A 57,671-nucleotide genomic window follows, 5' to 3' on the forward strand; every position below is an offset into this window, starting at 1 on the left:
TCATTGGCGCCTACCTGCTGGCCGGCATGGTGGCCCTGAGCTGGGCCTTGCCGCGCTTTGGCCTGAGCCCGTGGTACGGGCCGCTGTTCAACCTGCCCGCTATTTTGGCTTATGTGCTGTGGTTTTGGCCGCGCTACGTGGGCCAGTCCGCTTACCGCAGCCGCAGCTGGCTGCCGCCGCTGCTGGTGTGCTTCGCGCTGGCCTACGGCGCTCAGCGCTTTCAGACCCGCCTGATAGAGCAGCAGCCGAAGGAAGTGCAGGACGAGTTGGAGCGCATGATGCCCAAGCAGTAATAAATCCTCCTGCCCCGTCCTTACCCGGCTTTTATCCGCATGGCGCTTTCTCCGTTGCCCCTGCCCGGCGCCGATTTACTTTTCGACCCCGAGTTCCTGCCCGAAACCGAGGCCGCCGCGCTGCTGGCGCAGCTTACCGCTGAGGTGGCCTGGGAGCAGCGCACCATCCGGCTGTTTGGGCAGGAATTTCCGCAGCCCCGCCTCGCTGCGTGGTACGGCGACGCCGAGGCCCGCTACACTTACTCCGGCCTCGCCTGGGAACCCCACCCCTGGACGGCCGCCCTGCGCGCCCTGCGCCAACGCCTGGAAACCGCCACCGGCGCCCGCTTCAACAGCGTGCTGCTGAACCTGTACCGCGACGGCCGCGACAGCATGGGCTGGCACGCCGACGACGAGCCCGAGCTTGGCCCCGCGCCCGCCATTGCCTCTCTCAGCCTGGGGGCCACGCGCCGCTTCCGGCTGCGGCCCCGGGCCGGCCTGGTGCATCCGCCCTTGTCCATTGATTTGCCTGCGGGCAGCCTCTTGCTCATGCGCGGCGCTACCCAGCAGCACTGGCAGCACGCGCTGCCCAAAACCACCCGCCCCCTGGGCCCGCGCCTGAACCTGACGTTTCGGTGGGTGGTGGACGGCGGGGCTTAGCAGCTTACTGGTTAATAGATAATGTCGGGGTGCCCGCTCAACTCGGAGAAGTAGCCGTCGCCGACTTCATAGTCGCCGACCCGGAAAGTGGGAGTCGTTTCAGGTGTTGCTTCCGGCGCATCAGGAGCCGGTGCAGCCGGCGGCTCAGATGGCGCCTGGTCGGCCCTCAACGCGGGCTCAACCGTGGTTGATTTGGGGAGAAAGGATTTGCGGGGCATCGATGAAAGGAATGATGTAGCATGAATAACCCAACCTTCTTCGGCGGCTTGCATAGCCAATCCCTCCTTTACAAGGAACATACCAAGCCCCGGCAGCGGCGGCAATGAGGCCGGCCGCCGTTGCGGGAAGAAGGGGCGCCAGGCGCATGATTAGAGTTGGGTGCCCGCTCGGTTGAACCTCAGCAAGGAAGGTTCGATGGCAGCAGGCCGGTGGCAAGGCCCACCCCGAAGCTGGCGGGCAACGAGGGCGGACTTTTGAAAGACTATGGCTAAGCCAGGGAACGGGTAGAAACGGAGGAAAAGTAGCTGACGAACTCTATTCTATCAATAATTCACAGGCTTGCCATGCACACGGCAGGCCCTTATAACAATCATATAAATAAGCACTTAATATCGAATATCCGGATGGCCATACAGCAGCAGGTCGCCTTCTTCGCTCACCACGTAGTCGCCCACCTGCAACGCTTTCCGCACGGGCTGGAGCTGCACGGGCTCGGGCAGCCGGCGCCGCCAGGCAGCCGTGCTGGGCGCGAAGCCGGTGGTGGCCAACGGCATCATTAGCTGCTGCGTGGTACGGCGGCTGGCCCGGAAGCGCCACCGGCGGTAGCTCATGCACTTGTAGCGGAAACGAAAGCGAGTCATAGCGAATGGTGATTTAGTTCTAATTCGTCAAAGGTCCGCTGCCGGTTGCCTCAGCCGGGAATTTTACGACCAGTCATATCGAATACCCGATGAGTGCAACTGTAGAGCGGATAGGAATTTGCCATCCCGGCCGGCAAAGCCGCTTGGCGTAGTAGCTTCGCCTCCCACCCGCCCTTCGGGGCCTACCACCCTCTTTCCCTCTCGTTTTATGGCTGCTGAACTGCCGTTTTCGCCCGCTGCCGAGCCGCTCACCGTGATGGGAGCCGGCCTGGTAGGCTCGTTGTTGTCTTTGTATCTGGCCCGGCGGGGGCATCCGGTGCAGGTTTTTGAGCGCCGGGCCGACCCGCGCCGCGCCGGCTTCCAGGAGGGCCGCTCCATCAACCTAGCGCTATCGGACCGGGGCTGGCGCGCCCTCGAAGGCGTGGGTGTGGCCGACGACATTCGCCAGGTGGGCATCCCGATGAGCGGGCGCGTGATGCACGACGTGCAGGGCAACCTCACGCGCCAGCCCTACGGCCAGGAGGGCCAGGCCATCTACTCCGTGAACCGCGGCCACCTCAACCGCCGCCTGCTCGACCTGGCCGAAGCCCAGCCCAACGTGCAACTCCAGTTCGGCCAGCAATGCCTGGGCATCGACCTCAAAAAGCAGGAGCTGCACCTGCGCGACGCAGCCACCCAGGCCGAGCACACCGCGCCCTACACCCGCCTGTTTGGTACCGACGGGGCTTTTTCGGCGGTGCGCGGGGCCCTGCAGCGGCAGGAGCGGTTCGACTACTCGCAGGATTACCTCGACTACGGCTACAAGGAGCTGACCATTGCGGCCGGCCCCGGCGGCGCCTGGCAGCTGGAGAAAAACGCCCTGCACATCTGGCCCCGCGGGCAGTACCTGATGATTGCGCTGCCCAACCTCGACGGCTCCTTCAACGGCACCCTGTTTTTCCCCTACGAAGGCGCCGAGAGCTTCGCCGCCCTGCAAACGCCGGCCGACGTGACCGCCTTTTTCACCCGCGTGTTTCCCGACGCGGTGCCGCTGATGCCGGAGTTGGAAAAGGAGTTTTTTGAGCACCCCACGGGCTCGCTGGTCACCATCCGCTGCTTTCCGTGGAAATTCGACGACGATGTGCTGCTGCTCGGCGATGCCTCGCACGCCATCGTGCCCTTCTACGGGCAGGGCATGAACGCCGGCTTCGAAGATTGCAGCGTGCTTAACCAGCTGCTCGACCAGCACGGCGACGCCGCCTGGCCCACCATTTTTGCCGAATTCCAGCAGCAGCGCAAGCCCAACACCGACGCCATGGCCGACCTGGCCGTGTACAACTTCGTGGAGATGCGCGACCGGGTGGCCGACCCGCGCTTCCTGCTCCAGAAGAAAATTGAGGCCAAAATCGCGGCCCAATACCCCGGCCGCTGGACGCCGCTCTACTCGCAGGTCACGTTTTCGCACACGCCCTACGCCGAGGCTTGGGCCGCCGGCCAGCGCCAGGACGCCATCATGGCCCGCCTCATGCCCCACATCGCGGCCGAAACCGACTATGACCAGCCCGAGGTGCAGGCCCTGGTGCAGCAGGAAATGGCCGACCGGCCCTAGCCCCTGCGCCCGCTAGCGCACGGCCAGCTCGGTGCCGTCGAGGGCCTGGGCAGTACCGGCCAAGCGCTGGCACAGCGCCACGTAGGTGCTGAGTTGGCCGGTATCGAGCACGCGGTGCACGGCCAGCCGGTACTCGCGCTGGGCCTGGGCCGCTTGTTCGGTGGTGGCGGCCAGGGCCAGCGCCTGCCGCTCGGCCCGGGTGAACGACTCGACGGCGTGCAGCTGCGCGCTGTTGAGCGTCAGGGCCTCGGCCAGGAACTGGGCAATACGCTGGGATTCGCGCGTTTGCCTGGTCAGGCTGGGCTCCAGGATTTCGTTGCGGGCCTCGGTTTCGGCGGCCGTCAGGGGCCGGGGCCGGCGGGCGGCCTGCGCACCTAACGTGCTACCAATCAGCAAAAACCACAACAGGGCCGGACGACGTAACTTCAACATAAAGAAAAAAGCAGAAGCGGAGCCTCAACCAGCGGACTCATTCTGTGTTAATTGCAGTCATCAAAGCTATTCAGCGGACTTTGCCGGCATTTTCGCCGGTAGACGGTCGTCGGCTTTTCCTCTGCGAGTTGTTACTTTATACCGGCGAACGTCCTATTGCTTTTGCCTCTACTCTTCCTTTCCTCAGTCTATGTTAACATGCGCCATCATTGACGACGATGAAATCAACCGCCTGACGCTTGAGCACTACATCGAACTCACGCCCAACCTCAAGCTGATGGCCTCGTTGGGCGATGGCATTGCCGGGCTTACGTTCTTCCGCGAGGGCAACAAAGTGGACGTGCTGTTTCTGGACATCGAGATGCCCCACCTCAACGGCCTGGAGCTACTGCGGGTGCTCACCGACCCGCCCGAGGTCATCATCACCACCGCCCGCCAGGATTTTGCCGTCGATGCCTTCGAGCTGCGCGTGACCGATTATCTGGTAAAGCCCTTCGATTTTGCCCGTTTCACGCAGGCCGTGCAGCGGGTGCAGTCGCGCGCCAGCCACAACGGCGCGGCCGCGGCCACTTCGGCACCCGACGCGCCGGCCAACGCCGACCTGTTTGTGAAGGTGAACAGCCGCATGGTGCGCATCAACTTCGATGAGGTGTTGTACGTGGAGGCGCTGTCCGATTACGTCAACATCGTGACAGCTAAGCAGAAATACATTGTTTACACCACCCTCAAGGCGCTGGAAACCCGGCTGGCTCCTTTTGCGAACTTCATTCGGGTGCACCGCAGCTACCTGCTGAACACCCAGCACATCGAGTCCATCGAAGACAACACCGCCAACCTGCGCGGTGGCCATTTTGTGCCCATCGGCAAGTCGTACCAGGAAGCTTTCTACAAGGGTTTGCAGCGGATTTAGTGTTGGAGCAGATTCAAAATTTAGCCGATAGGTATTTTACAAGAACGTCATGCTGAGCGCCGCCGAAGCATCTCTACCGCACAAGTAATCGAATTTACTGCTGTGGCAGAAATGCTTCGGCGGCGCTCAGCATGACGTTTTTTCTGCCGGTGGCTTAAACCTCGTCCGGCGTTTGAACCACCTGCTGATACGCCGGCAACTCGTAGAAAGGGCGCAGCAGGCGCACCACGTCCAGGGCATCGGCCAGGGCCTCGTGGGCCACTTCGCGGTCGGGGAAGCGGGCGCGGGCCTTGCAGATGCTCATGCTGGGCAGGCGCGAGTCTTTGTGCCAGTTGAGGTAAAAGGCGGCGGGGTCGAGCATGGCCGGCTCGGCGCGCACCAGGGTGCCGTAACCGGGCAGCTCTTTTAGAAACCCCAGGTCAAAAACGCCAATGTTTTTGCCGGCCATCGTGACGGAAACGCAGTCTTTCGCATCGGCCTTGAAGCCGTGGGCCAGCAGAAATGCGCGGAGCTGCGACAGCAACTCATCGGGCGTGCAAAGCTCGGGGTTGGGTTCTTTTTGGGCCAGCTCCTGCAGCAGGCGGGCATTGAGGGCCAGGGCGCCGGCCGTGCCCACGTACTCGGGGTGGCGCACCACGCGCCGGAAGGCGGGCAGCGCGGCCAGCGGCAACGGGCGGCGCGAGTCTTCAATGACGGCCGCCAATTCCAGAATCTGGTGGCGGCGGGGGTTCGAGCCGGAGGTTTCGAGGTCGAGGGAAACGTAGCGCATGGACTTCGTTTACGGCGGAGCAGCGGGTGGCGTCGAGGAATGGACGGTTTTTTGAGTTTTGTTGAAGAAAGAACGTCATGCTGAGCGGAGTCGAAGCATCTCTACCGCAGTGGTAAATAAATTACTATTGCAGTAGAGATGCTTCGACTCCGCTCAGCATGACGGCCTTTTTTCCAATAACTCCAACTCACCCCCCAAATACCTTTTTCAGCAGTTCGGTGGTGCGGGCCACGGGGTTTTGGCGGATGTTAGCTTCTTCCTGGGCGATGAGGGTGAAGAGGCCGTCGATGGCCTTGCCGGTGGCATACTGGTTGAGGTCGGTTTGCACGGGCTGTACCAGCGGAATCCGGTTGTAGGTGGTGCTCAGCTGGGTGTAGTACTTGGTGGCGCCCACCTTGTCAAGGCTTTGCTGAATGATAGGCTGAAACGCGGTGGTGAGCTGGCCCGTGGTGGTGCGCTTAAGGTACTGGGTGGCCGCGTCCGGCTGCCCGCTCAGAATATTCCACACATCGGTGAAGGTCAGGCTCTTGATGGCATTCAGGAAAATAGGCTTGGCGCTCTTGGCGGCGTCTTCGGCCCCGCGGTTCAGGCTCAGCTCGAAGGCATCGACCTGGCTGCCCAGACCGAGGGCGCGCAGCTTGGTGGCCACCCGCTGGGCATCGGGCGGAAACGGAATGCGGATGAGCGAGTTCAGGTTGAAGCCGTCAGTTTTGGAGGCCTGGTCGGCGCCCTTGCTGATGCCCTGAATAAGGGCTTCCTTGAGGCCGTTGGCAGCGTCGGTATTGCTCACGTCGGCGGGAGCGGTGCCGGTGGCGGGTTTGCCCACAGTGGGCAGCTTGATGTTGCCGATTTTAGGTAGGGAAATCTGGGCCGAACCGGGGCGGGCTGCGCCCAGCACAAGGGCCAGCAGCAAAAAGTAGTTTTTCATAAAATCACGCGAAGCGATAAGGGCAAATAGCCCGCCGGGTGCGGCCCGGGCGGATTTGTAGTCTGGAGTGCCAGCAAACTTAGCCGCCTCCTGCCGCCCTGCCGCCGCGTTATCGACCACCGGGCAACCTCTCACGACCGGCGCCGGTCATCCATCGGCTGGACCGGCTTGCATTCGGGGCGCAGGCCCTTGTCTGGCCAGGGATTAGGCCGCTGGGCCCAAAATTTATCTCACAAAAAGCTGGTATAATGACACCCCGCGCGATAACGCTTCATTTTTCGGTGGCACCCGGGCCCGGTTTGTTGCGTCCAGGCCCTAGCTTAGGGGTTCCTTACTGCCACATTCCATCCTTTCCATGAAGTTTCCACGCGTTGCCGGGCTGGCATTGCTTTGCATTCCGTTGTTTGGCCACTTAGCGGCGGGCCAGGCCGCTGCGCCCGATGCCGCGCTGGCGGCGGCCGTGGCCACGGCCGCGCAGCAGTATACGGCGGGTTTGCCGCTGCCCTCGCAGCTCTACAACGGCCCCGAATACATCGACTACGCCAAGCCCTATAAACAGGTGATGGGGCACCAGTTTTTTGAGGAGCCCACCCGGCAGCCGGGGGCCGTGTTCTACAACGGCCATTACTTCAACAACCTGCTGCTGGCCTACGACGTGGTGCACGACCAGGTGGTGCTCTCGCCGCCCCGCAGCCCGCTTTCGCTGCGGCTCATCAACGACAACGTGCGCTCGTTTTCGCTCAACCAGCACCGCTTCGTGCGGCTGGTGGCCGACAGCGCCAACCGCCGCGTCATCGACACGGGCTTTTACGAAGTGCTGCTCGACGCCCCCGTGCAGGTGCTGGCCCGGCGCTCGAAGCGGATGCAGGAGCACGTGGGGCAGCAAATCGTGAGTGTAGAGTTTGTGCCCCAGGACGAGCTGTTCCTCAAAAAGGCGGGTACCTATTACCCCGTGAGCCGGAAATCGGCGGCGCTGCGCGTGTTTGCCGACCGCGGCAAGGAGGTGCAAGAGTATGCGAAAGCCCAAAAGCTGTCTTTCAAGAAGGCAAAGTTTGAGGCTTCGCTGGTGCAGCTGGCCGGCTACTATTCCGGGCTGGCCGCGCGGTAGGGGCCGGCCGTTTCTGCTTTTTAGCGTTATCGATTTTCTTTCATGAAACATTGCTATTCTACCTGTTGCAGCCTGTTGCTGCTGCTGCTGCTGAGTTTGACCGGCTACGGGCAACAAGCCGAAAAAACCGTGACCGGCGATTTCAACCACGTGCAGTTTGAGCAGTTTGCCAGCCAGGTGGAAGCCCAGACGGCCTACCGCTTCTACTTCGACCCCGCGGCCGTGGACAGCCTTTTTGTGACGCTGCGGGTGCAGGCCCAGCCCGTGGATGCCGTGCTGCGCGAAGCCCTGCAAAACACGAAGTTCCGCTTCGCCGTCGACGACGAGCGCCGCGTGTTTGTGACCCGCGGCGCGGTGATTTCGGGCGCTCCGGCCGCCGATTTCTACGAGCCCCGGCCCGTGGCCCCGGCCGCACTGGCCCAGGCCGATGCCGACCCCGGCGCCCCCGCGCCCACCCGCTCGCGCCTCATCAGCGCCTCCGAGTACAAGGTGTATGAGATTGGGGCCGGGGGCGGCGGCGGACGGGTCACGCTGGCTGGCCACATCCGCGACCAGAAATCGGGCGAGCCGGTGATTGGGGCGTCCATCGTGGCCGAGTCGCTCAACGTGGGCGCCACCACCGACCAGTTCGGCTCCTATTCGCTCACGCTGCCGGCCGGGCGCTACGACCTGAAAATCCGGGGCCTGGGCATCAAGAACACCAAGCGGCAGGTGGTGCTACGCGGCAATGGCAAGCTGGAGATTGAGGTGGAAGAAGATATCGTCACCCTGAAGGAAGTGGTGATTGAGGCCGAGAAAGACAAGAATGTATCGGGCATGCAAATGGGCCTGGAGAAGCTGGACATCAAGACCATGCGCCAGGTGCCCACGGCTTTTGGCGAGACGGATATTCTGCGCGTCATCATGACCTTGCCGGGCGTGAAAACGGTGGGCGAGGGCAGCACCGGCCTCAACGTGCGCGGCGGCGCCACCGACCAGAACCTGATTCTGTTCAACGACGCCACCATCTACAACCCGTCGCACCTGTTCGGCTTTTTCTCGGCCTTCAACCCCGACATTCTGCAGGGCGTGGAGTTGTACAAGAGCGCCATACCGGCCAAGTACGGCGGGCGCCTGGCCTCGGTGCTCGACATCACGACCCGCGAGGGCAACAAGAAAAAGCTGGGCGGCGCGGGCGGCATCGGGCCGCTCACCAGCCGCGTCACGCTGGAGGGGCCCATTGTGAAGGACAAAAGCTCGTTCATTGTGAGCGGCCGGGCCAGCTATTCGGACTGGATTCTGAAGCAGCTGTCGGACCGGAACTTTGCGAAGAGCGCGGCGGCCTTTTACGACGTCACGGCCCACGTTACGCACGAGTTCAACGAGAAGAATTCGCTCTACGCCACGGGCTATTTCAGCTCCGACCGGTTCCGGCTGGCCAGCGACACCACCTACAGCTACCGCAACCAGGCCGCCAGCCTAAAGTGGCGCCACAACTTCAACAACCAGCTCTACGGCGTGCTTACGGGCACCTACAGCCACTACGACTACGACGTGACGACCACCCAGAACCCGGTGTCGGCCTCGCAGCTCAAGTACGCCATCGGCCAGTCGGGCCTGCGGGCCGATTTTACCTACTATCCCAACAACCGGCACACCATCGACTTCGGCGGCAGCACGCTGCTCTACAACATCGAGCCGGGCAGCTTCCTGCCGCTGGGCGAAAAGTCGCTGATTCGGCCCGACGTGCTGAGCAAAGAGCGCGCCCTGGAAAGCGCCCTCTACGTGTCGGATAAGTTCGACATCACCTCGCGCTTCTCGGTTTCGGCGGGCCTGCGTTTCTCGTTCTTCCAGGCGCTGGGGCCGCGCGATGTATACCAGTACGCCCCCGGCCAGTCGCGCTCCGAAGCCACCATCACCGACACGGTGCGGTACGGCTCGAACAAGGTGCTGGCTTCGTACCAGGGGCCGGAGTACCGGCTGTCGGCGCGCTACTCGCTCAACGATAAGTCGTCGGTGAAGGCGAGCTACACCCGCACGCGCCAGTACATTCACCAGCTCACGAACACGGCCTCGGTGTCGCCGACCGACGTGTGGAAGCTGAGCGACAACAACATCCGGCCGCAGGTGGGTGACCAGTACTCGCTGGGCTACTACCGCAACTTCAAGTCGAACACCATCGAGGTGTCGGTGGAAGGTTACTACAAAACCCTGCGCGACTTTGTGGACTACAAGAGCGGCGCCACGCTGGTGCTCAACCACCACATCGAAACCGACATCATCAACGCCGCGGGCAAGGCCTACGGGGTGGAATTTTTCGTAAAAAAGCTCACCGGCAAGCTCAACGGCTGGGTGGGCTACACTTATTCCCGCTCGCTGGTGCAGGTGAACGCGGCCACCACCTCCGACATGGTGAACGGCGGCCAGTACTACCCCAGCAACTTCGACAAGCCGCACGATTTCACACTGGTGGGCAACTACCGCTTCTCGCGCCGCTTCAGCACCAGCGTGAACGCCACCTACAGCACGGGCCGGCCCATCACGCTGCCGCTGGCCAAGTACTACCTCAACAACTCGCTGCGCGTGTACTACTCCGACCGCAACGCCTACCGCGTGCCCGACTACTACCGCGTCGACCTGGCCCTCAACATCGAAGGCAGCCACAAGGTGAAGAAACTGGCCCATAGCTCCTGGACGGTGGGCGTGTACAACCTCACCGGCCGCCGCAACCCGTATTCCGTCTATTTTAAATCGGTGGCCGGCCAGATTAAAGGCTACCAGCTGTCCATTTTCGGCAACCCGATTCCGACCGTCACTTACAACTTCAAGTTCTGATAATGCGCTTCTCCTCACTATTTGCGCTGCGCCGCTGGCTGCCGGGGGCGCTGGCGCTGCTGGCCGGTTGCACCGACTCGTTTGCGCCCGACGTCACCACCTCGCCGCCGAACCTGCTGGTGGTCGACGGCTTTCTCAACAGCCAGGGCGTGACCACCATCAAGCTCTCGCGCGCCTACGCCATTGCCGCCAAAACCGCCCCACCCACCGAAACCCGGGCCACGGTGTACATCGAGGACGAGGCAGGCACCCGCCTGCTGCTGACCGAAACCAGCGTGAAGGGCACCTACACCTCGGCCGCCCAAACCCTGAACCCCGCCCGCCGCTACCGCCTGCACCTCAACACGCTGGCCGGCAAAGAGTACGTGTCGGACTACGTGCCCGTGAAGACGACACCCGTGATTGACGCCGTGACCTGGCGCACCGATAACGACGGCCTGAACATCTACGTGAATGCCCACGATGCCACCGGCACCACCCAGTACTACCGCTGGGACTACGTTGAAACCTGGGAAATCAACCCCATCTACCGACCTCAGGTGGAGTACGTGAACGGCGCCATGCGCGACATTTTGGTGCCGTTTCCAACCATCTGCTGGGGCACCGCCCCTTCGACGCCCATCCAGATTGCCAAAACCACGGCCCTGACCCAGGACGTGGTGTCTGACTTTCGGGTGCGGCAGTTGCCGCCCAGCTCCAACCTGCTCAACAGCCGCTACAGCATCCTGGTACAGCAGCACGCCCTCACCAAGGAGGAATACGCCTACTGGGAGCTGCTGCGCAAAAACACCGAGAGCATCGGCTCGCTGTTCGACGCGCAGCCCGCGCAGCTTACCGGCAACGTGCGCTGCCTCACCAGCCCTTCGGATGCGGCTCTGGGCTTCATCGGGGCCCATTCGATGACGGAAAAGCGCATTTTCATTCGGCGGGCGGAGCTGCCACAGGCCTGGCGCGTGCTCAACGGCTACGAAAGCTGCCAGCCGCCCGACAGCATCTTCTTCAACCGCAGCACGCCGCCGCCGAATCCGGCCCAGGTGATGCAATCCATTTTCGGTGCGGGCACCGTGCTGCCCATCGAGGAGATGTACGACAAACTGGGCATCCTCATCGGCTACACGGCCAAATCGAAGGACTGCATCGACTGCCGCACGCGCGGCACCTCCGTCAAGCCCAGCTTCTGGCCGTAGGCCGTGGTTTTTTCAGCAGCATTGAAGCGTCGTATCCGTATGGTTTTTTTTCAGATGAACAAGCGCGCCCTGGCCGGCCTGGGGCTGCTGCTGGGGCTGGGCTGGAACACGGCCCGCCCCGCGGCGGCGCAGGCCCCGCTCGACTCGCTCGACGGCCTCACCGGCAAGCTGCTGCGCTACGAGCAGCGCGGCCCGCACGAAAAGCTGTTTCTGCACCTCGACCGCCCGGTGTACCTGAGCGGCGAAACGCTGTGGTTTAAGATTTATGCCGCGGACGGCACCCGCGCCCGCCCCCTGGCGATGAGCAGCGTGGCTTACGTGGAAGTGCTCGACGCCGACCACCAGCCCGTGCTGCAAACCAAGGTAGCCCTGCAAAAAGGCAGCGGCCAGGGCTCTTTGGCGCTGCCCACGGCCCTCGCGGCGGGCAGCTACACCGTGCGCGCCTACACCAGCTGGATGAAAAACTTCAGCCCCGAGGCCTACTTCCACCGCCCCATCACGGTGATTAACACGCTGTCGGCCTCCGGGGCCAGCGCCCGCGACTCGGCCACGTCCTACGACGCGCAGTTTTTCCCCGAGGGCGGCCACCTCGTGCGCGGCATCCGCAGCCGGGTGGCGTTCAAAATCACCGACAAAGCCGGCCGCGGCGTGGCGGCCGAGGGCAAAGTGCTCAACCAAGGCGGCGCCGTGGTAGCCACGTTTCGCACCCTGCGCTTCGGCATGGGCCATTTTGACTTCACTCCCGCCGCCGGCCCCGACACCTACACCGCCACCATCACCCTGGGCCCCAAGCGCGTGCTTACCCGCCCCCTGCCCGCCCCCGCCGAGCAGGGCTACGTGCTGCGCCTCGACGACACCGGCCCCGACCAGCTGACCCTGACCGTGAACGCCAGCGGCGCCCCGGCCGAAACCCTGGCCCTGCTGGCCCACTCGCGGCAGCAGGTGGCCCTGGCCACCCGCGAGCCGCTGCGCAACGGCCAGGCCGTGTTTGTCATCAACAAAAGCGCGCTGCTCGATGGCGTGTCGCACCTCACCCTGTTCAACGCCGACCGCAAGCCGGTGTGCGAGCGGCTGTATTTCCGGGCGCCGCAGCAGCTGCTGGCCATCACGGGCCGGGCCGATAAGGCGCAGTACGGCACCCGCGACAAGGTGAGCGTGCAGGTGGCCACGGCCGCGCTGCCCGCGGCGGAGGCCAGCAATTTGTCGATGGCCGTGTACCGGCTCGATTCGCTGACCACGACGCCCGGCCCGGGCATCGACCGCTACCTCTGGCTCACCTCCGACCTGCAGGGCACGGTGGAAAACCCCGACTACTACTTCACCGCCACCGGCCCCGAAGCCGCCGAAGCCACCGACAACCTGCTGCTCACGCAGGGCTGGAGCCGTTTCCGGTGGGAGGATGTGCTGGCCGCGCCCAAGCCGTTCGAGTTTCTGGCCGAGCCGTACGGGCCCGTCATTCAGGCACAGGTGCTGCGCGCCGGCACCCGCCAGCCGCAGGCGGGCATCAGCACCTACCTGGCCTCGCCCAGCCGTATTGTGGACCTGAGCGTGGCCGCCAGCAACGCCCAGGGCATCGTGCGCTTCGAGCCCAACCGCTTCAGCGGCCCGCACGACATCGTGCTGCAAACCGACCCCGGCCAGGACAGCACCAGCCTGCTCACGGTGCTGAGCCCCTTCTCGGGACGCTACGCGACGGGGCCGCGCCCGGCGTTCGGCATCACGCCCCGCTTCCAGCAGGACTACGCCCGGCGCCACTTCCAGGCCCAGGTGCAGAACGTGTTTGCCGGCAAATACCGCAACCGCTACGCGGCCGAGCGGGTCGATAGCCTGGCCTTTTTCGGCAAGCCCGACGAGACATACCTGCTCGATAAGTTCACGCGCTTCAAGGTGATGGAAGAGGTGCTGCGCGAGTACGTGCCGGGCGTGGTAGTCCGCATTCGCAAAGACGGCTTCCACCTGCTGGTGGTGGACCGCATCAATAAAGCCGTGCTGTCGGAAAACCCGATGGTGCTGCTTGACGGCGTACCGGTGTTCAACATCAACAAGATAATGGCCTTCAATCCGCTTAAAATCCGGAAGCTCGACGTGCTGGACGGCCGCTACTTCCACGGCCCGGCCGTGTACAACGGCATCGTGAGCTTCACCACCTACAAGGGCGACCTCGAAGGCTTCCCGCTCGACCCGCGTGTGCTGGTGCAGGAGTACGAGGGCGTGCAGCGCCAGCGCGAGTTCTACGCCCCGCGCTACGACACGCCCGAGGCCGCCAAAAGCCGCCTGCCCGACCTGCGCAACCTGCTCTACTGGAACCCCGACATCAACCTGACCGGCCCCACCGCCAAAACGCTGGATTTCTACACCGGCGACCAGGCCGGGCGCTACCTCGTGGTGTTGCAGGGCCTGGCCACCAACGGCCTGGCTGGCAGCCGCAGCTTCGTGCTGGACGTGAAGCCGGCGCTGTAGCCGCAATGCCGGAAATAGAAAGCGAAGGGCCGGCCGATGAACTCATCGGCCGGCCCTTCGCTTTTCTGGCTATTGTCCGGCTACTCCACCACCACGTGCCGGGTGGCCGGGCCGCTGGCGTAGTCTACGCGCAGCACGTAGAGGCCCGGGGCCAGCGCGGCGGTATTGAGCGAAACGTCGGCGGCCGTAGCTGGCTGGCTGATAACGGTTTTGCCCAGCGCATCGAGCAGGCTCACGCGTTGGGGGCGGGCGCTGGCTTCCAGCTGCAGGTGCAGCACATCGTGGGCCGGCACGGGCCAGGCCTGAATGCGGCTGCCCTCCTGGGCGGCGCGCACGGCCAGCACGCCCGTGGGCAGGAAGCGCGCCAGGCTCGTAGCGGGCTGCCCCGCAGCTTGCAGGAAATAGCCGCCAGCCAGAATGGCCCCGTCGGGCTGCACCACGATGGTCGAAACCGACGCTCCTCTATTATAGCGCGTCGTGGCCAGCCCCGTCGCGGGCACGGCTAGCGTGCTCGTACTGAACGAAGCATCCACCTGGCCGGTCGCTGCGAGCCGCACCAGCGGGTAAGTAGGGGCATTGTACGGGTTGGCCAGGCGTATGGTGCCGCCCACCAGGATGCGGCCGTCGCTTTGCACGGCCAGGGCGGCAATGCCCGATTCTAAAACCGTTGCCGTTACAAGGGGCTGTACAGCGTTGGCAAACCCCGGCAGGCTGGCCCCGGTAGCAGTGACGCCCACCACCAGCCGGGTGCTGGCAATGCTTGCATTGAAGATGCCCCCTGCCACGTAGCCGCCGGTATTCGGCGCCTCGGCCACTACGTCGGGCCCATACTCATCAAAGCCAGTACCGGCCGTGTTCACATAGTTAAAAGCGGGGTCGGGCGCCCCGGTAGCTAGCAACCGAACCAGCTTGTTCTGGTAGCGAGGGGCCACACTGGCGTCCCGCACCACGCAGACAATCGCCCCATTGGCCTGCACCAGGCCACTGCTCACCCCCGGCAGCGTGGCCGGTGGCGCAAACGTGGGCTCGACGCTGCCATCGGCATTGAGCCGGGTGAGGTTGGACTTGCCGGTCGCATCGACAAAGCCCCCTCCCACGATGATTTGCCCGTTGGCCTGCGCTGCCAACAACCCGATATTGGGCGGCCCCAGCACGCCGGACGCAAGCGCGGGCACGAAACCGGCATCCGTGGCGCCGCTGGTGGTGAGGCGCACAAATAGCGACTCGGAATCGCTGGTGTTGGCACTGCTGGTGTAAATGTTGCCCGCCACCAGTAGCTGGCCGTTGGCCTGCACTGCCAGGGCCGAAAGCCGCCACACGCCACTTCGGGGCTGCCGCCAGGCAAAGGTCAGGTCGGGTTGGCCGTCGGGCAGCAAGCGGGCCACGCGGTCGGTCAGGTGGCCGTCGACGCTGTTGAAGCGGCCCGAGATGAGCAGCTTGCCATCCGCCTGGCGCACCACCTTATCGATATCGGCCGGCTCTTGCAGCAGGGGCGCAAAGCCGGTATCGAGCCCGCCGCTGGGCTGCACCATGGCCAGGGTACGGCGCTGGCCGGCGTAGTTGTTCATCGCGCCCCAGGTCAGAAAACTGCCACTGGCCAGCGGCCGCATGCCCCACACGTAGCTGTCGGGGCCAGCGCCCGGCTGGAAAGCGGCATCCACCGCGCCATTCACCTGCAGCTTAACCAGCTGGTCGTTAAATTGGTAGCGAGTGCCTGGGGCCGAATTGGTGGCCGCCCGCACCAGAATCTGGCCATTGGGCAGCACTTCCAGCTGGTAGAGGTTGCGCCCCGCCAGGCTGGCCGGCGCGGCAAAGCTGGGGTCGAGGGCGCCGGTGCTCAGCAGCCGGTACAGCGACTGCGCCGCTGCCGAAGCCCCCGTGGTAACGCTCCCGCCCACCAAAATCCCCCCGTTGGCGTCCAGCGCAATGCAGTCAATCCACTGCTGCCCCACCGGACTTAGTGCCGAGCGAAAGCCGGTATCGCGGCTGCCGTCGCTGTTCAGCCGAATCAGGCCCCTGGTGCCGGTAACTGCCAAATTAAAGTCGCCGCGCACCAGGATTTTCCCATCGGGCTGCAACAGGATGCTGCCCCCCTGCGAAGCCGTGGACAGCGCGGCGCTGAAGCTGGGGTCGGGCGAGCCGTCGCTCAGCACCCGAAACAGATTGCGCTCACTGGCATTGCCGTTGGTCAGATACAGCCCCGTAATCAGCACGCGGCCGTCGGGCTGCACAATGGCCTGGTCGATGCGAGGCAGGGTGCCCACATTGGGCAGAGACAGGTTGAAACCGGCGTCCAGCGTACCGTCGGCGTTGAGCCGAAACAACAGATTGCGCCGTACGGTACCGGCCTCGTAGCTGCCCTGCACCAGCAGCTGGCCGTTGGGCATGGGCACCAGTTTTTGAATCATCATGGCCGCGCCACTCAGGTTTTGCCGGAAGGTTTGGTCTTCCCCCCCGGCGGCGTCGAAGCGCGCCAATCCTTTGCTGGCCTGGCCATTGGCCCGGGTGAAAGTACCCGCCGCCACAATCTGGCCGCTGGGCATCTGGGCCGCGTCGACGATAAATGCTTCCCCATATAGCTCGGGGATGTGAAAGGCCGGGTCGAGCGTTTGGGCGCGGAGGGGGCCGGGCAGCCACAGCGCCAGCAACAGCAATAAGACCGAAAAGCGTAATTGATTACCCATTGAAGTGACGGAAAGTGGAAGATGTGGAAGTAACCTGATTCACTGCTACTGAATTGCGTGACCACCTGCGTATGCAGAAGGTTGCCGAGACGGGCAAAAATCCAGCCACCTATTCCGTTCCAACGTACTTTCGCACCTATGTCCGACACCGCTGCTCCCACCCCCAAAAAGCTCTTCCTGCTCGACGCGTTTGCCCTCATCTACCGCTCGCATTTCGCCTTCAGCAAAAACCCGCGCATCAACTCCAAAGGCATGAACACGGGCGCCGTGCTCGGCTTCACCAACACGCTGGTGGAGGTGCTGCAAAAGGAAAAGCCCACCCACATCGGCGTGTGCTTCGACGGGCCGAAAAAGACCTTCCGCCACGAGCAGTTTGCCGCCTACAAGGCCCAGCGCCAGGCCATGCCCGAGGACATCGGCATTGCCCTGCCCTACATCAAGAAAATTATCCAGGGCTTCCACATTCCCATTCTGATGATGGAGGGCTACGAAGCCGATGACGTCATCGGCACACTGGCCCAGAAGGCCGAGAAAGAAGGCTTCGAGGTGTTTATGATGACGCCCGACAAGGACTACTGCCAGTTGGTGACGGAGCACATCAAAATATATCGCCCCGCCTTTATGGGCAACGCGGCCGAAATCCTGGACGTGGCCCACGTGCTGGCCCGCTTCGAGATTGAGCGCGTGGAGCAAGTCATTGACATTCTGGGCCTGCAGGGCGACGCGTCGGACAATATTCCCGGCATCCCCGGCATCGGTGAAAAGACGGCCAAAACGCTGATTCAGAAGTACGGTTCCGTCGAAAACCTGCTGGCCAACGTGGACGAACTCAAGGGCAAGCAGCAGGAGAACGTGCGCAACTTTGCCGAGCAGGGCCTGATGAGCAAGGAGCTGGCCACCATTCACGTCAACGTCCCGCTGGATTTCGAGCCCGAAAAGCTGGTACTCGACGCGCCCGACGAAGCCACCCTGCGCGAGCTGTTCGACGAGCTGGAGTTCCGGCAGCTGTCGGCCCGCATCTTGGGCGGCGGCCCCGAGCGCACGCCGGCCGGCGTGGCCGTGCCCGGCTCCAAGCCCGTGCGCCGGCCCAAGCTGGTGCCCGGCGGGCAGGCTTCGCTCTTCGGCAACCCTGGCGATGAGGCCGTAGCCATTGGCGCCGAGGAGGGCGAAACCGCTGGTTTTGGCGCCCCCGCCGGCCCGCGCAAGCGCCTCGAAGACGTGCCCTACAACTACCACCTACTGGACACGCCCGAGCTGCGCAAGTCGCTGCTCAGCTTCTTGTTGCAGCAGGAGGAAGTGAGCTTTGACACCGAAACCACCGGCCTGGATACCATGACGGCGCGGCTGGTGGGCCTGAGTTTCTCGTGGCTGCCCGGCGAGGCCTACTACGTGCCCGTGCCCACCGAGGACCAGGCCGCCGTGCAGGCCATCGTGGACGAGTTCTGCCCGTTTTTTGAGTCGAAAACCATTCTGAAAATCGGCCAGAACATCAAGTACGACCTCACCATCCTCAAGCACTACAACGTCAACATCTCGGGGCCGCTGTTCGACACGATGCTGGCCCACTACCTCATCGAGCCCGACATGCGCCACAACATGGACGTGCTGGCCGAGACCTACCTGCACTACTCGCCGGTGAGCATTATTGAGCTCATCGGCCCCAAGGGCAAGAAGCAAATCACGATGGCCGACGTGCCGCCCGCCCAGGTGAAAGACTACGCCTGTGAGGACGCCGACGTGACCCTGCAGCTCAAGCATGTCTTCGAGCCCATGCTGAAGGACCTGGGCCTGCTGGGTTTGCTGAATGACGTGGAAAACCCGCTGGTGCCGGTATTGGCCGACATTGAATATGAGGGCGTGAAGATTGACAGCGTGGCCATGGGCGAATACTCGGCTGAGCTGCAAGGCTACGTGAGCGAACTGGAAACCCAGATTTTCCGCGAGGCCGGGCAGGAGTTCAACATCGGCTCGCCGAAGCAATTGGGCGAGGTGCTGTTCGACAAAATGGACATCGGCAAGGGCAAAATAAAGAAAACCAAAACCGGCCAGTACGCCACCGGCGAGGAAATCCTGAGCCAGCTCGCCGCCGAAAACCCCATCGCCGCCCTCATCCTCGAATACCGCCAGCTCACCAAGCTGCGCAGCACCTACGTGGAGGCCCTGCCCCAGCTGGTGAGCGTGGTCGATGGCCGCGTACACACCAACTTCAACCAGGCCGTGGCCGCCACCGGCCGCCTGAGCAGCACCAACCCCAACCTCCAGAACATCCCCATCCGCACGGAGCGGGGCCGCGAAATCCGCAAAGCCTTCGTGCCGCGCGACGAAAACCACGTGCTGCTCGCGGCCGACTACTCGCAGGTGGAGCTGCGCATCATGGCCGACTTCTCGGGCGATAAAACCATGATTGAGGCCTTCCGCCTGGGCCAGGACGTGCACACCAGCACCGCCAGCAAGGTATTCCGCGTGCCGCTGGAAGAAGTGGATTCGGAGATGCGCCGCAAGGCCAAAACCGTCAATTTTGGCATCATCTACGGCATTTCAGCTTTCGGGCTGGCCCAGCGCATCGGCATCAGCCGCAAGGAAGCCACCGAGATTATCGAGACGTACTTCCAGGAATTCCCCTCGGTGAAGGCGTTCATGGACGACAGCATCAACCGCGCCCGCGAGCTGGAATACGCCGAAACGCTGCTCAAGCGCCGCCGCTACCTGCGCGACATCAACTCGCGCAACGCCACGCTGCGCGGCTACACCGAGCGCAACGCCATCAACGCCCCCATCCAGGGCACGGCCGCCGACATCATCAAGATGGCCATGATTAACATTCATCACTGGCTGCGCGAGGAGAAGTTAGGCACCAAGATGATTCTGCAGGTGCACGACGAACTCGTGTTCGACGCCGTGACCGAGGAAGTTGAATACATCACGCCCAAAATCAAGGAGCTGATGACCACGGCCCTGCTGCTGCCCCACGGCGTGCCGCTGGAAGTGGAAGTAGGCAGCGGCCGCAACTGGCTGCAGGCGCACTAGGCCACTACCTTCCGGCCCGCGTACGGCTCGGATTTGCATAACAAACAACGCCCCTCTTCGTGCGGAAGAGGGGCGTTGCGGGTTTTTAGCCGGCCTTCGAGCCGGGCCAGCGGGCCCGGTGGGTTAGCACGCGGTGGGTTTCACGGGCACGTCCTCGACGTGCTGCTGGCCGTACTCGAAGCCGCCGCGGCCGTTCCAGTTGTTGTCGACGGCCAGGTGCGCGGTGAGCTTGCCCAGGTACGACCCGATGGCGGGCGGCGGAACCGACTGCACGTATTCGCCCTCCAACGATACCAGCTTGGTGACGGGGCCGAAGCCGAGACCCCGGATTTGGCCCTTCACGTTGACCGTAATGTTGGAGCCGGGCCCGGGGATGGCCTGGGTGATGTGCACGACGCCGCTAACGGCGCCGGTGGGCGCGTTTACCAGCAGCGAGTAGTGCAGGATGGGCGCGCCGGGCATTCCGGCGTTGCCCACGGTGCCGCAGGCGCGGTACAGCCCGGCCAAAGGAGCAGCATTGGCGGCGGGCGCGGCGGGGGCTTGCGTGGTGTTTTCCATGGGGTTGTGGTAGGGGTTGATGCGTTTCCTACTCTGGCTGCGGGTTTTCGGACTCCCCCGGTGCCGGGGCCATTGACGGGCCTCGGCTACAGGGACAAAGCAACGCCCGCCGACGGCCGAAAAAACGAGTGGTACTACCTGATTTTCAAGGGCACGTATTACTACTTCCCTTCACGTAGAAGTACTTGGTTTACACCATTGGGCCCTATCACTAGGAGTTTTAGCAGTAATTGAATACCTCAATTATTGCCTGCTACGCTGCAGAATCTCATGGTTGACCCGCAAGCGGGCGAAACGATGAAAAATGCCGGTGTGAAGGGCCACCCCAGCCTGAAGCTACTGCTTCCGAAAGGCCACAACGGCAACTCAACTTGGACCCGGGCCGCTAGCTCGCCGTATAGCTACGGATTCCACTCCTCCAACCGAAAGCTATGCCTCACCACCCCCACACCACCACGCTCCAAAACGTCACCCGCGGCCTGCTGGGCACGTTTATGATTGTAGCCGGCACCAGTCACCTCACCTTTGAGCGACGAGAATTTCAGGCCCAGGTGCCCGACTTTGTACCGGAAGACAAGGACACGGTCGTGCTGCAGTCGGGCGTAGTCGAAATTGCGCTGGGGCTGGCCCTGCTGCTGCTGAAAGGCAAGAACCGCCGACGCATGGGCATTGGCTTGGCCGCTTTCTACGCGGCGGTTTTTCCCGGCAATGTGCATCAGTACACTCACCGCATATCCGCCTTCGGGCTTGATACCGATGCCAAGCGGCTGGCCCGCCTGTTCTTCCAGCCCGTGCTGATGGGCGCGGCCCTTTATTCGACCGGCGTGCTGAATGCTTCGCAGCCGAAAAAACGAGCCAACGTATGATACCCAGCAGCATCCCGCCCATGGACAGGGCCAACCAGAAAGGCGTGGTGGCCGAACTCACCAGCCTGCTCACGAAGGCCAATGCCCACGCCACCTTCGAGGAGGCCTGCGCCGACCTGACACCCAAAATCTGGAACCAGCACGTGCCGGAAGTGCCCTACACCATCTGGCAGCTGGTCGAGCACGTGCGCATCGCGCAGTGGGACATTGTCGAGTTCTGCCTCGAACCCGAGCACGAGTCGCCGAAATGGCCCGAAGGCTACTGGCCCGCCCCGGACGCCACCGCCGACGAAGAACAATGGCAGGAGACCCTCGACCACATCCGGCAAGACCGGCAGCGCTTCCTGCACCTGCTGCACGCGCCCGGCACCAACCTGCTGGCGCCCCTGCCCCACGGCACGGGCCAGACCATCCTGCGCGAAGCCATGCTCATCGCCGACCACAACGCCTACCACACCGGCGAAATCATCCTGGTGCGCCGCCTGCTGAAAGCCTGGAAATAAGACTGGCTGCCAACGAAAAGAGCCCGCCACGTCAGACGTGGCGGGCTCTTTTCGGTCTTTGTTTGAAAGACTATTTCTTCTGCGTTTTCACGGTCTTGCCCGAAGGCTTGTCCTTCACTTCGGTTTCGTTTTTCTTCTCGTCGCGCTTGGTGGCGGGGTCGGTGTGCTTCGGGGTGTTGGTGGTATTGGCCATGGTGGTTTGGGAAAGGATGGGGTGAAAGTGTGCCCGTTGTACGGCGCGGCGGCGCGGCCGGCTGGGTAGTGGCGCCTTTTCCCCACCCTTCTCTACCCCTCTACCCCCACCATGCGCTTGATTCCCAGTTTTTTCATCCGGGCTTCCAGTGTTTTGGGGTTGATATCGAGCAACAATGCGGCCCCCTGGGCGCCGCTCACACGCCCGCCGGTGCGTTGCAGAGCGGCCAGAATGTGGTCCCGCTCCTGCTCTTTCATCGTCTTGATGGGAACGGCTGCCTGAGCGGTTGGCGTGGCCGGAGCCGCCAGCAGCAGCGGGGCCGCCGCAAAACCGGCGAATTCCAGAAACTGGCCCTGGCTCACGATGATGGACTGCTCCAGCACGTGCTCCAGCTCCCGGATATTGCCGGGCCAGCTGTAGGCTTGCAGGGCGGCCAGGTCCGCTGGTCGCACCTGCCGGATGGGCTTGCCCAGGCGTTTGCTCAGGCGCTGCACGAAGTGGCGCAGCAGTGGCTCAATATCCTCGCGGCGCTCACGCAGTGGGGCCAGCTCGATGGGAAACACGTTGAGTCGGTAGTACAAATCGGCCCGGAAGCGGCCGGCGGCCACCTCGTCGGCCAGTACGCGGTTGGTGGCGGCAATGACGCGGGCGTCGGAGTGCAGCACTTTGGTGCCGCCCAGCCGCTCAAACTCCCGCTCCTGCAGCACGCGCAGCAGCTTGGCCTGCAAATCGAGCGGCAGCTCGCCAATTTCATCGAGGAAGATGCTGCCGCCATTGGCCAACTCAAACTTGCCGATGCGGCGCTCCACGGCCCCCGTGAAAGCCCCTTTTTCGTGGCCAAATAATTCGCTTTCAATCAGCTGGGCGGGCAGCGCCGCACAGTTGAGCTTGATGAGGGCGCGGGCGTGGCGCGGCGAGGCATTGTGCAGCTCGCGGGCCACCAACTCCTTGCCGGTGCCGGTTTCGCCAGATATCAGGACTGTCGTATCGGTGGGGGCCACCATGCCAATGCGGCGCTCCACCTGTTGCAGGGCCGGGCTGCTGCCGATGAATGTGCCCGAGTCGGCCCCGAACCGGGCCGAGGTATTGATTTCATCGACCAGATACGTCCGCTCCTGCTCCACCTGGGCCTTCAGTTCCTCAATCTGCTCAAAGGCAAAGAGGTTTTCCAGGGCCAGCGCAATCTGGGGCGTGAGGGCCAGCACGGTGGCCAGGTCTTCGGGGCGGAAGGCGGTGGGGTTGGGCGAGGCCAGCATGAGCACCGCCGCGCCATCGGGCCGCTGCCAGATGGGCACAATGAGCATGGCCCGCGTGCCGTACTCCTCATACACGTGGCGCAGCAGCGGGTAGCGCTGGGCCTGGGCCCGAAAATCATCGGCGGCATAGAGGCCGGGCTCACTCAGCAAGTCGTTCAGCTGGTGGTACATGGCCGAAGCATCCAGCCGGTTCAGGCCGTTTTGGCGGTTGGGGTCGAGGGCCAGCAGGGGCGCATCCGCCCCCACGCCGGAGCGCGAAAATTCCGCAAAGCCTTCAAATGCTTCCTGCCGCCCGGCCCGCTGCACCCGCAGCCCGAAGTAATCGAAAAGCACCACCCGGCTCAGGGCCTCGGCCACGGCCCGAAACAGCGGCTCTCGCTGCTTGATGCTGAGCAAGGCGTTGGTGATGTTGAGCTGCAGGGTGCGCTCCTGCTCGCGGCGCGCTACCTCCTCGAATGCCAAAGTGTTAGCCACAGCAATGGCAATTAGGGAGCCGATTTTTTCCAGCAGCTTTTCATCGGCCGCCGTGAAGTGCGGCGTGCGGCGCGAGGCCAACGTCATAAACCCGGTGAGGCGGCCGCCGATGTGCAGCGGCACGGCCGTGAGGTGCGTCACGCCCAGGTGCGTCATCTTCTTATACGCCGTATACTCCGGATAATCAGCCAGGTACTGCTGCGGCGTAAATTGTTGAACGCGCGGGTCGGCCACCAGCTTTTCGATGGGCGAGCCGGCAATGGGGGTGAAATAGTCGGCCCCGGGCGGCAAGGGCGGCGCTTCGTCAACGCCGTAGTAGTCGCGCAGGAACAGGCGCTTCTGCTTCACCTCTTCGTCGAAGACGTTGATGCCGATGAGGTCGAAAGGAAAAATCAGCCGCAGCTTGGTCGTCACCACCTTGAACAGCTGGTCTTTGTCGCGAATCGTGGCGATGGCCTCGTTGAGGTGCAGCAGAAGGGTTTCGTCGTTAGTAGGCACCAGCTTGAGTTGATTTTTCCTGAAATAACAGGAGCAAAATTATATCAATTCCTGCTATTTCAGGAAAATCACACCTTATAAAACTTTTACTATATAGCACCCAAAATGACAAACCTTATTTTAATTATCTAGTATTCAATGGGAAGACATGACTACTATTTTATTCACCCGGGCTGGCACGTCTTTCGGTAAGAAGCGGGCACACCCTATGCCAATTGGCCTTATGCTTTCTCATCAACACCTCAAGGGCTTTGCCGGTTTGTCGCTGATTGGCGGCTTGCTGCTGGCCCGGCCGGCGCTGGCCCAAAACCAGCCCGGCGTTCCGGCGGCTTCCCAGGCCATTGGCCTGGCCAGCGACTCCCTGACCCTCGGCGCGACGCTGCAAGCCGTGCTCGACGCCAACCCCAGCATCACCAACCTCACCGAGCTGTCGAACGCCTCGACCAGCCGCCTGAGCCAGACGCGGGCCGGTTTTCTGCCTCAGGTGACGGGCACGGCTACTTACACGCGCATCGACCCGGTGGTGAAGCTGCCCTTCAACGGCGAAACGCTGCAGTTTGCCCCCAACAACAACTACGATTTCCACCTCACGGCCCAGTACCTGCTGTTCGATTTCGGCAAGAACGAGGCGACGGTAAAGGTGGCCGAATCGCAGGTGCAGACGGCGGTGGACAACATCACGGTGGCCCGGCGCGACCTGGCCTTCAACGCCGCGCAGGTGTACTATAACATCCTGTTCATGCGCGAGAGCATCAAGGTGCAGGACCAGCAAATCGCCTCGCTGAAAGCCCACCGCGACGAAATGAACAAGCGCGTGCAGGCCGGCGTGAGCACCCGCTTCGACGTGACGACGACGGATGTGCGCATCACCCAGGCCCAAAGCACCAAGCTCGACCTGCAAAACCAGCTGCGCAACCAGCAGGTGCAGTTGGCCCGCCTGCTGCACAAGCCCAGCCAGGCCGACATTCCGGTGAAAGGCCGCCTCACATACGAGCCGCAGCCAGTGAACCTGGAAGCCGAAGTACTGAAAGCCAGCAACAACCGCCCCGAGGTGAAACTGGCCCGTGACGCTGAAAATACAACCGCCCTGCAGGCGCGCCTCATCGAGAAAAGCAACATGCCCAGCCTCGGCGCGGGTGTGCAGGCCGGCGGCAAAAACGGCTACATTCTGCCCGACATCAACCGCATTCGTTTCAACACGGTAGGCGTGCTGCAGCTGTCGGTACCGATTTACGACGGCAATAAGAACAAGAAGCAGCGCGTGGAGGCCGAGGCCAATGCCCGCGCCGCTGTGGCCCGCACCGCCGACACGCAGGAGCAAATCCGCGCCGACGTGCGCCAAGCCGTGAACAACATGGATTTCAGCCAGGCCCGCCACGAGAATGCCCAACAGCAGGTAGCCCAGGCCACTGAAGCGCTGAGCAAAGCCCGCGACCGGTACCGCTACGGCGTGGGCCAGAACCTCGACGTGCTGGATGCCGAAACCCAGCTCGCCCAGGCCCGCCTGGCCCTGGTGCAGGCCGAATACAACTACACGCTGGGCCAGTACCAGCTGCGCCGCGCCACCGGCGAGCAGATTTGGCAATAAGCGCTTAGTGCCTACCACCATGAACCTCTCCACCATCCTTTGTCCGCTCGATTTCTCGGCCGCGTCGGCTGGGCTGGTGGCCTACGCGGCGGCCCTGGCCGTGGCCACCGGCGCCGAGCTGCGGCTGCTGCACGTGTGCGAGCCGCAGGAGGACCCCACCGGCCAGCAGCCCGACGCGAAGGTGTTCGGCTCCTGCAAAGGCCGGATGCAGGCCCTGCAGGCCTCGGCCGAGCAAGCCGGCGTGGCCCGCGTGCACACCGGCATGGTGCGCGGCGAGGCGGCTCCGGAAATTGTGGCCGAAGCCGACCGCCAACAGGCTGATTTGATTGTTATTGGCGCGCACGGCCAAACGGGCCTCACCCGCTTTTTGATGGGCACCACCGCCGAAATCGTGCTGCGCACCGCCCGGTGCGCCACGCTGCTGGTGCGCGCCCCGCTCCAACCCGACCCTGCGGTGGCTGCGGAATAACCCGGCCACTGCTTCTCTCCTTTTTTCGTAAAACACCGCCCCCGAATACTTACTAAGATGGCCCAGACCGAAACTTCCGTTCAAAACGCCCCTGCTCCGTTTCCCAACGCCGCCTCTACCGAAACCGAGCACGTGGAGGAACCCAAAAAGCGCAACCCGCTTGTTTTCATCATCCTGGCGGTGATTCTGCTGGCCGGTGGCTTCTTCGGCTACACGCGCTACCAGTTTGCCAAAGCCCACGAAAGCACCGACGACGCCCAGGTAGAAGGCGACGTGTACCCGGTATTGCCCCGCGTGGGCGGCCCGGTGCTGGAAGTGAAGGTGGACGACAACATGCCCGTGAAAAAGGGCCAGGTGCTCGTCACCCTCGACCCTTCGGACTACCAGCAGCGCGTGAACGCCGCGGAGGCCGCCCTCTTCGCCGCGCAGGCCCAAGTAACTGCCGCCCGCGCCGGCGTAGGCACGGCCAGCGCCAACGTGCGCACCGCTCAAACCGGCATCGGCGTGAGCCAAGCCAACCAGGAGCGCCTGCAGAAAGACCTGAAGCGCAGCGAATTGCTCCGCAAGCAGGACATCATTCCGCAGAGTGAGTACGACGCTGTGCAGGCCAACCTGAAAGCCACCGCCGCCCAGCGCGCCACCGCCACCGACCAGGTGAGCGTGGCCCGCCAGCAGGTGGCCGCCGCCCAGCAGCAAATCGCCGTGGCCCAGGCCGTGGTGAAACAGCGCCAGGCCGACCTCGACAACGCCAAGCTGCAACTAAGCTACACCACCATCGTGGCGCCGCAGGATGGCATCATCAGCAAGAAAAACGTGCAGCCCGGCCAGGTGGTTGGCCCCGGCCAGCAACTGTTCGGCATCGTGGGCAGCGCCCGCACCTGGATTGTTGCCAACTTCAAGGAAACCCAGCTGGAGGACATGAAAGTGGGCCAGCCCGTGAAACTGGAAGTGGACGCCTACCCCAAAGAGGAGTTCCAGGGCCACATCGAGTCGCTCTCGGCCGCTACCGGCGCCCGCTTCGCCCTGCTGCCCCCCGACAACGCCAGCGGCAACTTCGTGAAAGTGACCCAGCGGATTCCGGTGCGCATCGCCCTGGATAAAGTTGACCCGCAGCACCCGCTCCGCGCCGGCATGAGCGTGAATGCGGTGGTGCAAGTGAAGTAAGGTAACGGGCCAGGCGGCCGTCATGCTGAGCGAAGTCGAAGCATCTCTACCGCACCAGTAAACCCAATCGTTGGGATTAGTTACGCGATAGAGATGCTTCGACTTCGCTCAGCATGACGGCCTTTTTGTACATCTAAACTTTAGTTAATGGAAACCGGATTTACCAAGTGGATTATCGTTGTGACGGTGGTCCTCTGCGTGTTGCTCGAGCTGATTGATACCAGCATCGTGAACGTGGCCCTGACCCAGATGATGGGCAACCTCTCGGCCACCCAGCAGGAAGTGACCTGGGTGGTGGCCGCCTACGGCATCGCCAACGTGATTGTGATTCCGATGACCGGCTTTCTGGCCGAGCAGTTCGGGCGCAAAAACTACTTCTTCTTCTCTGTGGTGTTGTTCACGCTGGCCAGCATGGCCTGCGGCCAGAGCACCAACCTGTGGGAGCTGGTGGCTTTCCGCTTCGTGCAGGGCATCGGGGGCGGCGCGCTCATGGCCACTTCGCAGGCCATTCTGATTGATACTTTCCCGCCCAAACAGCTGCCGCTGGGCCAGGCTTTGTTCGGCATGGGCGTGATTATCGGGCCGACCATCGGCCCCACGCTCGGCGGCTACATCGTGGACAACTATGACTGGCCCTGGATTTTTTACGTGAACGTGCCGGTAGGCATCCTGGCCGCCATTTTCACGCTGCTGTTTATTCGCGACCCTGACCGCATCAAGAACGCCATTCCCCGGCCGTTGCGCGAGATTGACTGGGCCGGTATTTTCCTGCTGATTCTGGGCGTGGGCTCGCTGCAGTTGGTGCTGGAGCAGGGCGAAACCGAAGACTGGTTCGAAAGCGCTTACATCAACAGCTTCGCAGCGCTGGCGGCCTTTGGCCTCATCGGCTTCATTGTGCGGGAGTTGACGGCTAAAGCGCCGATTGTGGACCTGCGGGTGCTGGGCAAGAGCCGCAACCTGGCCGTGGGCTCGGTGCTGTCGTTTGTGCTGGGCTTCGGCATGTTTGCTTCGGTGTTCATATTGCCCATTTTCACGCAGCGCATTCTGGGCTTCACGGCGGCCCAAACGGGCTACATGCTGCTGCCCGGCGCGCTGGCGTCTGGCTTTATGATGCCCGTGATTGGACGCATGCTGCAGGCCGGCGTGCCGCAGAAGGTGATGATTCCGGTGGGCTTCCTCATCTTCTTCGGCTTCACGTTCTGGATGGCCAACGTCATTTCGCCCACCGCCGGCGAGGACGACTTCTTCTGGCCGCTGATGGTGCGCGGCCTGGGCATGGGCCTGATTTTCCTGCCCATTACCACCATGAGTCTGGCTGGCCTGAAAGGCAAAGACGCCGGCCAGGCCGCCGGCCTCACCGGCATGATTCGCCAGCTCGGCGGCTCGTTCGGCGTGGCCATCGTGGGCACGTATCTGGAGCGCAGCATTGCTCAGAACCGCATCAGCCCGCTGGCCCACATCTCGCTCTACGACTCGGCCACGGTGCAGCGCATTCAGGCTTTCACGCAGAACTTCATGGCCCACGGCTTCTCCTTTGAGCAGGCCCAGAAGCAGGCTTACTATGCGCTGGAAGGCATCCTGATGAAGCAGGTGTCCATCATCACTTATTCGCAGGTGTTTGCCATGATTGGCTTGTTTTTCGTGTGCTGTCTGCCGCTGGTGCTCCTCATCAAGCGCGTGAAAATCACCGGCAAAATCAGCATGGACGCGCACTGATTTCAACCGGTATGGCGCGGCAGCAAGCTGCGGCAGCCACAATGTAGCGCAACCAATTGACCGTGCATTTGCAAAAAGTCCCGACTCTTCTGGAGCCGGGGCTTTTTGTTTGAACGGTCTTGGCCGGGGGCGTTGGAGAAACTTACAAAACCCCGGAGGAAAAGTCTGCTTAAACAGTTTAGCTTTGGGTTTCACAGGCAAAACCCAACCACCCCGGCTCCCTTTCTCGCCCGAATTCCCTCCCTTCGATGGCTGCACTTCCTCCCGTTTCGGCGGCAACGCCTCCCGCCGATACTGTTCCACTCGGCACCGCGCCGCGCTACACGTCGGCGCTAAGCGCGGTCACGACGCTGTTTTTCCTGTGGGGCTTCATCACCTGCCTGAATGACATTCTGATTCCCTACCTGAAAGCCATTTTCCAGCTCAGCTACGCGAAAGCGAATTGGATTAACGGGTGCTTTTTTGGGGCGTATTTTCTGATGAGCATTCCGGCGGGGCGGCTGGTGGCGCGCATCGGCTACAAGCGCGGGATGCTGCTGGGGTTTGGGGTAGCGGCCGCGGGCGCGTTTCTGTTTTATCCGGCGGCGGCGCAGCGGGTGTACGGGCTATTTTTGGGGGCGCTGTTTGTACTGGCGTCGGGCATCACGCTGCTGCAGGTGGCGGCCAACCCCTACGTGGCCATTCTGGGGCCGGCCCGGTCGGCGTCGGTGCGGCTCACGCTCACGCAGGCGTTCAACTCATTGGGTACTACGCTGGCCCCGCTGCTGGGCAGCGCCCTCATTCTGAGCCACCTGCCCAAGCTCAGCACCGCCACCAGCGCGGCGGCCATTGATGTGACAGCCGTGCAAATTCCCTACCTGGTTATCGGCACCGTGCTGCTGCTCATCAGCCTGCTGCTGAGCCGCGTCGACCTGCCCCAGATTGAGCTGGCCACCGAACAGGTAGCTAACATTGACGCTGGTTCGGTGCGGGCCTGGCACTACCGGCATTTGGTACTGGGCGTGGTGGGCATTTTTGCCTACGTCGGGGCCGAGGTGGCCATTGGCTCGCACTTGGTGAGCTACTTGAGTTTAAATAGTGTCATGTCGAACATTCTCTTTTATGTCAGAAATTTAGCCTCGACTTTTGGCCTGCAAAGATTTATTAACCCACAAAATGCACAGGAAGCAGCTGGCGTGATGGTTTCGTTTTATTGGGGGGCGGCCATGGTGGGCCGGTTTGCCGGCGCCTACCTGCTCAATAAGTTCTCGCCCGCCAAGCTACTCGCTTTCAATGCCGTGGCGGCGGCGGTGCTGGTGCTCATCTCCATTAATACCACCGGCGAGGTGGCCATGTGGAGCCTGCTGGCCGTGGGGCTGATGAACTCCATCATGTGGCCCGTGATTTTCCCGCTGGCACTGGCCGGGCTGGGCCGCCACACCGAAGAAGGCTCGGGCCTGCTGTGTACCGCCGTGGTGGGCGGGGCGCTGGTGCCGCTGCTGTTCGGCGCCATTGCCGACCACAGCAGCCTGCGCCTGGCGCTCTTGCTGCCGGTGCTGTGCTACGCCTACATTGTGTGGTACGGGCTGCGCGGCAGCCGCCGGGCGGCGGTGGCTGTTTAGGGTACGGAGCTGGTCATCTCAAGAAGAAGGTTCATGCTGAGCGCAGTCGAAGCATCTCTAGCGCTTCGTTGAATCAGCATTCAATTACTTGCGCGGTAGAGATGCTTCGACTGCGCTCAGCATGACGTTCAAGCTTACTTCAGTATGCTAAAAACCCTTACCGCCCTGGCGGCCCTCTGGCTGGTAACTGATGCAGCCAAGGCCCAAACGCCCGCCCCGCAAGCCGACCCGGCTCAATGGGTGAACCCGCTCGTCGGCACCGATTCCAAGCCCGACCTCTCGAACGGCAACACCTACCCGGCCATTGCCCTGCCGTGGGGCATGAACTTCTGGATGCCGCAAACCGGCAAGATGGGCAGCGGCTGGGCCTACCAATACGCGGCCGACAAGCTGCGCGGCTTCAAGCAGACGCACCAGCCCTCGCCGTGGATGAACGACTACGGGCAGTTTGCTCTCATGCCCATCACCGGCCGGCGCGTGTTTGACGAGGACGCCCGCGCCAGCTGGTTTTCGCACAAAGCCGAAGTGGCCGAGCCCAACTACTACCGCGTGTACCTGGCCGACCACGACGTGACCACCGAAATAGCACCCACCGAGCGCGCCGCCCGCTTCCGCTTCACCTTCCCGCAAACCGACAGCGCCTACGTGGTGATTGACGCGCTGGACCGCGGCTCCTACGTCAAAGTACTGCCCGGGCAGCGCCGCGTCATTGGCTACACCACGCGCAACAGCGGCGGCGTGCCGAAGAATTTTAAGAACTATTTCATTCTGGAATTCGACCACGACTTCACCAGCACGGCCCTGTACCAGGATAAAGCCCTGGCGCCGGGTGTGCTGGAAGTGACGGCCAAGCACGCCGGGGCCGTAGTCGGCTTTAGAACCCAAAAAGGAGAGAAGGTGAACGCGCGGGTAGCCTCCTCGTTCATCAGCCCCGAGCAGGCCGAATTGAACCTGCGCGAGATTGGCGAGCAGGACTTTGACGCCGTGCGCCGGCAGGGGCGCGCCGCCTGGAACAAGGCGCTGGGCCGCATCGAGATTGAGGGCGGGACGGAGGCGCAGCGGCGCACGTTTTACTCGTGTCTGTATCGCGCGCTGCTGTTTCCGCGCAAGCTGTATGAGCGGGATGCCGCTGGCAATGTGGTGCATTACAGCCCTTTCAACGGGCAGGTGCTGCCGGGCTATATGTACACCGACACGGGTTTCTGGGACACGTTTCGGGCGCTGTTTCCCTTCCTGAACCTGCTGTACCCGGATGTGAATGCCGAAATTCAGCAGGGCCTGGCCAACGACTACAAGGAAAGCGGCTGGCTGCCCGAATGGGCCAGCCCCGGCCTGCGTGACGTGATGGTGGGCAACAACTCGGCCTCGGTGGTGGCCGATGCCTACCTCAAGGGCATCCGGGGGCAGGACATGAACGTGCTCTACGAAGCTCTCACGCACGGCGCCAACAACGCCGGGCCCCTCGACGCCGTGGGCCGCAAGGGCGTGGTGTATTACAACAAGCTCGGCTACGTGCCCTACGATGTCAAAATCGACGAAAACGCGGCCCGCACGCTGGAATATGCCTACGATGATTTTACCATCTACCAGCTGGCCAAGGCGTTGAATAAGCCCAAGAAGGAAATTGACCTTTACGCCCGGCGCAGCCAGAACTACCGCAAGCTCTTCGACAAGGAAACCGGCCTGATGCGCGGCCGCAACCAGGACGGCTCGTTCCAGAAGCCCTTCAACCCGTTTAAATGGGGCGACGCCTTCACCGAGGGCAACAGCTGGCACTACACCTGGTCGGTGTTTCACGACGTGCAGGGCTTGGTGGATTTGATGGGCGGCCGGCAGAAATTCGTGGCCACGTTGGACACCGTTTTCACGCTGCCGCCGGTGTTCGATGCGTCGTACTACGGCGAAGTCATCCACGAAATCAGGGAGATGCAGATTGCCAACATGGGCAACTACGCGCATGGCAACCAGCCCATTCAGCACATGGTGTACCTCTACAACTACGCCGGCCAGCCCTGGAAGGCGCAGTACTGGGTGCGCGAAGCCCTCAACCGCCTCTACCTGCCCACCGCCGACGGCTACTGCGGCGACGAAGACAACGGCCAGACTTCGGCCTGGTACGTGTTTTCGGCCCTGGGCTTCTACCCCGTGTGCCCCGGCTCTGACCAGTACGTACTGGGCGCTCCGCTCTTCCCCAAAGCCACCCTGCACCTGCCCTCGGGCAAGGACATTGTGTTGAACGCGCCCAACAACTCGGCTGAAAACCGCTACGTGAACAAGTTGACGCTCAACGGCCAGACTTATGATAAGAACTGGCTCAGCCACTCGGAATTGATGCGGGGCGCGACGCTGAATTTCGATATGAGCGCCATTCCGAACAAGAGCCGGGGGACGGCACCGGCAGCGGCGCCGTACTCATTCTCGAAGGCGAAGTAAACGCTCATGCAGAGCGCCGCGAAGCATCTCGCTCGGGGCAACAATCAAAAGAATTAGTGGCGGCACGCGAGATGCTTCGCTACGCTCTGCATGACGGTCAAACAGAAAGCCCCGGCACTGCGCAGTGCCGGGGCTTTCTGGTGTAAAAACGTGTCTGGTTTTGACAGGACGGATTGCTTCGGCTCCGCCTCGCAATGACAGACGACTACTGATACTGAATGTACAGCGGCTTGGGCGTGAGCTGGGTCAGCACTTCCACCGGGGTCATCATGTGGTGGGGCTTGGGCTTGGGGTCGTACTCGTAGAACAGCTTGAAGCCGGTGTATTGCACGGGCTCGGTCTGGATGTAGTCGTGGTACGAGTCCTTTTTCAGGGTGGGCTCGCCGTGGCCGTCCATGTGCATCACCACCTGCACGCGGGGGTCGAGCTTGATGTTTTTGTAGTTGGTAATCATCTTCCGGGTGAAGCGGTGCACCGTCAGCACCTTGGGCGGCAGGTGGTTTTCGCTCACAATGCGGGCCAGGAAGTTGATGGTGAAGTTCACGTCCTTAGCGTCGAGCGTGCCGATGCGCTGGTTGGGGCGCACGCCGGGCATGGTGGCCAGGGAGAACTCCGGGTCGATGCCCAGGTGCACGTCGGGCTGCTTGAGGTAGGCTTCCAGCTTGGGCAGCTCCACGGGCAGGGTGCTGTGGCCGGGCTGCACGTCCAGAAACAGGATGCACTTGTGCTCGCGGGCCCAGCTCAGCACCTCGTCGATGGTGGCTTTGGAGTTCATCAGGCGCCACTTGCCGTCTTTGCCGGGCGTGCCCTGGGCCGTGATGGTCACGTTGTGCAGGGCGGCCTGCACCGGAATGCTAGGGTCGGCGGCCTGCCATTCCTTCAGCACGCCCGCAAACTTGCGGAACATCTGCTCCTTGGGCTCGCGCCCGAGAATGCCCATGCCCTTCGAGCGGATGTTGCCATAAAACGCCACGATGCGGTGGCCCGGCAGGATGGCGCCCGGCAGCTGGCCGGTTTTGCGGGCAATGCTGTCGGCCTTCAGCGAGTCGCGCCGCATGGCCATCGCCTTGATTTTGATGGTGTCAATCGGGGCCGGCTGCGCGGCAACGCTGTCGCCGGTGGCGCCGGTGGCCCCTTTTTCGCCCTCGTTGGGGCTGGTTTTGCAAGCGGGCAGGCTGGCGGCGGCCAGCAAGCTGAGGGAGGCGGCCACGAGCGCAGCACGCGGCGTTAGGGAAAACAGCACTGAATAAAAACGAATTAGAAGGCCAATACGACCCGCAAGTTAGCCCATTTTGCCGGGTTGGCGCTGGACTTAACGCGGAAAGGCTCCGGCCAATAGCGGAGCTTTTCGAGCGGTTTCTCACGTAAAGCCAAGTTATTGGCTGATAATTTTCACGTTTTCGCCACCGGGGAGGGCGGCGGTAGCAAACAAAATGGGCACGGTGAAGCTCACGGCCACGGGCTTGCCGTCCTGGGTGCCGGGCTCGAAGCGGGGCAGCTGGCCAATAGCCGCCACCACCGCGGCGTCGTATTCCGGCCCGAGGCCTTTCACAATGTTGGGGTTAAACACTTCGCCGCCGCTGTTCACGACGAAGGAAACGAACACCCGGCCCGTTTTCTGGTTGGCGGCCGATACCTGCGGGTAAGCCAGGTGGTTCTGAATGTATTCTACGATGGCCCGGTTGCCGCCACCGCCGGGCAGCTGGGGCATCTTTTCCACGTAGGTGTACACTTTTTCGAGCGTGGGCGGCGGCGGCGGGGGCGGCGGGGGCACCAGCGCATTTTGCGCGGCGCTGGAAGCGGCCTGCTCGGCGGGCGAAGCAACTTTTTCGCAGGCGACGGTGAACAACAAGGCGCTGAGCAAGGGCAGCGCCAGCCACTGCTTCCAGCGGCGAATGGGGGAGGTTTTCTGTATCATGGCAATGCGACGGAGGGTTTGGGAATGGGAAAAGGTGTGCGCAAGCGGGACGGAGAAACCCAGGCGGCTGGCCACTTGCCGGGCCAACAGGTGTGTATAAGATTGGGCAGGGGAAAAGGCCGGCGCCTGGCGGGCGGCGTGGCGCAGGGCAGCCTCATCGGCCAGAAACTCGTGGGTGAGGGCCAGCGCCCGGCCGCACAAATGCACGAAGGGGTTGAACCACAGCCCGGCGCGCAGCAGCTCCAGTAGCAGGCGGTCGTAGGTATGGCCCTGGCGCGCGTGGGCCAGCTCGTGGCGCAGCACTTGGTCGGCCTCGGCCGGGCTCAGGGCCAGGGTTTCATCCCAGAAAATGAGGCGGCCGAACGAGCTGGTGGGCAGCTGGCCGTGGGTGGGCACCAGCGTGTAGCCGGCGCGTTTTTCGCGGGCCAGGTGGCGCGTGCTCCGCCACAATTGCCCCAACTCCAGAGCCAACCGGTCCAACATCAGTAGCACACCAGCTAAGTAAATGAATAGCAGCACCTGCGGCCAGTCGACTGCCGCAGCCGGCGCGCTGGTGGCCCCGCCGGGCCCCACGGCCACCGTGGGCAGCAGCACAGCGGCCACGCCGGTCAGCTGGAGCGCGGGCCCTACGCTCCAACTGGCGGGCAGGGCCACGGGCAGCAGCGGCAGGCCGGCGGCCAGCAGCGGCCCCAGCACCAGAAACCAGCGGTTGTAGGCAAAGCTGCGTTCCTGGTGCAGGGCCAGGCGGTAGCAGGTCCACCACGCGCCCAGCAACACCGTGCTGAGCACCATCCAATTAAGCAGGTTGAGTTGAGTCGTCATCGGTGGGGTTTTGGGGTTGGGAAGCGTGACGGAGAAGTTCGTCGAGCTGGGCGGCATCGAGGTTTTCTTCTTTGGCGAAGAAGGAAACGAGCCGGCTGAAAGAATTACCGAAATGCCCGCCCAGCAGCTTGCGCAGCGAAAAGCGGCGGTAGTCGTCCTGGGCCACCAGCACGAAGTAGCGGTGCGTGCGCCCAAAGGCTTCGTGGTCGACAAAACCTTTGGTTTCCAAGATGCGGATGATGGTGGACACCGTGTTGTAGGCCGGCTGGGGCGTGGGCAGCTCGGCAAGCACGTCCTTCACGAAGGAGGGTCCGAGGCGCCAGAGCACCTGCATGACTTGTTCTTCGGCGCGGGTAAGTTCGGGAAAAGCGGAGGAGTCCATGAAAACGGATATCGTGAGGTGGATGTAAACGTACAACTAATTTTTTAGTTTAAAAACTATTTCATTAGTTATGCCGGAAACGAGAGCAAAATAGGGCAAGGCCCGTAAGCATTTTGAAAGCGTATTGCTGCCCGGGGCGGGCGGCAGTCAACCCTTACTGCTATGCCACGATTTTTCCTTTGCGGACTCCTGGGGCTCCTGAGCGCCGTATCTGGCCGGGCCCAAACCGAAACGGCGGCCCCTAAAGCGGCCCCTGCGGCTTCAGCGCCAAGCACGCTCGCCCCAACGCCTACTGCCCCGACGCCGGCCCGGCCGGCCTCGCCCCGGCAGCTGTTTCCGGGGCTGTTTGAGGCCGTGCAGCTGGGGCGCTTTTTTGCTGATAATAAGACCTTTGTAGACGCCGCGCCCCGGCAGCGTCCGGCCACCATTCTGGCGACATGGCGCCGCGAGAAAAGTCGTCCCGGCTTCCAGTTGAAGGCTTTCGTAACGGCGCATTTCGACCTGCCGGCTGACGACAGTGTGCCTTTCCAGACCGACCTGAAAGCCGGCCTGCGCCACCACCTCGACACGTTGTGGGCGGTGCTGGCCCGGCCCGCCGCGCCGGCCGTGGACCCGGCCGATTCGCTCGCCGCGTTTCGGTCGCTGCTGCCGCTGCCCCGGGCGTACCTGGTGCCGGGCGGGCGGTTTCGGGAGGTGTATTACTGGGATTCGTATTTCACGATGCTGGGGCTGGCCGAGGCCGGCAAGGGGCAATTGCTGAAAGACATCACCGACAATTTTGCCTTCCTCATCGGCCGCTACGGCTTCATCCCGAATGGCAACCGCAGCTATTACCTCACCCGCTCGCAGCCGCCGTTTTTTGCTCGCATGGTGCAGCTGCTGGCCCAGGAGCGCGGCAACGGCGAGCTGCTGCGCTACCGCCCGGCCCTGGAAGCCGAGTACCGCTACTGGATGCAGGGCGCCGAAACCCTGAAGCCCGGCACCGCCGCCCGCCGCGCGGTGCGCCTGCCCTCCGGCGCCGTCCTCAACCGCTACTGGGACGACAGCGCCCAGCCGCGCGAAGAATCCTACGCCGAGGACGTGGCCGCCGCCAAGCGGAGCAAGCAGCCGCCCGCGCAGTTCTACCGCCACGTGCGGGCTGCCGCGGCGTCGGGCTGGGACTTCAGCAGCCGCTGGTTTGGGGCCGGGGGCGGGCTGGGCAGCATCCAAACCACCGATTTGGTGCCCGTTGACCTGAATTGTTTGCTTTATAACCTCGAAACGACGCTGGCCGAAGCCGCCCGCGTGGCCGGCCAGGCGGCGCAGGCCCGCGCCTACACCGCCAAGGCCGCCCAGCGCAAAGCCGCCCTGCTGGCCCTGAGCTGGGACGCCAAAGCCGGCTGGTTTCAGGACTATAACTGGCGGCGGCGCCAACGCTCCGGGGTGCGTACGCTGGCGGGGGTTTTTCCGCTGGCGTTTGGGCTGGCCACGGCGCCGCAGGCCAGCCGGGTGGCGGCAGGACTGAAGGCTAATTTCCTGAAGCCGGGCGGGTTGGTGACCACCCTCAACCAAACCAGGCAGCAGTGGGACGCCCCCAACGGCTGGGCCCCGCTGCAATATCTGGCCATTGAGGGCCTAAAGCGCTACCAGCAGCCCGCCCTGGCCGACACCGTGGCCCACCGCTGGGTGCGGCTGAACAGCCGCGTATTTGCCCAAACCGGCAAGCTGCTGGAGAAGTACGATGTGGTGAACATCAATCGGCCCGCCGGTGGCGGCGAGTACCCGCTGCAGGACGGTTTCGGGTGGACCAACGGGGTGCTGCTGCGGCTGCTGAACCGGGAGCGGCGGTAAAGATTTCACCTGTCATCCTGAGCGCAGCGAAGGACCTTATCACGTCTGAGTCTGACCTATTCAGTGGTGACAAGGTCCTTCGCTGCGCTCAGGATGACAGATGGGTTGTGCTGGCCCGAAAATATTTCCGTCCGCCCCGGCAGCCTTTTCGGGAAGTAACTTGTCTGCCGGGCAGCACCCGGCCGGGCTGCGCTGCTTTCCCGATGTAATGCCCCTTTCTACGGAGCTGGACGACCTGCTTGCCCGCTGCGGCCGCCACGAGCCGGCGGCCCAGCGCGCCCTGTATGCCCGCTACGCCGGCCGCATGCTGGGCGTGGCGCGGCGCTACGTGCGCTCGGTGGCCGAGGCCGAGGACATTCTGCAGGATGCCTTCGTGAAGGTGTTTACGCGCTTGCAGGACTTCCGGGGTGAGGGGTCTTTCGAGGGTTGGGTGCGGCGCATTGTGGTCACAACGGCCCTCAACCACTGGCAGAGCGGGCAGCATCGCCGCCAGCAACTGCTGCTTGACGACGCGCCGGAGCCCTTCGCGACTGACGCCGATGCCTTCGACCGCCTGGGCGTGGCCGAGGTGCTGGCCCTGATGGAAAAGCTGCCCGACGGCTGCCGCCTCGTCCTCAACCTCTACGCCGTGGACGGCTACACCCACGGCGAAATCGCGGAGCTGCTGGGCATTCAGGAGAGCACCTCCAAGGCCCAGCTCAGCAAGGCCCGCAAACACCTTACCCGCCTGCACCAGCAGCAGTCCAGCTACTTGAACTTATGATGCCCGAACCGGAAGAAAACCGCCTCGACCAGTCGCTGCGCGACAAATTCGATGATTTCAGCCTGGAGCCCTCGGCCCCGGTGTGGGCTGGCATTGAGCAACGTATAGGCGCGCCCGGCCCCGCGCCAGGCGGGCGGCGTCGGCCGCTGCCCTTGCCCCTGCTGGTGGCGCTGGTAGCCCTGCTGAGCGGGCTGGCCGGCTGGCTGCTGCCGCACAGTGCGGCGCCAGTGCAGCCGGCTGCTGCCTTGAAGACGGCCGCTTTAGCCGGCCCGTCCGCTGCTCCGGTGGCCACGCAGCGGGCGCTACGCAGCGAACGAGCCAATGCCCCGGCCGGTATTGCCAGCCGCCGTGGTTCGGCGCAACCGGCTCCGACCGTGGCGCACCTGCCTGGCACCTTGCCTCTAGCTGCGGGAGCAAGCTCCGGTTCAGCCTTGCGTCAGGCCCGCTCGGCTTCTTTACAATCCGGACAATCCGGCCCGGCACACGAAACACACTGTGCCGGCCTTCCCGTTGCCGTGACCGGAGCAATAACGGATAAGCAAAAACCCGTTGTTACACCGGCTGTTGCGCCCCGCGATTCTGCCGCCACCCGTGAAACAGCTGCCGCACCGGCCGTCGCCATTGCCCAAACCACCGTCGCCACCGATGCTACGCCAACCACGCTCCAGTCGCTGGCCGACCTGGAACGGCAGGTGTTGGTGCAACTACCCAGCCTAGCCACCTTGCAACCGGGCACGCCCCCAGTGGGTAGCCAGCCGGCCCTGCTGGCGAGCCTACGCGCCGAGCGGGCCGAACTGAAGCGCCTGCAGCGCCGCACCGACAGCACCTTGCTGGCCCTCGGCGACTTGCCCGGCGCACCCGTGGTAGCGGCTACCCCAGTTGCAGCTCCGGCCGATACGGCCCACGCGCACCCGCTAAAGCACCGCTGGAGCCTGCTGCTGGCCGGCGCGCCCGAGCAGAATACGCTCACCCTGCAAGGGCCCGAGGGCGATAGCCTCACGACCCTGCGCCGCAACCACGAAACCGGCCGCGCCGGCTTCAATGCCGCGCTGCTGGCCGAATACCGCCTCACGCCGCGCCTGAGCGTGGGCGCTGGCGTGGGCTACAGCACCTACGGCGCCGACCTGCGCATCACCAACAAAACCACCGACGTGAGCGTGACCTACAACACCACGACCACCACCACCGCCACCGCCTACACCAGCACCAACCAGACGTATTCGGTCCGCATCATTCAGGTGCCGCAGCCTTCGCCGATATTCAACGCCAGTGGGCAGGTGGTTGGCTACACCACCGTGTACGTGCCCCGGCAGGATACGGTGTACTCGACCACCGTGCAGCACGACACGGTGCGGACGACCAGCCACGTCACCACGCCGACTATCAGCAAGAAAGAAACGCTGACCACGAAGCTGCTCCAGCCCAACTACCGCTTCTTTACGGTGCCGGTGCTGCTGCGCTACCGCCTGGCCGCGCCCGGCACCAGCCGCCTGTGGACCGACGTGGCCGTGGGCGCCCAGCTGCAGTTTTTCCTGGGCGGCACCCAGGTGACGACGGCCGACGGCGAGAACTTCCGCACCGAAAAAATAACCGCCGGCAACGGCCCCTTCCGCACCCTCAACGTGGGCCTCACGGGCTCGCTGGCCCTGAACTACGCCCTCACCAACCGATTGAGCCTGAGCGTGGCGCCCAGCCTGCGCTGGCAGGCCCTGTCGCTCTACAAGCCCGAAACGGGGCTGCGGCAGCAGCCCACGGCCACGGGCTTGCAGTTCGGGGTGCGGTTTGAGCTGTAGCTAATTATTTGAATAGAGCGGCAGCCTTTTCCCGGGGCGGCTGGTCTGCCTTTCTGAAACGCGGTGCCGTGCTCCGGCCGGGGAGGTGCCGGCGCTACCATCATTCTCCCTTTTTTCTCCTGCTTTATGAAAATGTACCGGTTACTTTTCCTGGTGGGCCTGCTGGCCCTGGGCGCGCTGCAACGCAGCTATGCGCAGTACGCCACCTGGTCGCGGCCGCTGGCGCCGGGCACCCTCACCTCCCGTTCCGTCACCGACGCGGCCGGCAACACCTACGTGGCCGGTTCCTACCAAGGCGTTGTTACGATGGGCGCCACTACCCTACCCCTGCCCGTCGGCGCCGGCAACGGTACCGACCTTTACCTGGCCAAGATAAATCCGCAAGGCTTGGTGCAATGGGCCATTGCCGGCGCCAGCGGCAAGCCTGACGAAATAATAGGGCTGGCCCTAGCGCCCAATGGCAACGTGCACGTGGCCCTGCGTGCCGGCATCGACTCGGTGGGCCAGACCACGGGCACCAACTACCCCTTCACCCTGGGCAGCCAGACCCTGCCCACGGGCGGCTTTATGCTGGCCACGCTGAGCCCTTCGGGCACGGTGAATTCGCTTTCAATGCTACACCAGGGCAACACGTCTGCCACCATTACGAGCATGGCCGTGGATGCGGCCAACAACACCCTGCTGAGCGTGGCCAGCACTGCCACGTACGTCTTTGCCAACTACACTTTTCCGTTTGCCGGCACGAGCTTTTATGCCTACAGCTCGGCCATTTTCCGGGTGAATACCGCCGGCGCCGTCGCCCTGGTGCGCGCCCTAGTGCCCACCACGGCGACGACGCAGACCAGCTATTACCTCCGCGTGGAAGACCTCGCGGCGGATGCCACTGGCGACATCTACTGCGTGGGCTCGTTGCAGGGCGCGGCGGCGCTGGGTGGCACGCCCGGCGTAACGCTGAGCTCGCCCGGCGGCATGGCCGCCTTCGCGCTGAAGCTTTCGGCGGCCGGCGTGCCGCAGTGGGGCGTGGCCAACACCCTTACCAGCGGCACCACCGGCGGCAATGCGGCGGCTCTGGCCCTGGCCCTGGCATCTTCCGGCGAAGTGTATGTGGCTGGCAACGCCGGCTCGGCCAACATCGCGTTTGGCGGCACGGCGTTGGGTACCAGTGGTGGCTTTGTGGTCAAAATTTCGGCAGCCGGCGCACCGCAGTGGGTACGGGCCGCCCTGACCAACAGCTACGATGACACCAAGGCCGCCGTCCACCTGGCCCTCGACGCGGCCGGCAACGTGTACAAAAGCGGCCTTTTCACCCGGCCCACCGCGACGTTTGGCAACAACGCCACCATTACGTACCCGGTTGTGGCCCCGCCAAGCTACGCCCCAAATACGTTTTACGTGGTGAGCTACGACGCCGCCGGCACCACGCGCTGGGCCCGCACCATTGACGGCATGCTGCGCGCCACGCCGGCTGACTCTGCTTTCACTAACCACTTCGCCAGCGGCCTGGGCGCCGATGCCAGCGGCAATGTGTACCTGCTCAACTACAAAACGCCGGGCTTTGGCCGCACCCAACGCGCGCAGCCCTTCATCAACAGCCAACCCCTTGCCGACGGCAACACCCTGGTACGGCTGAGCCAGGCCAGCCGCCTCAGCGGCACGCTCTACATCGACCAGAACAACAACGGCCAGCGCGACACGGGCGAAATTCCTTTTCCCTACGCCCAAGTCATCAGCGACCTGACGCAGACCACCACCTTCTCCAGCACGCCCGGCACGGGCCAGTACGGCTTCTACGGCCTGCCGGGCGCGACGTACGCCGTCACGGTGCCGTCGCCCCATCCCTACTATACGCTGAATACACCCACGCTGCGCACGGGCACCTTCCCGGCGCTGGGCCAGGCCGTGACGGGGCAGGACTTCGGGCTGGTGCCGAACGATAACCAGACCGATGTGCGCGTGACGCTCACGCCCTACGGCGCGGCGCGGCCGGGCTTCACCACCCGCTACCGCCTCACCCTCGAAAACATTGGCACCACCGTGGCCAGCGGCACGGCCAGCGCCACCCTCGACAGCCGCGCGACCTACGTGGCCAGCGCCCCCGCCGGCACCCGCAGCGGCCAGGTGGTGACGTGGACCTACGCCAACCTCGCCCCGTTTGCCCACCTCGACTACGACGTGACCTTTAGCCTGGCCACCAATACCACGCTCGGCACGGTGCTCAGCTCCACGGCCGCCGCCCCGCTCACCGGCGACGTGGACGCGAGCAACAACACCGCTACCGCCCCCCAAACGGTGACGGGCTCCTATGACCCCAACGAAATCACCGTGAACTATGACCGGCTGTCGCCGGCCCAGGTAGCGGCCGGGCTGCCGCTCGACTACATCGTCCGTTTCCAGAACATGGGCACCGATACGGCCTTCACCGTCGTCATCACGGATACGCTCAACACCCAACGGCTCAACCTGGGCACGATGGAGCTGATTGCGCAGTCGCACAACTGCGTATGGAGCCTGACCGGCAACGGCCTGCTCACGGTGCGTTTCGGCAACATCAAGCTGCCGTATCGCAACATCGACGTGATTCGCTCGCAGGGCTTCGTGCGGTTCCGGGTGCGGCCGCGTCCCACGCTGGCCGTGGGCGACATCGTGCCCAACAAAGCCGACATTTTCTTCGATTACAACGCCCCCGTGCGCACCAACACGGCCACCACCACCGTGATGCTGGCCTCGGCCGCCCTGGCCAGCCACACCGCCGCCGCCTGGAACGCCTACCCCAACCCCGCCACCGACGCCGTGACCGTTGCGGCCGACCTCCAGGCCGCGGGCCCCGTGCGGCTCGACCTGCTCGATGTCCTGGGCCGCACCGTGCGCCGGGAAAATTTCACGGCTCCGGCCGGCCCGCTGCGCCAAACGCTGGATTTGCGTGGCCTTGCGCCCGGCTTCTACGTACTACGCCTAACGCCGCCCACTGGCCCGGCCAGCAGCCAGCAGCTGGTGCGCGAGTAGCTGTCTACCCCAGTTTTTTTAACGGCTACAAAGCCGGGCCGCTAGTGGAGCGGCCCGGCTTTTTGCCTTTTGGAGCCGGAGGCATTGGTCGAGAAGGGCGGGCAGCTGGTCCGCAAAGTGCGGGGCTTGGTCGGTGCGAGTTCTGGGAACGGCTTGCTGGCAGGGAAGCCGGGGCGCGGTTTGGCACGGTTTTGTGATGTATCCTGTCATCGGCCACCACGTCGGGCCCGTTGCCCGGCCACCGGTAAGCGCCGGTTTCTTTCACTTCCCAAACCACTTCTGGTTATGAAATTTTCACGCCTTTCGGGCGGCCTGGCCGCGGCTTGCCTTTTGATTTCCGCTCTCGCCGGCTCGGCCTCGGCCCAGGGTGCCCGCGACGCCTACGGCAACCCCAAAGCGGCGCCTTCGCCCCGGCCCATGGGCAGCAGCACCAGCCGCCGCGCCCCCAGCTACAGCAAGCCCTCGTATTCAAGCTCCAGCACAAGCAGCTCCGGCACCAACTCTGGCGTGCGCTTCGGCTTCCGGGGCGGCCTGAATGTGGCCGACCTGCAGGGCGATGCCGTGCAGAGCTTCACCTCCCTGGCCGGCTACGCTCCTGATGGCGCCATTGGCAAGTCGATGCGCCCCGGCTTCTACGCCGGTGTGTATGCCACGCTGCCGCTGGGCCCCGGCTTCGCCATCGAGCCGGGCATCACCTACGCTGAAAAAGGCGCGGTGCTCACCGGCACGCTGCCCTTCCCGGCCCTCGATTTCCTGAACGCGAAAGTGACCGGCACGGCCCGCCTGGCTTATGTGGATGTGCCGGTGCTGGCCAAGGTGTTCGTCACGCCCGGCTTCTACCTCTACGCCGGCCCGCAGGCTTCATTCCTGGTGAGCGGCAAGGCCCGCGTCGATGCCAGCGTGCTCGGCTTCTCGGCCTACAAGCAGGATTTCGATGTATCGAACCAGCTGCGCAAAGTTGATTTCGCCGCCGTGGCCGGCCTCGGCTACCAGTTCGATAACGGCTTCGGCATCAGCGCCGGCTACGATTACGGCCTCACCTCGCTCGACGCCGGCAACCGCTTCCAGGCCTACAACCGCGTGGCCAAAGTCGGCCTGAACTACTCCTTCTAATTCGAACGCGGACTAGCCGCCATTTTATTCCACGTATCCCTTCCGGTTTATTGCTCGGGTAAGCATCCGAAATATGTTATACAAAAGGCCCCGCTGATAGCTCAGCGGGGCCTTTCTGGTGCAGTAGCATTAAGCAGGCCTCAAATGCCCGGATGATGTGCTTTACCGAATTTTTCCTCCATAAAACGAAAGATACTCTTTAGGGCCGGGGCCATTGCTGGGGAAATTGTTAATGGAGAAACTGACACTATCGCCACTTTGCAAGAAAGACGCCCCGGTGTACGCGGCCCCGATGCCTTGCACATAGGTATAAGAGGGGCTGGCAACACCCGCCGAAGCCCAGGTGCTGCTTCCCATTGGCGTCCAGCTTCTGCCATAAAATGACACACCGCCCCTTGACACCGGTGTGAGCGTGAGCGTGGTATCGCGTAGCCGCGTGTAGACAATAGGGGAGTTGGTGTAGGTATTATAATTAACCCGATATACCCGGTTAAATCGGTAGCTGCCCGCCAGCCGCTGGCTAATGATGACGGCGGTATCGGCCTGGCTGAGCGTCAGGGTCTGGCTGCTGGTGGCGGTGCCCGCCGCGCCCGTGGCCCGGAGCACCACAGTGTAGGTGCCCGCCCGCCGAAACGTATGGCTCGGATTGGGTTGGGTGGCCGTCGTCGCATCGCCAAAATCCCAGGCGTAGGAAGCAGCGCCGGGGGCCGTGCTACTGAACACGATGGGGGTGAAATTCTGGGCCGCTCCGCTGTAGGTGAACGACGCAACCGGCGGTTGTTGCGGGTCGTCGTCCTTGGCTTGGCAGTTGGTCAGCAGTGCCGTCAGCCCGATGCCGGCCGCCAGTAGGGTATTTGTTTTCATGAGAGCGTAGTGAAAGAGAGGATGAGCTTGTATCAAATATAGAAAGCTCTCTTTCAATTTGAAAGAGCTCCGCAGACAATATACAAAGCCGGTCCGTCGTGGCCAGCCTGGCGCCCCACTAATGGCATAGCACGGCCTTTCCGGCGTTGCCCGCCGGCAGCACGCGGCCCTAGCGGACGACTTCCACCCAGCCTTTGTAGGTGGCGTTGTCGGTGGTGTGGCGCAGCAGGTAGTAGTAGGTGCCGGCGGCGGCATCGGGGCCCCAGTCCTGCTGGTAGGCATTGGTGTGGTACACCTGCCGGCCCCAGCGGTTATAGAGCGTCAGGGCCCAGTCGCCCCGGGGCAGGTTTTGCAGGGCAAACCGGTCGTTTTGCCGGTCACCGTTGGGCGTGATGACGTTGGGAATGAGCAGGCAGCTGGTGTAGGCCACCCGCCGGCGCAGGGTGAGGCTGTCGCAGGGCGTGCGGATTTGCAGCGAATAAGTGCCCGGCTCGCGCACCGTCAGGGTGGGGCCGCGGCTGCCATCGGCCCAGCGCAGCGTCACCCCGGGCCCTGTTACCAATGGCGCGCGCAGCAGCAGCGGCTGCTCCAGGCACAGCGTCGTATCGGCCCCGAGCGTGGCGGCCGCCGGGATGGTGGGCGCGGCCCGCACGCGGAGCGAATCGCGGCTGGTGCAGCCGCCGGGGTAGGTGAGCACCACCCCGTAGGTGCCCGGCTGCGCCACGGTGATGGTGGGCGTGGTGGCCCCGGTGTTCCAGCGGTAGGTGGAGGCGTCGGGGTTGAGGGCCGTCAGGGTGAGGGCCGCGCCGGGGCAGAGCAGCGTGTCACCGCTCACCGACGCCACTTTGGCCACGGGCGGCCCCACAGTGTGCGTGGCGCTGAGCTGGCAGCCGTCGGCAAAGGTGGCCGTGACCCGAAACGTGCCCGCCTGCCCCACCAGTAGCGTGGGCGTGGTGGCGCCGGTGTCCCAACGGTAGGCCGCCACGGCCGCGCCGGTGCCCGCGGCCGTGAGCGTGGTGCTCTGGCCCGGGCACAGCTGCACCCGCCCGCTGATGCGTAGCGCATTGGCCACCACCACGGCCTGCGCGGTGGCCGTGCAAGCCGAGGCAAAGGTGGCCGTGACGGAGTAGGTGCCCGGCTGCGTCACGCTGATGCCGGGCGTGGTGGCGCCCGTGCTCCAGCGCCAGCCCACGGCGCCGGGCGCCACCGCCAGCAGCTGGCGCGGCGTGCCGGGGCAGAGGAAACCCGCCGCGCCCGTGATGGCCACCGTGGGGGCGGCGATGCTCCGCACCCGGTACGTTTCGGACAGGGTGTAGCCGCCGGGAAAAGTGGCCGTCGCGGTGTAAGTGCCCGGCTGCACTACGGTGATGGTGGGCGTGGTGGCCCCGGTGCTCCAGCGCCAGCTGATGCCCGTGCCCAGGGTGCTGGCCGTGAGCTGGGCCGTGCTGCCGATGCACAGCACCGAGTCGCCGCTGATGCGCAGGCGGTTGGGCTGCATGCGGGCCAGGTAGGTGGAGCCCAAAAACACCACCTCGCCCGGCACGACGAGCGGGCCGAAGTTGGCGGCCGGGCTGAAATGCTCGCCCACGATGTAAGGGGTAGCAAAGGGCCCGAGGGCGAATCCGGTGTTGGCATCGGACTGCGGGCCGCCAGCCGGCACGGCCCACAGCCAGCGTCCGGCGGCATCGAGCTTGGCCACGTACACGTCTTCGGAAAGCAAACTCACATTCTGCGATACCAGGGCGGTAGCACCAAACTGGGCCGGCCCCCGAAAGGTGCCGGCGATGTAGATGCCGCCCCGGTCGTCGACGGCAATGCCGGAGCAATACGTGCCGTAGGGGCCGCCGGCTGTGCTGGCCCATTGCCAGGTGCCGGCGGCATCGAGCTTGGCCACGAAGACATCGTTGAGCGAAACCGTGGTGCCGGGGTTGACGACCGTGAACGCGCCGAAGGTGAGCGTGCCCAGGTAGCTGCCCGTGAGGTAGCACGCACCGGCCGCATCTACCGCCAGGTGGCCCCAGAAGTAGCCGCTGGTGAGGCTGCTGCTCACGCCCGGCGCCACGGCCGTGACCCGCTGAAACGTGCCGGTGCCCGCATCGAGCCGGGCCACAAACGCCGACTGGGCCAGCCCGAACGGGCCCACCTGCCCGGCATTGCCCCACACTTGCCCCGTGAGGTAGGCGTGGCCGGCCGCATCCAGCGCCACATCGGTGGCTGCGTCGAAAGCCGTGCTGCCGCCCCGCACCGCCCAGCGCCAGGTGCCGTTGGCATCGAGGCGGGCGGCAAAGAAGTCCCGGTCGCCGGCGCTGGCCAGGGCCGTGCCGCCAAACAGCGCCGTGCCGGTAAACGAGCCGCTGAGGTAGGCGTTGTTGCTGGCATCGAGCACCAGGCCCGTCAGGGTTTCATCGCCCGCCCCACCCGCGCGCACCGCCGACAGCCAGTTGCCATTCGCATCGAGCCGGGCCACAAACAGGTCGCTGCCGCCGGCATTGGTGAGCGTGGTGCTGCCCAGGGTGAGGGTGGGGCTGGTGAAGCTGGCGGCGAGGCACACGTTACCCCCGGCATCGATGGCCAGGGCCGTATCGTTGTTGCCGTAAGGGCCGCCGCCACTGCCAATGGCCGCGCCGATGGTTACAATCCAATTGGGTTTCCCCGTCGCATCCATTTTGGCCACGTACACGTCGCTGCCGCTCGTGGCCGTGAGGGTTCGGTTATCGAAGCGCACGGAGGTGGTGAAGCGGCCGCTGGTGTAGCTGTTGCCGGCCGCATCCACGGCCACATCGCCGGAGAAGGGGCGCTGGCCACTCGGTCCCGGCCCCAGCACGCGCACGGCCATGTCGAAGGTGGGCAGTGCCTGGGCCAAAGCGGTGTGGGGCAGCAGGCCCAAGCCGCTCAGCATGAGCAGCAAGCTGGCCAGCAAGCGCCAGCCAAGAGGGAAGAAATGGAGCAAGCCGGAAGGAATAAGCGTGGAAGGATGCATGGCAGCCCGCCGCGCTTACCACTGCCCAATAACGCCAAATTCGGGTTCGTATTTCACAGCAAACCACTTTCCCTGCACGACCAACCAAATCCGGCGCCAGCGGTCGGGCGGCGGGAGATGCCCGCTGCCCGACCGCTGGCGCCGGCCACTACCGCTTGCCCACGGCGCCGCTGCCGCTCAAGCCTTCGGCCAGGCGTATGAGGCGCACCAGCTCGGCGCGGTAGCCGTCGGCATCGGTGCCGCGGGCGTTGTTAGCCAGCTGCTCGGTGGCGGCCCAGGTGGCGGCGCCGCGTTGTTCGCTCTGGCGCAGCAGCATGCCGAACTGCGCCACGGCGGCGGCAAAGCGGAAGTCGGGCGTGGCCTTTTCGATGCCGGCCGGAGCGCCGGCCAGGGCTTGCGACAGCAGCTTGCTGGCCGTGCCCTGCGGCTCTTTGTAGCGCAGCTTCACGGTGAGGACTTCGGCGGTGGCGGGCGCCGGGGCTTTGGCGGGCTGCTGGTATTTCAGGGCATCGATGAGGGGCTGGGCGCTGCCGGTGGGCACTATTTCGTAGAGGGCCGTGACGGTGTGGCCAGCGCCCAACTCGCCGGCGTCCTTGCGGTCGTTGTTGAAGTCTTCGGCTTCGAGCAGGCGGTTTTCGTAGCCCACGAGGCGGTAGTTAGCTACGCGGGCGGGGTTGAACTCGATTTGCAGCTTCACGTCCTTGGCCACGGTGAAGAGCGTGCCGCCGAACTGCGCCACCAGCACCCGGCCGGCCTCGTCGAGGTTGTCGAGGTAGGCGTAGTTGCCGTTGCCTTTGTCGGCCAGGGTTTCCATGCGGCTGTCGCGCAGATTGCCGCGCCCGCAGCCCAGCACCGTCAGAAACACGCCGCTTTCGCGCTGCTCCACAATGAGCTGCTCCATCGCCGCATCGGAGCTTTCGCCCACGTTGAAATCGCCGTCGGTGGCCAGAATCACGCGGTTGTTGCCTTCCTTGTTAAAGCTCTGCCGGGCCGTGGAATAGGCCAGGCGCAGCCCCGCGCCGCCGGCCGTGGAGCCGCCCGCCTGCAGCCGGTCGATGGCATCGAGGATGACCTGCGGCTGCGAGCCGGGCGTGGGCGGCAGCACCAGGCCGGCCGCGCCGGCGTACACCACCAGGGCCACGTGGTCCTGGGGCCGCAGGTGCTTCACCAGCAGCTTCAGGCCGGCCTGCACCAGGGGCAGGCGGTCGGGACCGTACATCGAGCCCGAGACATCGACCAGAAACACGAGGTTGGCGGGCGGCAGCTTGGCGGTTTCAATTTTCTTGGCCTGGATGCCGATGCGGGCCAACTGGTGGGCGGGGTTCCAGGGGCAAGTGGCCAGCTCGGTACTGATGCGGACGGGGTCGGGCGAGGTGGCGGCCGGGGAGGGGTAGTCGTAGCGGAAGTAGTTCAGCATTTCCTCCACCCGCACGGCGTCGCGCGGGGGCAGCTGCCCTTCGTTGAGGAAGCGGCGCACGTTGGAGTAGCTGGCGTTGTCCACATCCAGTGAGAAGGTGCTGAGCGGGTCTTTTTTGGCTTCAAAAAACTTGTTTTCCTGCACGTGGGCGTAGGTGTCGCCGGCGCCGGCTTCGGCTTTGGCCGGGGTGATGGCAATGCCGGCCATGTTGCCGTAGAGCACCGGCGGTGCGTAGGCAGCATCGGCCGCACCTTGCGCGAGCTTCATTTTGCGCTTGGATGGCGCGGCAGCCGGCATCGCGACTTTCGCAGCTTTATTTTCGTAGCCGTAGGCCGTTACTGATACTTCATTCAACTGCTTGTTATCAACAAACAGCGCCACATTTACCACCCGCGCGCCATCGATGCGGCGCTCCTGCGTTTTGTAGCCAATGGTGCTGAATACCAGCGTGGCCCTGGCCGCATTGGGCACCCAGAGCGAGTAGCGACCGTCGTGGTCGGTGCTGGTGCCCTGCGTGGTTCCTTTAATGAGCACCGTGACGCCGGGGAGGCCCTTTTTCGACTGCGCATCCAGCACGATGCCCGTAAGGGTGCGGTGGCGGGTGGTATCGGCGGGCTCGGGCGCAGCGGCGGGGGCCGGGTTCTTTGCCTTCTTCTGGGCGAGGGCGGGGCTCAGCGGGGCCAGCAGGCTCAGGAGCAGCGGCAGCAGCAACAGGTTTCTCATGGCAGCAAGTGGGGTTTGGTGAAACGTGCTGACTTGATGCGGGCAGCGGGCAGATTGCACACGGCAGGCGAGGAGAAACCAAGAATAAAAAGCACGTCATGCTGAGCGCAGTCGAAGCATCTCTACCGCAGCAGTAATTCAAGCATACATATTGGATTAGTGGTGGCACGCGAGATGCTTCGACTGCGCTCAGCATGACGCACTGATGCCCATAACGTGCCAGCAGCGTCTAAATCCCCGCATTTGCCCTAACTTCCCCGTCCGATGTTCTTCCGCCGCTCCAAGCCATCCGCCGCTGCCGCGCCGCTCTCCGACCAGGAGCTGCTGGCCCGCTACCGCGCGCACGGCGACGTGGCCGACCTCGGCCTACTCTACGACCGGTACCTGCCCGAAGCCTTTGCCGTGTGCCGCCGCTACCTGGCTCCGCCCGACGAAGACGCCCAGGACGCCACCATGCAGCTCTTTGAGCACTTGGTGAAGGTGCTGCGCACCCACGCGCCCGACAACTTTCCGGCCTGGCTGCACACCACTGCCCGCAACCATTGCCTCATGCAGCTGCGCGCCCGCAAGCGCGCCGGCCCCAGCGCCGGGCCCCTTATTCTGACCCTGCCCGACGCCACCGATGTGGAATCCGCCGGCGCCCGGCATCTGCTCGACGAGGAAGCCGCCGCCGAAGACGCCGAGGACACCGAAATCCGCCTGCAAAGCATGGAGGCGGCCCTCGCCCAGCTGCCCCCGGCCCAGCGCCGCTGCCTCGAATTGTTTTACCTCGAAAAGAAAAGCTACCGCGAAATCACCCTCGAAACCGGCCTTGAGCTGAACCTGGTGCGCAGCCATTTGCAAAACGGCAAGCGCATGCTGCGCCGCCAGCTGGAACCGCCCGCTCCGGCCCGGCCCGCCGCCCAGCCCCCGCTTTCTGCCCCCAATAACAACCCGCTCCATGTCGCCCGCTGATTCGCCTTTTGCCCAGCTGCCCGCCCCCGGCCCGCACCCGCCCACGGCGGAGCTGCGCGACTACGCGGCCGGCCAGTTGGCGCCGGCCGACGAACACCGCATCGAGGCCCACACCCTCGACTGCGAACGGTGCGCTGAGCTGGTGGAAGGCTTCGCGATGAGCGACGGCGCCACCACCGACCGCGCCGTGGCCGAGCTGCGCACCCGCCTGCAAGCCCGCGTGGGCCAGGCCGAACCCGAGCCGGCCGCCGGCTGGGCCTGGCCGCGCATTGCCGCCGCCGCCGCGCTGCTGGCCGTGGTAGGCACCGGCATCTGGGGCTGGGAGCAGTACGAATCGGCCGACCCAACTACCCCCACCGCGCGGGTCGAGACGACTGCCGCGCCAGCCGTCAGCCCAGCCGCAATTGCTTCGAAACCAGTCACCTCCCCTGCCGCTTCAATTTCTTCAGCTACCGATTCGGTGCCCGTAGCGGCCGCGCCGCAAGCCAACAAACCCGCCTACGCCGCCGTGACATCAGCAGCAAGGCGCGCAGCCCCCAAGCTGCGCTTTGTGCCGCCAACCGCCGCGCAGGTTGCGGCCATGAAGCGGGCTGAAGATGCCAAAGCCGCAGCTGCGGCAACCGCGGACGCGCCGGAAACGGCCGCTACCGTGGCCGGCGTGGCCCAGGCCACTCAGGCGCCTCCTATTTCAGACGATAATTCTCGGGATGCCGAAGTAGCCAAAGCCGATGTGGCACCGGCCGCGAAAAGCGAAAGCGCCCCGCCAAGCCGCCCGGCCACCGATACCATGCTTTCTCTCAGCGAGGTAGCAGTAGCCGCGCCCGCGAAGAAGATGAAAGCCCTGGTGTCCAGCGCCGCGCCCGCTATGGTGCCCAACACGCCCATGCCAGCGGGTTTCGCCATCAGGCCGGTGCCGGTGGGCGGCACGCCGGCCTTCCGCGACTACCTGCGCCGCGAGGCCGCGCAGTTCGAGCCCGAAAAAGAGGCGCGTATCAGCGGCCTAGTGCACGTGCAGTTCACGGTGGGCGCCGACGGCCAGTTGAGCAACCTGAAAGTAACCCGCGGCATGCGCGCCGACTACGACGAAGAAGCCCTGCGTCTGGTGTGCGAAGGCCCTAAATGGCAGCCCGGCATTGCCGGCGGCCGCCGCGCCCCGCTCGTCATGGAGTTTACGATACCGTTTTAATGTAGCGCGGACTTTTAGTCCGCGAGTAAATCCAGATAACTCGCGGACTAAAAGTCCGCGCTACAGCTCGGCGCCCGGCTGCACGGTGCCGGCGTCGACCGATTTGAGGAAGGTGAGCAGGCCTTTGAAATAGGTTTGCTGGTCGTCGTACATGCTCATGTGGCTGCCCTGGGGGCAGATGAGGGAGTTGCCGCGCTGCACCTTGGTGGCAATCATGCGCATGTGGGCGGGGTCCATGGTGTCGTACTTGCCGCCGATGCTGAGCACGGGCACGCTGAGCTTGGGCAGGTCGGGCACGCGGTTCCAGTTGGTGAGCTTGCCCGAAATACCGAACTCGCTCGGCCCCTGCATAGTCACGTAGAGCGACTGGTTGATTTTGCTCATGGCGCGGGTCACGGGCTCTGGGTTGGGCACGATGCGGCACAGGTGCTCGGCGTAGAAGTTGGGTTCGAGCAGACCCATGTAGCGCGGGTTGCTGAAGTCTTTGCGGGCCTCAATCTGCCGGATTTCGGCCAGCACTTCGGGCTTCATCTGCTTGGCCAGCACTTCATCGGCATACTTGCCGTAGTCCGGGCAGCTCATCATCATGTTCGAAATGATGAGGCCTTTGAGGTTTTGCTGGTACTTGAAGGCGTACTCCGCCGCCAGAATGCCGCCCCAGCTGTGGCCCAGCAGGTAGAAATTGGTGTTGTCGAGCTTCAGGGCCTGGCGCACCTGCTCCACCTCTTCCACGTAGCGCGGCAGGCTCCACATGGCCGTGTCCTTCGGGTTGTCGGAGTTGCCGCAGCCCAGCTGGTCGTAGTAAATAAATTCGATGCCTTCCTTCGGCAGGAAATTCTCGAAGCACTCGAAATATTCGTGCGTAGCACCAGGCCCGCCATTGAGCAGCAATACTTTGATTTTGGGGTTGTTGCCGTACTGCTTGGTCCAGACGTTGAACTTGCCCTTGGGCGTGCTGATGGGAATGACGCGCACGTTTCCGTCCTGCACCCCGGTTTCGGGATTTTCGTAGTAGCTAGCCAGTGTACCCGAAGCAGCGGTAGCACCGGTTTCGGCAGTGCCATTGGGCTGGTTGCAGCTTGTTAGGTAAGCCGCGCCGAGTGCCAGCGCGGCCAGCCGGGAGAAGGTAAAAAGCTCCATTGGTGAAGAGTAAGGGTGGATTGGGTGTTTTGAAAAATATTCAAATTAGAACGGTCATGCTGAGCGCAGTCGAAGCATCTCTACTGCGCAAGTAATCCAATCGTCAGGGTTTGCTACTGCGGTAGAGATGCTTCGACAAGCTCAGCATGACGTGCCTTTAATTCAGCCTGACCATTCTTGGTTTTCAGACGAGGCCCGCTACTGCGCGGGGCCCGGCGCGGCCACGGCCGCCGCCCGGCTCACCTGCCCCGAAAACCGCTCCACGGCCGCGGCGGTGCGCTTTATCTGCTCGTCGGCTTCGGCCCACTTGCGCTCTTCCACGGCCTCGCGGATGCCGGGCAGCGTTTTCACGCCGTAGCCGGTGTAGAAGCCCGGGGCGTAAATCTGGTGGCGGTACCAGGGGCGGCGGGGGAGGCCTTCGAGGCTCAGTAGCTGCTGCTCGGCCTGGTAAAGAATTTGGTCTAGCTCTTTTTGGCGGCCGGCGGGCAGGGCGGGATTGGCTTTGCGGGCCTGGGCGTAGGCCTGGGCGCTTTGCTCCAGCTTCAGCAGGGCGTTGTCGAGGGGGGCGAAGTTGAGGTAAGGCACCGCGTCTTTGGCTTTGGGCGGGAGCAGGGTTTTGGTGGGGTCAGCCACGGCCTCGTAACGCTTTTCGGCCAGCAGCTTGGCTTGCTTGTCGGTTTCGGCGCGCATGGTTTCGGCCAGCTGCTTCACCTCGGTGCCGTATTTGGCCACGGTGTTGGAGAAGTTCTGGAACTCAAAGGGCAGCACGTCGGCATCGGCCAGGCGCAGCACGCAGCGGCCCATGGTTTGGGCCAGGGCCACGCCGTAGGCAAACGTGGGGTCTTTGAAGCGGGTGTAGTCGTCGAAGGAATCGAAAATGGAGTGGTACTCGCCGCCCGCGCCTTCGCCGCCAAAGCCCACGTTCATCGACGGAATGCCCAAATGTTGGATGTAGGGTGAATAATCGGACCCCGCGCCCAGCGCCCCGATGCGCAGGTCGGGCCGGTCGCGGGCGTCTTTCTGGGCGTCGGGGCTGCCTTCCACCAAATCATAAGCCCGGCGCCGCTCGATGATGGACACGCCCGCTTTTTCGGGGTCGGGCACGTCGCGGCCCACCTGGTTGAAGAACCTTTCCAAGGTGTGCGAGCCCGAAACGCCCAGAAAGCCCCGGTCGCTGTTGTCGGTGTTCAAATAAGCCACCACGTGTTCCTGAATAGCCTTGGCGTTGGTTTCGGCCCACTCCGTCGAACCCAGCAGGCCGGGTTCTTCGCCGTCCCAGGCACAAAACATGATGGTGCGCTTCGGGCGCCAGCCGGCTTTCACCAGCTCGCCCAGGGCGCGGGCCTCTTCCAGCTCGGCCACCATGCCGCTGAGCGGGTCGCTGGCGCCGTTCACCCAGGCGTCGTGGTGGTTGCCGCGCATTATCCACTCGTCGGGCAAAGTGTTGCCTCTCAGCGTAGCGATGACGTTATAAATGGGCTCAGTTTTCCAGTTGAAAGCCAACTGCAAATGCACCTTGGCTGGCCCCGGCCCGAGGTGGTAGGGGATGGGTAGCGCCCCGCGCCAGTCGGCCGGCGCCATGGGGCCGGCCAGGGCCGCCAGCAGCGGCTGCGCGTCGCCGTAGGAAATCGGCAGACACGGAATCTGGGTGAGGGTGGTGGCCTTGCTGAGGTCGAGGCGCTTGGCGTTTTTGGTCGAGCCGTAGCCGGGCGTCAGCGGGTCGCCGGGGAAGGTGGGCATGTCCATCACCGAGCCGCGCTGGGCGCCGGTTTCGGGTTTAAAAGGGCCCTGAGGGTACACGTCGCCCTGGGCGTAGCCGTCGTCTTTGGGGTCGGAATATATCAGGCAGCCAATGGCGCCCTTCTCGGCGGCCACCTTGGGCTTGATGCCGCGCCACGAGCCGCCGTACTTGGCGATGACAATTTTGCCCTTCACATCGATGCCGCGGCGCTCCAGCTCCTCGTAATCTTTCGGGATGCCGTAGTTCACAAACACCAGCTCGGCCGTCACGTCGCCGTCTTTCGAGAAAGCGTTGTAGGTGGGCAGCTGCTCGGCCGTCTGGCCCGAGGTAGCGTCTTCGGCCACCGGCTTTTCGGCCAGGCCGGCCACGTAGCGCGTGGGTGCCACCAGCTCCAGCGCCCGCAGCTTGGGCGTCGGAAACAGCACGTACGACACGTCGATACGGGTTTCGTAGCCCCAATTCTTAAACAGCGCGGCCATGAATTCGGCGTTGTCCTTGTCGTAGGGCGAACCCACGTGGTGCGGGTGGGCGGCCATGCGCTTCATCCATTCGCGCAGGTTGTCGGCCTTGAGCTGGGCGTCGAACTTGGTTTCGAGCTGGTAGTGGGCAGCGGCGTGGGCGGCCTCAAAGCCCAGCAGTGGCTTGGTTTCGGCGGGCGCGGTTTGGGCGTGGGCAGTGGCGGTGGCCAGCAGCGCGGCGGCCAGCAGGCAGGAGTAGCGTTTCAGCATATTTCCAATTGAAAAGCATGAACCCGGGCGCTGCTTTTCAGCCCCTAAGTCCGCACAAGGTAGGGCCTGCCAGCTACTTGCGCCTCGCACAAAAAAGGCCACCCGAAGGCGGCTTTTCTGCATTTGGATTAGAGTTGGCTTAGCCGCTGTAGCCGCCGCCGCTTTCGGGCTCGGTGGCGCTGCCGCCGGGCTTGGTGGGGGTGGGCAGGTCGGTTTCGGTGGTTACTTCGACGTCGCTGTAGTCGGGGGTGCCGTCGCCCTGCACGGGTACGGGCGGCTCCTGGGAAGGGTCGGGGGTGGGAGTGGGCTGGCTCATAAAATCAAACAAGTTGGGTTGCTTGGGTGTACGGCATTGCGCGGCGCATGGCTGCCTTGTGCCTTCCGGGGCCGCCCGGGCTGTGTACTTTTGCACGAGGTAGCTGCGCCGCGGCCACCTATTCACTTCTCCATCAATCCACCAACCCCGCATGGATTTCCGCACCGAAAAGGACACCATGGGCACTGTGCAGGTGCCCGCTACCGCCTACTGGGGCGCGCAAACGCAGCGTTCCATCGAGAATTTCCCCATCGCGCAGGACATCAACAAGATGCCCAAGGAAATTATCGCCGCCTTTGCCTACCTCAAAAAGGCCGCGGCCTTCACCAACCGCGACGCCGGCGTGCTGCCCGCCGAAAAGGCCGAGCTGATTGGCAAGGTGTGCGACGAGATTCTGGCCGGCAAGCTGGCCGATTCGTTCCCGCTGGTGGTGTGGCAAACGGGCTCGGGCACACAGTCCAACATGAACGTGAACGAGGTGATTGCCTACCGCGGCCACGTGCTGAACGGCGGCCAGCTCACCGACGAAAAGAAGGCGCTGGCCCCCAACGACGACGTGAACAAGAGCCAAAGCTCGAACGACACGTTCCCGACGGCCATGCACATCGCGGCCTACAAAATCCTGACCGAGACGACCATTCCCGGCATCGAGAAGCTGCGCGACGCGCTGAAAGCCAAGTCGAAAGACTTCATGCACATCGTCAAAATCGGCCGCACCCACTTCATGGACGCCACGCCGCTCACGCTGGGCCAGGAGTTTTCGGGCTACGTGTCGCAGCTCGACCACGGCCTGAAGGCCATTAAGAACACGCTGGCCCACCTGAGCGAGCTGGCCCTGGGCGGCACCGCCGTGGGCACGGGCATCAACACGCCCAAAGGCTACTCCGAGAACGTGGCCAAGCACATTGCCGACCTCACCAAGCTGCCCTTCGTCACGGCCGAAAACAAGTTTGAGGCCCTGGCCGCCCACGACGCCATCG

43 protein-coding genes (2 of these 43 running past the window's edge) are annotated in these 57,671 nt (G+C 63.9%); 25 read left to right on the forward strand and 18 right to left on the reverse strand.

Annotated features, from left to right (window positions below; genetic code table 11):
• Both Q4S41_RS04220 and Q4S41_RS04225 read left to right on the forward strand, forming a co-directional pair.
• Positions 1–293, forward strand: partial view of a hypothetical protein gene (locus Q4S41_RS04220; RefSeq protein ID WP_305029861.1) — the final stretch only. It extends 403 nt beyond the left edge of the window; 293 of the gene's 696 nt are visible here — the last part of the coding sequence; the start codon falls outside the window, past its left edge; it ends in the stop codon at positions 291–293.
• Positions 294–332: 39 nt separating this feature from the next.
• A complete protein-coding gene (locus tag Q4S41_RS04225) occupies positions 333–932 on the forward strand; it encodes an alpha-ketoglutarate-dependent dioxygenase AlkB family protein (RefSeq protein WP_305029862.1) in 600 nt (199 codons plus the stop codon).
• Positions 933–943: 11 nt separating this feature from the next.
• Here Q4S41_RS04225 and Q4S41_RS04230 read toward each other — a convergent pair whose 3' ends face one another.
• Positions 944–1,150 carry a hypothetical protein gene (locus Q4S41_RS04230; protein WP_305029863.1) on the reverse strand — a complete coding sequence of 69 codons (207 nt, stop codon included), beginning with the start codon at positions 1,148–1,150 and terminating at the stop codon, positions 944–946.
• Between the two features lie 387 nt (positions 1,151–1,537).
• Complete coding sequence (locus tag Q4S41_RS04235; protein ID WP_305029864.1) at positions 1,538–1,792, reverse strand: hypothetical protein; 255 nt, start codon at positions 1,790–1,792, stop codon at positions 1,538–1,540.
• Between the two features lie 208 nt (positions 1,793–2,000).
• Between Q4S41_RS04235 and Q4S41_RS04240 the strand changes: the two genes are divergently transcribed.
• Positions 2,001–3,380, forward strand: a complete 1,380-nt coding sequence (locus tag Q4S41_RS04240; RefSeq protein WP_305029865.1) for an FAD-dependent oxidoreductase — start codon at positions 2,001–2,003, stop codon at positions 3,378–3,380.
• 12 nt (positions 3,381–3,392) lie between these two features.
• Here the strand turns inward: Q4S41_RS04240 and Q4S41_RS04245 are convergent, their stop codons facing one another.
• Complete coding sequence (locus Q4S41_RS04245) at positions 3,393–3,812, reverse strand: hypothetical protein (protein ID WP_305029866.1); 420 nt, start codon at positions 3,810–3,812, stop codon at positions 3,393–3,395.
• 190 nt (positions 3,813–4,002) lie between these two features.
• On the opposite strand from Q4S41_RS04245, the gene Q4S41_RS04250 reads away from it, so the two are divergent.
• Positions 4,003–4,722, forward strand: a complete 720-nt coding sequence (locus Q4S41_RS04250; protein WP_305029867.1) for a LytR/AlgR family response regulator transcription factor — start codon at positions 4,003–4,005, stop codon at positions 4,720–4,722.
• Between the two features lie 154 nt (positions 4,723–4,876).
• Here the strand turns inward: Q4S41_RS04250 and Q4S41_RS04255 are convergent, their stop codons facing one another.
• Together Q4S41_RS04255 and Q4S41_RS04260 are read right to left on the reverse strand one after the other, a co-directional pair.
• On the reverse strand, positions 4,877–5,491 hold the full coding sequence (locus tag Q4S41_RS04255; RefSeq protein ID WP_305029868.1) for a hypothetical protein: 615 nt from the start codon (positions 5,489–5,491) through the stop codon (positions 4,877–4,879).
• A gap of 187 nt (positions 5,492–5,678) precedes the next feature.
• Complete coding sequence (locus tag Q4S41_RS04260; RefSeq protein ID WP_305029869.1) at positions 5,679–6,419, reverse strand: DUF4197 domain-containing protein; 741 nt, start codon at positions 6,417–6,419, stop codon at positions 5,679–5,681.
• A gap of 355 nt (positions 6,420–6,774) precedes the next feature.
• Between Q4S41_RS04260 and Q4S41_RS04265 the strand changes: the two genes are divergently transcribed.
• From Q4S41_RS04265 to Q4S41_RS04280, 4 genes are read left to right on the forward strand one after another with little or no spacing between them, the layout of a single operon-like run.
• Positions 6,775–7,527 carry a hypothetical protein gene (locus Q4S41_RS04265; protein WP_305029870.1) on the forward strand — a complete coding sequence of 251 codons (753 nt, stop codon included), beginning with the start codon at positions 6,775–6,777 and terminating at the stop codon, positions 7,525–7,527.
• 42 nt (positions 7,528–7,569) lie between these two features.
• Positions 7,570–10,341 (forward strand): TonB-dependent receptor, encoded by a 2,772-nt coding sequence (locus Q4S41_RS04270; protein ID WP_305029871.1) that lies wholly within the window; start codon positions 7,570–7,572, stop codon positions 10,339–10,341.
• 2 nt (positions 10,342–10,343) lie between these two features.
• Positions 10,344–11,528, forward strand: a complete 1,185-nt coding sequence (locus Q4S41_RS04275; protein ID WP_305029872.1) for a DUF4249 domain-containing protein — start codon at positions 10,344–10,346, stop codon at positions 11,526–11,528.
• A gap of 54 nt (positions 11,529–11,582) precedes the next feature.
• Positions 11,583–13,988, forward strand: coding sequence for an MG2 domain-containing protein (locus Q4S41_RS04280; protein WP_305029873.1), 2,406 nt, complete (start codon positions 11,583–11,585; stop codon positions 13,986–13,988).
• An 80-nt stretch (positions 13,989–14,068) separates the two neighbouring features.
• Here the strand turns inward: Q4S41_RS04280 and Q4S41_RS04285 are convergent, their stop codons facing one another.
• Positions 14,069–16,672 carry a T9SS type A sorting domain-containing protein gene (locus Q4S41_RS04285; protein WP_305029874.1) on the reverse strand — a complete coding sequence of 868 codons (2,604 nt, stop codon included), beginning with the start codon at positions 16,670–16,672 and terminating at the stop codon, positions 14,069–14,071.
• 138 nt (positions 16,673–16,810) lie between these two features.
• Between Q4S41_RS04285 and polA the strand changes: the two genes are divergently transcribed.
• Entirely contained in the window at positions 16,811–19,699 is a 2,889-nt protein-coding gene (gene polA / locus Q4S41_RS04290) for a DNA polymerase I (protein WP_305029875.1), read from the forward strand.
• Positions 19,700–19,822: 123 nt separating this feature from the next.
• On the opposite strand, the gene Q4S41_RS04295 is transcribed toward polA, so the two are convergent.
• Complete coding sequence (locus tag Q4S41_RS04295; RefSeq protein WP_305029876.1) at positions 19,823–20,257, reverse strand: DUF1842 domain-containing protein; 435 nt, start codon at positions 20,255–20,257, stop codon at positions 19,823–19,825.
• Between the two features lie 431 nt (positions 20,258–20,688).
• Here Q4S41_RS04295 and Q4S41_RS04300 point away from each other — a divergent pair, with 431 nt between their 5' ends.
• Positions 20,689–21,123, forward strand: coding sequence for a DoxX family protein (locus tag Q4S41_RS04300; RefSeq protein WP_305029877.1), 435 nt, complete (start codon positions 20,689–20,691; stop codon positions 21,121–21,123).
• 20 nt (positions 21,124–21,143) lie between these two features.
• Entirely contained in the window at positions 21,144–21,626 is a 483-nt protein-coding gene (locus Q4S41_RS04305; protein ID WP_305029878.1) for a DinB family protein, read from the forward strand.
• 70 nt (positions 21,627–21,696) lie between these two features.
• On the opposite strand, the gene Q4S41_RS04310 is transcribed toward Q4S41_RS04305, so the two are convergent.
• Complete coding sequence (locus Q4S41_RS04310; protein WP_305029879.1) at positions 21,697–21,819, reverse strand: hypothetical protein; 123 nt, start codon at positions 21,817–21,819, stop codon at positions 21,697–21,699.
• A 92-nt stretch (positions 21,820–21,911) separates the two neighbouring features.
• A complete protein-coding gene (locus Q4S41_RS04315; protein WP_305029880.1) occupies positions 21,912–24,047 on the reverse strand; it encodes a sigma-54-dependent Fis family transcriptional regulator in 2,136 nt (711 codons plus the stop codon).
• A 223-nt stretch (positions 24,048–24,270) separates the two neighbouring features.
• Here Q4S41_RS04315 and Q4S41_RS04320 point away from each other — a divergent pair, with 223 nt between their 5' ends.
• The 6 genes from Q4S41_RS04320 (at position 24,271) to Q4S41_RS04345 (ending at position 33,018) form a co-directional block, all read left to right on the forward strand.
• Positions 24,271–25,635, forward strand: a complete 1,365-nt coding sequence (locus tag Q4S41_RS04320) for a TolC family protein (RefSeq protein WP_305029881.1) — start codon at positions 24,271–24,273, stop codon at positions 25,633–25,635.
• A 19-nt stretch (positions 25,636–25,654) separates the two neighbouring features.
• A complete protein-coding gene (locus tag Q4S41_RS04325) occupies positions 25,655–26,104 on the forward strand; it encodes a universal stress protein (protein WP_305029882.1) in 450 nt (149 codons plus the stop codon).
• A gap of 57 nt (positions 26,105–26,161) precedes the next feature.
• Positions 26,162–27,268 (forward strand): HlyD family secretion protein, encoded by a 1,107-nt coding sequence (locus Q4S41_RS04330; RefSeq protein WP_305029883.1) that lies wholly within the window; start codon positions 26,162–26,164, stop codon positions 27,266–27,268.
• A 147-nt stretch (positions 27,269–27,415) separates the two neighbouring features.
• Positions 27,416–28,984, forward strand: a complete 1,569-nt coding sequence (locus tag Q4S41_RS04335; RefSeq protein ID WP_305029884.1) for a DHA2 family efflux MFS transporter permease subunit — start codon at positions 27,416–27,418, stop codon at positions 28,982–28,984.
• Between the two features lie 248 nt (positions 28,985–29,232).
• Positions 29,233–30,585 (forward strand): sugar MFS transporter, encoded by a 1,353-nt coding sequence (locus Q4S41_RS04340; protein WP_305029885.1) that lies wholly within the window; start codon positions 29,233–29,235, stop codon positions 30,583–30,585.
• 144 nt (positions 30,586–30,729) lie between these two features.
• Complete coding sequence (locus tag Q4S41_RS04345; protein WP_305029886.1) at positions 30,730–33,018, forward strand: GH92 family glycosyl hydrolase; 2,289 nt, start codon at positions 30,730–30,732, stop codon at positions 33,016–33,018.
• 205 nt (positions 33,019–33,223) lie between these two features.
• On the opposite strand, the gene Q4S41_RS04350 is transcribed toward Q4S41_RS04345, so the two are convergent.
• The 3 genes from Q4S41_RS04350 to Q4S41_RS04360 form a co-directional block, all read right to left on the reverse strand.
• On the reverse strand, positions 33,224–34,261 hold the full coding sequence (locus Q4S41_RS04350) for a hypothetical protein (RefSeq protein WP_305029887.1): 1,038 nt from the start codon (positions 34,259–34,261) through the stop codon (positions 33,224–33,226).
• Positions 34,262–34,393: 132 nt separating this feature from the next.
• Positions 34,394–35,758: a M56 family metallopeptidase gene (locus Q4S41_RS04355; RefSeq protein ID WP_305029888.1), complete on the reverse strand. Its 1,365-nt coding sequence runs from the start codon at positions 35,756–35,758 to the stop codon at positions 34,394–34,396.
• The gene (locus Q4S41_RS04360; protein WP_305029889.1) at positions 35,733–36,140 is read right to left on the reverse strand and encodes a BlaI/MecI/CopY family transcriptional regulator; all 408 of its coding nucleotides are present in this window, start codon (positions 36,138–36,140) and stop codon (positions 35,733–35,735) included. Before Q4S41_RS04360 ends, Q4S41_RS04355 begins: the two co-directional genes overlap by 26 nt.
• Positions 36,141–36,302: 162 nt before the next feature.
• Here Q4S41_RS04360 and treF point away from each other — a divergent pair, with 162 nt between their 5' ends.
• The 5 genes from treF to Q4S41_RS04385 all read left to right on the forward strand — a co-directional run bounded on the left by treF (position 36,303) and on the right by Q4S41_RS04385 (position 44,642).
• Positions 36,303–37,970: an alpha,alpha-trehalase TreF gene (gene treF / locus Q4S41_RS04365; protein WP_305029890.1), complete on the forward strand. Its 1,668-nt coding sequence runs from the start codon at positions 36,303–36,305 to the stop codon at positions 37,968–37,970.
• Between the two features lie 208 nt (positions 37,971–38,178).
• Positions 38,179–38,733: an RNA polymerase sigma factor gene (locus Q4S41_RS04370; RefSeq protein WP_305029891.1), complete on the forward strand. Its 555-nt coding sequence runs from the start codon at positions 38,179–38,181 to the stop codon at positions 38,731–38,733.
• Positions 38,730–40,526 (forward strand): hypothetical protein, encoded by a 1,797-nt coding sequence (locus Q4S41_RS04375; protein ID WP_305029892.1) that lies wholly within the window; start codon positions 38,730–38,732, stop codon positions 40,524–40,526. Before Q4S41_RS04370 ends, Q4S41_RS04375 begins: the two co-directional genes overlap by 4 nt.
• A 132-nt stretch (positions 40,527–40,658) precedes the next feature.
• Positions 40,659–43,529, forward strand: coding sequence for a DUF7619 domain-containing protein (locus Q4S41_RS04380; protein ID WP_305029893.1), 2,871 nt, complete (start codon positions 40,659–40,661; stop codon positions 43,527–43,529).
• Between the two features lie 285 nt (positions 43,530–43,814).
• Complete coding sequence (locus Q4S41_RS04385) at positions 43,815–44,642, forward strand: porin family protein (RefSeq protein ID WP_305029894.1); 828 nt, start codon at positions 43,815–43,817, stop codon at positions 44,640–44,642.
• Between the two features lie 162 nt (positions 44,643–44,804).
• Here the strand turns inward: Q4S41_RS04385 and Q4S41_RS04390 are convergent, their stop codons facing one another.
• The 3 genes from Q4S41_RS04390 to Q4S41_RS04400 form a co-directional block, all read right to left on the reverse strand.
• Positions 44,805–45,506: a PKD domain-containing protein gene (locus Q4S41_RS04390; RefSeq protein WP_305029895.1), complete on the reverse strand. Its 702-nt coding sequence runs from the start codon at positions 45,504–45,506 to the stop codon at positions 44,805–44,807.
• A gap of 169 nt (positions 45,507–45,675) precedes the next feature.
• Entirely contained in the window at positions 45,676–48,456 is a 2,781-nt protein-coding gene (locus tag Q4S41_RS04395; protein WP_305029896.1) for a T9SS type B sorting domain-containing protein, read from the reverse strand.
• A gap of 178 nt (positions 48,457–48,634) precedes the next feature.
• Complete coding sequence (locus Q4S41_RS04400; protein WP_305029897.1) at positions 48,635–50,626, reverse strand: vWA domain-containing protein; 1,992 nt, start codon at positions 50,624–50,626, stop codon at positions 48,635–48,637.
• A 264-nt stretch (positions 50,627–50,890) separates the two neighbouring features.
• On the opposite strand from Q4S41_RS04400, the gene Q4S41_RS04405 reads away from it, so the two are divergent.
• Together Q4S41_RS04405 and Q4S41_RS04410 are read left to right on the forward strand one after the other, a co-directional pair.
• Positions 50,891–51,580 (forward strand): RNA polymerase sigma factor, encoded by a 690-nt coding sequence (locus Q4S41_RS04405; protein ID WP_305029898.1) that lies wholly within the window; start codon positions 50,891–50,893, stop codon positions 51,578–51,580.
• Positions 51,567–52,766, forward strand: coding sequence for a TonB family protein (locus tag Q4S41_RS04410; RefSeq protein WP_305029899.1), 1,200 nt, complete (start codon positions 51,567–51,569; stop codon positions 52,764–52,766). The genes Q4S41_RS04405 and Q4S41_RS04410 overlap by 14 nt, the downstream gene beginning before the upstream one ends.
• A gap of 60 nt (positions 52,767–52,826) precedes the next feature.
• Here the strand turns inward: Q4S41_RS04410 and Q4S41_RS04415 are convergent, their stop codons facing one another.
• The 3 genes from Q4S41_RS04415 to Q4S41_RS04425 all read right to left on the reverse strand — a co-directional run bounded on the left by Q4S41_RS04415 (position 52,827) and on the right by Q4S41_RS04425 (position 56,691).
• A complete protein-coding gene (locus Q4S41_RS04415) occupies positions 52,827–53,906 on the reverse strand; it encodes a proline iminopeptidase-family hydrolase (RefSeq protein WP_305029900.1) in 1,080 nt (359 codons plus the stop codon).
• A 198-nt stretch (positions 53,907–54,104) separates the two neighbouring features.
• Positions 54,105–56,375 carry a M28 family metallopeptidase gene (locus Q4S41_RS04420; RefSeq protein ID WP_305029901.1) on the reverse strand — a complete coding sequence of 757 codons (2,271 nt, stop codon included), beginning with the start codon at positions 56,373–56,375 and terminating at the stop codon, positions 54,105–54,107.
• Between the two features lie 139 nt (positions 56,376–56,514).
• Positions 56,515–56,691 carry a hypothetical protein gene (locus Q4S41_RS04425; protein ID WP_305029902.1) on the reverse strand — a complete coding sequence of 59 codons (177 nt, stop codon included), beginning with the start codon at positions 56,689–56,691 and terminating at the stop codon, positions 56,515–56,517.
• 151 nt (positions 56,692–56,842) lie between these two features.
• Between Q4S41_RS04425 and fumC the strand changes: the two genes are divergently transcribed.
• Positions 56,843–57,671: the 5' portion of a class II fumarate hydratase gene (fumC, locus tag Q4S41_RS04430; protein ID WP_305029903.1), read on the forward strand. 566 nt of this gene lie beyond the right edge of the window; only the first 829 of its 1,395 coding nucleotides appear in the window; it begins with the start codon at positions 56,843–56,845; its stop codon lies beyond the right edge, outside the window.

Origin of the sequence: Hymenobacter convexus, assembly GCF_030580955.1 — a bacterium.
Taxonomy (GTDB): domain Bacteria; phylum Bacteroidota; class Bacteroidia; order Cytophagales; family Hymenobacteraceae; genus Hymenobacter.

What these genes read in the sequence shown, in the direction of transcription:
- Q4S41_RS04400 (WP_305029897.1), bottom strand. Translation starts at nt 50,626, where the DNA reads ATGAGAAACCTGTTGCTGCTGCCGCTGCTCCTGAGCCTGCTGGCCCCG.
- Q4S41_RS04295 (WP_305029876.1), bottom strand. Translation starts at nt 20,257, where the DNA reads ATGGAAAACACCACGCAAGCCCCCGCCGCGCCCGCCGCCAATGCTGCT.
- polA (WP_305029875.1), top strand. Translation starts at nt 16,811, where the DNA reads ATGTCCGACACCGCTGCTCCCACCCCCAAAAAGCTCTTCCTGCTCGAC.
- Q4S41_RS04275 (WP_305029872.1), top strand. Translation starts at nt 10,344, where the DNA reads ATGCGCTTCTCCTCACTATTTGCGCTGCGCCGCTGGCTGCCGGGGGCG.
- Q4S41_RS04300 (WP_305029877.1), top strand. Translation starts at nt 20,689, where the DNA reads ATGCCTCACCACCCCCACACCACCACGCTCCAAAACGTCACCCGCGGC.
- treF (WP_305029890.1), top strand. Translation starts at nt 36,303, where the DNA reads ATGCCACGATTTTTCCTTTGCGGACTCCTGGGGCTCCTGAGCGCCGTA.
- Q4S41_RS04390 (WP_305029895.1), bottom strand. Translation starts at nt 45,506, where the DNA reads ATGAAAACAAATACCCTACTGGCGGCCGGCATCGGGCTGACGGCACTG.
- Q4S41_RS04420 (WP_305029901.1), bottom strand. Translation starts at nt 56,375, where the DNA reads ATGCTGAAACGCTACTCCTGCCTGCTGGCCGCCGCGCTGCTGGCCACC.
- Q4S41_RS04250 (WP_305029867.1), top strand. Translation starts at nt 4,003, where the DNA reads ATGTTAACATGCGCCATCATTGACGACGATGAAATCAACCGCCTGACG.
- Q4S41_RS04325 (WP_305029882.1), top strand. Translation starts at nt 25,655, where the DNA reads ATGAACCTCTCCACCATCCTTTGTCCGCTCGATTTCTCGGCCGCGTCG.
- Q4S41_RS04380 (WP_305029893.1), top strand. Translation starts at nt 40,659, where the DNA reads ATGTACCGGTTACTTTTCCTGGTGGGCCTGCTGGCCCTGGGCGCGCTG.
- Q4S41_RS04255 (WP_305029868.1), bottom strand. Translation starts at nt 5,491, where the DNA reads ATGCGCTACGTTTCCCTCGACCTCGAAACCTCCGGCTCGAACCCCCGC.
- Q4S41_RS04320 (WP_305029881.1), top strand. Translation starts at nt 24,271, where the DNA reads ATGCTTTCTCATCAACACCTCAAGGGCTTTGCCGGTTTGTCGCTGATT.
- Q4S41_RS04385 (WP_305029894.1), top strand. Translation starts at nt 43,815, where the DNA reads ATGAAATTTTCACGCCTTTCGGGCGGCCTGGCCGCGGCTTGCCTTTTG.
- Q4S41_RS04410 (WP_305029899.1), top strand. Translation starts at nt 51,567, where the DNA reads ATGTCGCCCGCTGATTCGCCTTTTGCCCAGCTGCCCGCCCCCGGCCCG.
- Q4S41_RS04270 (WP_305029871.1), top strand. Translation starts at nt 7,570, where the DNA reads ATGAAACATTGCTATTCTACCTGTTGCAGCCTGTTGCTGCTGCTGCTG.
- Q4S41_RS04240 (WP_305029865.1), top strand. Translation starts at nt 2,001, where the DNA reads ATGGCTGCTGAACTGCCGTTTTCGCCCGCTGCCGAGCCGCTCACCGTG.
- Q4S41_RS04260 (WP_305029869.1), bottom strand. Translation starts at nt 6,419, where the DNA reads ATGAAAAACTACTTTTTGCTGCTGGCCCTTGTGCTGGGCGCAGCCCGC.
- Q4S41_RS04340 (WP_305029885.1), top strand. Translation starts at nt 29,233, where the DNA reads ATGGCTGCACTTCCTCCCGTTTCGGCGGCAACGCCTCCCGCCGATACT.
- Q4S41_RS04345 (WP_305029886.1), top strand. Translation starts at nt 30,730, where the DNA reads ATGCTAAAAACCCTTACCGCCCTGGCGGCCCTCTGGCTGGTAACTGAT.
- Q4S41_RS04330 (WP_305029883.1), top strand. Translation starts at nt 26,162, where the DNA reads ATGGCCCAGACCGAAACTTCCGTTCAAAACGCCCCTGCTCCGTTTCCC.
- Q4S41_RS04405 (WP_305029898.1), top strand. Translation starts at nt 50,891, where the DNA reads ATGTTCTTCCGCCGCTCCAAGCCATCCGCCGCTGCCGCGCCGCTCTCC.
- Q4S41_RS04230 (WP_305029863.1), bottom strand. Translation starts at nt 1,150, where the DNA reads ATGCCCCGCAAATCCTTTCTCCCCAAATCAACCACGGTTGAGCCCGCG.
- Q4S41_RS04370 (WP_305029891.1), top strand. Translation starts at nt 38,179, where the DNA reads ATGCCCCTTTCTACGGAGCTGGACGACCTGCTTGCCCGCTGCGGCCGC.
- Q4S41_RS04425 (WP_305029902.1), bottom strand. Translation starts at nt 56,691, where the DNA reads ATGAGCCAGCCCACTCCCACCCCCGACCCTTCCCAGGAGCCGCCCGTA.
- Q4S41_RS04245 (WP_305029866.1), bottom strand. Translation starts at nt 3,812, where the DNA reads ATGTTGAAGTTACGTCGTCCGGCCCTGTTGTGGTTTTTGCTGATTGGT.
- Q4S41_RS04225 (WP_305029862.1), top strand. Translation starts at nt 333, where the DNA reads ATGGCGCTTTCTCCGTTGCCCCTGCCCGGCGCCGATTTACTTTTCGAC.
- Q4S41_RS04235 (WP_305029864.1), bottom strand. Translation starts at nt 1,792, where the DNA reads ATGACTCGCTTTCGTTTCCGCTACAAGTGCATGAGCTACCGCCGGTGG.
- Q4S41_RS04305 (WP_305029878.1), top strand. Translation starts at nt 21,144, where the DNA reads ATGGACAGGGCCAACCAGAAAGGCGTGGTGGCCGAACTCACCAGCCTG.
- Q4S41_RS04265 (WP_305029870.1), top strand. Translation starts at nt 6,775, where the DNA reads ATGAAGTTTCCACGCGTTGCCGGGCTGGCATTGCTTTGCATTCCGTTG.
- Q4S41_RS04310 (WP_305029879.1), bottom strand. Translation starts at nt 21,819, where the DNA reads ATGGCCAATACCACCAACACCCCGAAGCACACCGACCCCGCCACCAAG.
- Q4S41_RS04285 (WP_305029874.1), bottom strand. Translation starts at nt 16,672, where the DNA reads ATGGGTAATCAATTACGCTTTTCGGTCTTATTGCTGTTGCTGGCGCTG.
- Q4S41_RS04360 (WP_305029889.1), bottom strand. Translation starts at nt 36,140, where the DNA reads ATGGACTCCTCCGCTTTTCCCGAACTTACCCGCGCCGAAGAACAAGTC.
- Q4S41_RS04355 (WP_305029888.1), bottom strand. Translation starts at nt 35,758, where the DNA reads ATGACGACTCAACTCAACCTGCTTAATTGGATGGTGCTCAGCACGGTG.
- Q4S41_RS04280 (WP_305029873.1), top strand. Translation starts at nt 11,583, where the DNA reads ATGAACAAGCGCGCCCTGGCCGGCCTGGGGCTGCTGCTGGGGCTGGGC.
- Q4S41_RS04415 (WP_305029900.1), bottom strand. Translation starts at nt 53,906, where the DNA reads ATGGAGCTTTTTACCTTCTCCCGGCTGGCCGCGCTGGCACTCGGCGCG.
- Q4S41_RS04375 (WP_305029892.1), top strand. Translation starts at nt 38,730, where the DNA reads ATGATGCCCGAACCGGAAGAAAACCGCCTCGACCAGTCGCTGCGCGAC.
- Q4S41_RS04335 (WP_305029884.1), top strand. Translation starts at nt 27,416, where the DNA reads ATGGAAACCGGATTTACCAAGTGGATTATCGTTGTGACGGTGGTCCTC.